Annotated in this window: 52 protein-coding genes and 1 pseudogene (2 of these 53 only partly in view); 26 read left to right on the top strand and 27 right to left on the bottom strand. The window is 63.7% G+C overall.

What is annotated here, in order from left to right:
* On the top strand, window positions 1-1476 hold the 3' portion of the coding sequence (locus CAG34_RS06440; protein ID WP_085588848.1) for a PLP-dependent aminotransferase family protein. It extends 69 nt beyond the left edge of the window; only the last 1476 of its 1545 coding nucleotides appear in the window; its start codon lies off the left edge, out of view; its stop codon occupies window positions 1474-1476.
* A 132-nt stretch (window positions 1477-1608) separates the two neighbouring features.
* On the opposite strand, the gene CAG34_RS06435 is transcribed toward CAG34_RS06440, so the two are convergent.
* The 4 genes from CAG34_RS06435 to aspA form a co-directional block, all read right to left on the bottom strand.
* The gene (locus CAG34_RS06435; RefSeq protein ID WP_085588846.1) at window positions 1609-2712 is read right to left on the bottom strand and encodes a polyamine ABC transporter substrate-binding protein; all 1104 of its coding nucleotides are present in this window, start codon (window positions 2710-2712) and stop codon (window positions 1609-1611) included.
* Window positions 2712-3755, bottom strand: coding sequence for a histone deacetylase family protein (locus CAG34_RS06430; RefSeq protein WP_025341136.1), 1044 nt, complete (start codon window positions 3753-3755; stop codon window positions 2712-2714). The genes CAG34_RS06435 and CAG34_RS06430 overlap by 1 nt, the downstream gene beginning before the upstream one ends.
* 231 nt (window positions 3756-3986) lie before the next feature.
* A complete protein-coding gene (locus CAG34_RS06420; protein WP_085588842.1) occupies window positions 3987-4979 on the bottom strand; it encodes an AraC family transcriptional regulator in 993 nt (330 codons plus the stop codon).
* A gap of 272 nt (window positions 4980-5251) precedes the next feature.
* A complete protein-coding gene (gene aspA, locus CAG34_RS06415; RefSeq protein ID WP_003260072.1) occupies window positions 5252-6676 on the bottom strand; it encodes an aspartate ammonia-lyase in 1425 nt (474 codons plus the stop codon).
* 182 nt (window positions 6677-6858) lie between these two features.
* Between aspA and CAG34_RS06410 the strand changes: the two genes are divergently transcribed.
* The 5 genes from CAG34_RS06410 to CAG34_RS06390 all read left to right on the top strand — a co-directional run bounded on the left by CAG34_RS06410 (window position 6859) and on the right by CAG34_RS06390 (window position 10471).
* Entirely contained in the window at window positions 6859-7791 is a 933-nt protein-coding gene (locus tag CAG34_RS06410; protein ID WP_075046777.1) for a LysR substrate-binding domain-containing protein, read from the top strand.
* Window positions 7792-7962: 171 nt separating this feature from the next.
* Complete coding sequence (gene purE, locus CAG34_RS06405; protein ID WP_003253304.1) at window positions 7963-8454, top strand: 5-(carboxyamino)imidazole ribonucleotide mutase; 492 nt, start codon at window positions 7963-7965, stop codon at window positions 8452-8454.
* Between the two features lie 10 nt (window positions 8455-8464).
* Window positions 8465-9547 (top strand): 5-(carboxyamino)imidazole ribonucleotide synthase, encoded by a 1083-nt coding sequence (locus CAG34_RS06400; protein WP_085588840.1) that lies wholly within the window; start codon window positions 8465-8467, stop codon window positions 9545-9547.
* Window positions 9548-9643: 96 nt separating this feature from the next.
* Window positions 9644-9889 carry a GlsB/YeaQ/YmgE family stress response membrane protein gene (locus tag CAG34_RS06395; RefSeq protein ID WP_012274863.1) on the top strand — a complete coding sequence of 82 codons (246 nt, stop codon included), beginning with the start codon at window positions 9644-9646 and terminating at the stop codon, window positions 9887-9889.
* Window positions 9890-9937: 48 nt separating this feature from the next.
* Entirely contained in the window at window positions 9938-10471 is a 534-nt protein-coding gene (locus tag CAG34_RS06390; protein ID WP_177325774.1) for a DUF3299 domain-containing protein, read from the top strand.
* 124 nt (window positions 10472-10595) lie between these two features.
* Here the strand turns inward: CAG34_RS06390 and CAG34_RS06385 are convergent, their stop codons facing one another.
* Entirely contained in the window at window positions 10596-11492 is an 897-nt protein-coding gene (locus CAG34_RS06385; RefSeq protein ID WP_085588837.1) for a D-hexose-6-phosphate mutarotase, read from the bottom strand.
* Between the two features lie 71 nt (window positions 11493-11563).
* A complete protein-coding gene (locus tag CAG34_RS06380) occupies window positions 11564-11962 on the bottom strand; it encodes an acyl-CoA thioesterase (protein WP_003253317.1) in 399 nt (132 codons plus the stop codon).
* A gap of 360 nt (window positions 11963-12322) precedes the next feature.
* Here CAG34_RS06380 and CAG34_RS06375 point away from each other — a divergent pair, with 360 nt between their 5' ends.
* From CAG34_RS06375 to CAG34_RS06335, 8 genes are all read left to right on the top strand, one after another.
* A complete protein-coding gene (locus CAG34_RS06375) occupies window positions 12323-13612 on the top strand; it encodes an MFS transporter (RefSeq protein WP_003258167.1) in 1290 nt (429 codons plus the stop codon).
* A gap of 288 nt (window positions 13613-13900) precedes the next feature.
* On the top strand, window positions 13901-14899 hold the full coding sequence (locus tag CAG34_RS06370; protein WP_056793940.1) for a phosphate ABC transporter substrate-binding protein PstS: 999 nt from the start codon (window positions 13901-13903) through the stop codon (window positions 14897-14899).
* Window positions 14900-15038: 139 nt separating this feature from the next.
* A complete protein-coding gene (locus CAG34_RS06365; RefSeq protein WP_085588835.1) occupies window positions 15039-17327 on the top strand; it encodes an ABC transporter permease subunit in 2289 nt (762 codons plus the stop codon).
* A gap of 71 nt (window positions 17328-17398) precedes the next feature.
* Complete coding sequence (pstA, locus tag CAG34_RS06360) at window positions 17399-19015, top strand: phosphate ABC transporter permease PstA (RefSeq protein ID WP_178080868.1); 1617 nt, start codon at window positions 17399-17401, stop codon at window positions 19013-19015.
* A gap of 72 nt (window positions 19016-19087) precedes the next feature.
* A complete protein-coding gene (gene pstB, locus CAG34_RS06355; protein WP_003258171.1) occupies window positions 19088-19921 on the top strand; it encodes a phosphate ABC transporter ATP-binding protein PstB in 834 nt (277 codons plus the stop codon).
* A gap of 168 nt (window positions 19922-20089) precedes the next feature.
* On the top strand, window positions 20090-20860 hold the full coding sequence (gene phoU / locus CAG34_RS06345; RefSeq protein ID WP_013974818.1) for a phosphate signaling complex protein PhoU: 771 nt from the start codon (window positions 20090-20092) through the stop codon (window positions 20858-20860).
* 164 nt (window positions 20861-21024) lie between these two features.
* The gene (locus CAG34_RS06340; RefSeq protein ID WP_025341128.1) at window positions 21025-21921 is read left to right on the top strand and encodes a response regulator; all 897 of its coding nucleotides are present in this window, start codon (window positions 21025-21027) and stop codon (window positions 21919-21921) included.
* Between the two features lie 198 nt (window positions 21922-22119).
* Window positions 22120-23016 carry a M23 family metallopeptidase gene (locus tag CAG34_RS06335; protein WP_085588831.1) on the top strand — a complete coding sequence of 299 codons (897 nt, stop codon included), beginning with the start codon at window positions 22120-22122 and terminating at the stop codon, window positions 23014-23016.
* A gap of 117 nt (window positions 23017-23133) precedes the next feature.
* Here CAG34_RS06335 and CAG34_RS06330 read toward each other — a convergent pair whose 3' ends face one another.
* The 3 genes from CAG34_RS06330 to phoB all read right to left on the bottom strand — a co-directional run bounded on the left by CAG34_RS06330 (window position 23134) and on the right by phoB (window position 26693).
* Complete coding sequence (locus CAG34_RS06330) at window positions 23134-24474, bottom strand: hemolysin family protein (RefSeq protein WP_013974815.1); 1341 nt, start codon at window positions 24472-24474, stop codon at window positions 23134-23136.
* Between the two features lie 173 nt (window positions 24475-24647).
* Window positions 24648-25955, bottom strand: a complete 1308-nt coding sequence (gene phoR, locus CAG34_RS06325; RefSeq protein WP_025341127.1) for a phosphate regulon sensor histidine kinase PhoR — start codon at window positions 25953-25955, stop codon at window positions 24648-24650.
* Between the two features lie 48 nt (window positions 25956-26003).
* On the bottom strand, window positions 26004-26693 hold the full coding sequence (phoB, locus tag CAG34_RS06320; protein WP_003253341.1) for a phosphate regulon transcriptional regulator PhoB: 690 nt from the start codon (window positions 26691-26693) through the stop codon (window positions 26004-26006).
* A 172-nt stretch (window positions 26694-26865) separates the two neighbouring features.
* Between phoB and CAG34_RS06315 the strand changes: the two genes are divergently transcribed.
* The gene (locus CAG34_RS06315) at window positions 26866-27237 is read left to right on the top strand and encodes a hypothetical protein (protein WP_075046770.1); all 372 of its coding nucleotides are present in this window, start codon (window positions 26866-26868) and stop codon (window positions 27235-27237) included.
* A 120-nt stretch (window positions 27238-27357) separates the two neighbouring features.
* On the opposite strand, the gene ubiA is transcribed toward CAG34_RS06315, so the two are convergent.
* Together ubiA and CAG34_RS06305 are read right to left on the bottom strand one after the other, a co-directional pair.
* A complete protein-coding gene (ubiA, locus tag CAG34_RS06310; RefSeq protein WP_015272345.1) occupies window positions 27358-28248 on the bottom strand; it encodes a 4-hydroxybenzoate octaprenyltransferase in 891 nt (296 codons plus the stop codon).
* The gene (locus CAG34_RS06305; RefSeq protein ID WP_085588829.1) at window positions 28248-28805 is read right to left on the bottom strand and encodes a chorismate lyase; all 558 of its coding nucleotides are present in this window, start codon (window positions 28803-28805) and stop codon (window positions 28248-28250) included. Before CAG34_RS06305 ends, ubiA begins: the two co-directional genes overlap by 1 nt.
* Before the next feature lie 230 nt (window positions 28806-29035).
* Between CAG34_RS06305 and CAG34_RS06300 the strand changes: the two genes are divergently transcribed.
* The 4 genes from CAG34_RS06300 (at window position 29036) to CAG34_RS06285 (ending at window position 31377) form a co-directional block, all read left to right on the top strand.
* Window positions 29036-29203: a rubredoxin gene (locus CAG34_RS06300; protein ID WP_003253349.1), complete on the top strand. Its 168-nt coding sequence runs from the start codon at window positions 29036-29038 to the stop codon at window positions 29201-29203.
* A 16-nt stretch (window positions 29204-29219) separates the two neighbouring features.
* Window positions 29220-30368 (top strand): NAD(P)/FAD-dependent oxidoreductase, encoded by a 1149-nt coding sequence (locus CAG34_RS06295; protein WP_085588827.1) that lies wholly within the window; start codon window positions 29220-29222, stop codon window positions 30366-30368.
* 186 nt (window positions 30369-30554) lie between these two features.
* On the top strand, window positions 30555-30854 hold the full coding sequence (locus CAG34_RS06290; RefSeq protein WP_085588825.1) for an HU family DNA-binding protein: 300 nt from the start codon (window positions 30555-30557) through the stop codon (window positions 30852-30854).
* Between the two features lie 148 nt (window positions 30855-31002).
* On the top strand, window positions 31003-31377 hold the full coding sequence (locus tag CAG34_RS06285; RefSeq protein WP_025341122.1) for an SCP2 sterol-binding domain-containing protein: 375 nt from the start codon (window positions 31003-31005) through the stop codon (window positions 31375-31377).
* A 133-nt stretch (window positions 31378-31510) separates the two neighbouring features.
* Here CAG34_RS06285 and CAG34_RS06280 read toward each other — a convergent pair whose 3' ends face one another.
* From CAG34_RS06280 to exbB, 6 genes are all read right to left on the bottom strand, one after another.
* Window positions 31511-32914, bottom strand: coding sequence for an aminoacyl-tRNA deacylase and HDOD domain-containing protein (locus CAG34_RS06280; protein ID WP_085588823.1), 1404 nt, complete (start codon window positions 32912-32914; stop codon window positions 31511-31513).
* A gap of 78 nt (window positions 32915-32992) precedes the next feature.
* Window positions 32993-35071 carry an ATP-dependent DNA helicase RecG gene (gene recG / locus CAG34_RS06275; protein WP_025341120.1) on the bottom strand — a complete coding sequence of 693 codons (2079 nt, stop codon included), beginning with the start codon at window positions 35069-35071 and terminating at the stop codon, window positions 32993-32995.
* A gap of 3 nt (window positions 35072-35074) precedes the next feature.
* Window positions 35075-36001, bottom strand: a complete 927-nt coding sequence (locus CAG34_RS06270; RefSeq protein ID WP_013974805.1) for a hydrogen peroxide-inducible genes activator — start codon at window positions 35999-36001, stop codon at window positions 35075-35077.
* A gap of 94 nt (window positions 36002-36095) precedes the next feature.
* Window positions 36096-36827 (bottom strand): energy transducer TonB, encoded by a 732-nt coding sequence (locus CAG34_RS06265; protein WP_085588821.1) that lies wholly within the window; start codon window positions 36825-36827, stop codon window positions 36096-36098.
* Window positions 36824-37252: a TonB system transport protein ExbD gene (gene exbD / locus CAG34_RS06260; RefSeq protein WP_013974803.1), complete on the bottom strand. Its 429-nt coding sequence runs from the start codon at window positions 37250-37252 to the stop codon at window positions 36824-36826. Before exbD ends, CAG34_RS06265 begins: the two co-directional genes overlap by 4 nt.
* Window positions 37253-37255: 3 nt before the next feature.
* The gene (gene exbB / locus CAG34_RS06255) at window positions 37256-38239 is read right to left on the bottom strand and encodes a tonB-system energizer ExbB (protein WP_085588818.1); all 984 of its coding nucleotides are present in this window, start codon (window positions 38237-38239) and stop codon (window positions 37256-37258) included.
* Between the two features lie 190 nt (window positions 38240-38429).
* Between exbB and CAG34_RS06250 the strand changes: the two genes are divergently transcribed.
* On the top strand, window positions 38430-39287 hold the full coding sequence (locus tag CAG34_RS06250) for an SDR family oxidoreductase (protein ID WP_085588816.1): 858 nt from the start codon (window positions 38430-38432) through the stop codon (window positions 39285-39287).
* A 130-nt stretch (window positions 39288-39417) separates the two neighbouring features.
* Here CAG34_RS06250 and CAG34_RS06245 read toward each other — a convergent pair whose 3' ends face one another.
* The 5 genes from CAG34_RS06245 to CAG34_RS06225 all read right to left on the bottom strand — a co-directional run bounded on the left by CAG34_RS06245 (window position 39418) and on the right by CAG34_RS06225 (window position 44167).
* A complete protein-coding gene (locus CAG34_RS06245; protein ID WP_085588814.1) occupies window positions 39418-40149 on the bottom strand; it encodes a hypothetical protein in 732 nt (243 codons plus the stop codon).
* Window positions 40150-40208: 59 nt separating this feature from the next.
* Entirely contained in the window at window positions 40209-40589 is a 381-nt protein-coding gene (locus CAG34_RS06240) for a RidA family protein (protein WP_009684531.1), read from the bottom strand.
* Between the two features lie 23 nt (window positions 40590-40612).
* Window positions 40613-42721 (bottom strand): bifunctional GTP diphosphokinase/guanosine-3',5'-bis pyrophosphate 3'-pyrophosphohydrolase, encoded by a 2109-nt coding sequence (spoT, locus tag CAG34_RS06235; protein WP_013974799.1) that lies wholly within the window; start codon window positions 42719-42721, stop codon window positions 40613-40615.
* Window positions 42722-42780: 59 nt separating this feature from the next.
* A complete protein-coding gene (gene rpoZ, locus CAG34_RS06230) occupies window positions 42781-43044 on the bottom strand; it encodes a DNA-directed RNA polymerase subunit omega (protein ID WP_003253383.1) in 264 nt (87 codons plus the stop codon).
* 250 nt (window positions 43045-43294) lie between these two features.
* Window positions 43295-44167, bottom strand: coding sequence for a LysR family transcriptional regulator (locus CAG34_RS06225; protein ID WP_085588812.1), 873 nt, complete (start codon window positions 44165-44167; stop codon window positions 43295-43297).
* 207 nt (window positions 44168-44374) lie between these two features.
* On the opposite strand from CAG34_RS06225, the gene CAG34_RS06220 reads away from it, so the two are divergent.
* From CAG34_RS06220 to CAG34_RS06210, 3 genes are all read left to right on the top strand, one after another.
* Complete coding sequence (locus CAG34_RS06220) at window positions 44375-45757, top strand: glutamine synthetase family protein (RefSeq protein ID WP_015272334.1); 1383 nt, start codon at window positions 44375-44377, stop codon at window positions 45755-45757.
* A 4-nt stretch (window positions 45758-45761) separates the two neighbouring features.
* Window positions 45762-46535 (top strand): gamma-glutamyl-gamma-aminobutyrate hydrolase family protein, encoded by a 774-nt coding sequence (locus CAG34_RS06215; protein WP_085588810.1) that lies wholly within the window; start codon window positions 45762-45764, stop codon window positions 46533-46535.
* A gap of 113 nt (window positions 46536-46648) precedes the next feature.
* Window positions 46649-48190 carry an APC family permease gene (locus CAG34_RS06210; RefSeq protein ID WP_013974795.1) on the top strand — a complete coding sequence of 514 codons (1542 nt, stop codon included), beginning with the start codon at window positions 46649-46651 and terminating at the stop codon, window positions 48188-48190.
* Window positions 48191-48324: 134 nt separating this feature from the next.
* Here CAG34_RS06210 and gmk read toward each other — a convergent pair whose 3' ends face one another.
* Complete coding sequence (gmk, locus tag CAG34_RS06205) at window positions 48325-48945, bottom strand: guanylate kinase (protein ID WP_085588808.1); 621 nt, start codon at window positions 48943-48945, stop codon at window positions 48325-48327.
* 13 nt (window positions 48946-48958) lie between these two features.
* On the bottom strand, window positions 48959-49822 hold the full coding sequence (locus tag CAG34_RS06200; protein ID WP_025341114.1) for a YicC/YloC family endoribonuclease: 864 nt from the start codon (window positions 49820-49822) through the stop codon (window positions 48959-48961).
* A 228-nt stretch (window positions 49823-50050) separates the two neighbouring features.
* Between CAG34_RS06200 and rph the strand changes: the two genes are divergently transcribed.
* The gene (gene rph / locus CAG34_RS06195) at window positions 50051-50773 is read left to right on the top strand and encodes a ribonuclease PH (RefSeq protein WP_013974792.1); all 723 of its coding nucleotides are present in this window, start codon (window positions 50051-50053) and stop codon (window positions 50771-50773) included.
* A gap of 23 nt (window positions 50774-50796) precedes the next feature.
* Window positions 50797-51165: a DUF4870 domain-containing protein gene (locus CAG34_RS06190; protein WP_003258195.1), complete on the top strand. Its 369-nt coding sequence runs from the start codon at window positions 50797-50799 to the stop codon at window positions 51163-51165.
* A gap of 132 nt (window positions 51166-51297) precedes the next feature.
* Here CAG34_RS06190 and CAG34_RS06185 read toward each other — a convergent pair whose 3' ends face one another.
* Window positions 51298-52077 carry an exodeoxyribonuclease III gene (locus CAG34_RS06185; protein ID WP_003253401.1) on the bottom strand — a complete coding sequence of 260 codons (780 nt, stop codon included), beginning with the start codon at window positions 52075-52077 and terminating at the stop codon, window positions 51298-51300.
* Window positions 52078-52157: 80 nt separating this feature from the next.
* Between CAG34_RS06185 and pyrE the strand changes: the two genes are divergently transcribed.
* Window positions 52158-52799: an orotate phosphoribosyltransferase gene (pyrE, locus tag CAG34_RS06180; RefSeq protein ID WP_003253405.1), complete on the top strand. Its 642-nt coding sequence runs from the start codon at window positions 52158-52160 to the stop codon at window positions 52797-52799.
* Between the two features lie 180 nt (window positions 52800-52979).
* Here the strand turns inward: pyrE and argB are convergent, their stop codons facing one another.
* Window positions 52980-53885, bottom strand: coding sequence for an acetylglutamate kinase (gene argB / locus CAG34_RS06175; RefSeq protein WP_003258198.1), 906 nt, complete (start codon window positions 53883-53885; stop codon window positions 52980-52982).
* A gap of 30 nt (window positions 53886-53915) precedes the next feature.
* Window positions 53916-55156 (bottom strand): annotated as a pseudogene (locus CAG34_RS06170) (phosphomannomutase/phosphoglucomutase); its annotated part runs 127 nt beyond the window's last position; the annotation flags it as partial.

The following is a 55156-nucleotide window of genomic DNA, read 5'->3' as shown; positions in this document are numbered from 1 at the left end:
AGCCAGCAGCTGTACCAGGCGCTACGTGCGCGGGTGCTGGACGGGCGTCTGAGCAGTGGCACGCGGCTACCGGCCACTCGTGATCTGGCCGCCATGCTGGCGCTGTCACGCAACAGCGTGGTGCGGGCCTATGACCAGCTATATGCCGAGGGCTACATCGAAAGCCGGGTAGGCGACGGCACCTATGTCAGTCAGTTACCGAAACTCTCCGCTGCAAAACTATCCACACAAGTATCCACAGGGTTATCCCGGGGGTTATCAACAGACTTATCCACATTTTCCTCAGAAAACACTGAGGATTTATCCAGCAAGCGCTGTTCCAGCGAGCCTTTGCAGCGCCTGAAAAGTAACCATCTGCCGCCCCCAAGAAGTGGTGCACCGCGTGCTTTTCGCGTCGGTATTCCGGCGTTCGACCTGTTCCCGTTCGACGTCTGGGCCAAGCTGCAGGCGGGTTTCTGGCGCAACCCGGCTCCGGCGCAGTTGGGTTATGGTGACCCGGCAGGCGAGCCACTGCTGCGTGAGCTGATCGCGGCCTACCTGCGTCGCTCCCGTGGGCTGAGTTGTACTGCTGAACAAATTGTGATCACCAGTGGTGCGCAGCAGGCCATCAGCCTTTGTGCACAGTTGCTGTTGCAGCCAGGCGACGGTGTGGCTGTGGAAAACCCGGGTTACCGCGCAGCGGGGCATGCCTTTGCGCTGGCCGGTGGCAGGTTGTGTGGCGTGCCGGTGGACGAGGATGGCATGGACTGTCGCCGGCTCGGGCAACTGACAGATTGCCGGCTGGCCTATGTCACGCCAGCTCACCAGTACCCGACCGGGGTGACCATGAGCCTGGCGCGACGCCTGGAACTGCTTGCCTGGGCCGAGCGCAGCGAAGGCTGGATCATCGAAGACGACTACGACGGCGAGTACCGCTACAGCGGTGCGCCCTTGGCCCCGCTAGCGGCGCTCGACCGGCACGGGCGGGTACTGTACGTCGGTACCTTCGGCAAGATCGCCTTTCCGGCGTTGCGCCTGGGCTACCTGGTACTGCCGCCGCAACTGGCGCAGGCGTTCAGCCAGGGCAGGGCGCTGGCGGTGCGGCATTCGGAGGTCAGTAGCCAGTGCGTGATGGCCGAGTTCATGGCCAGGGGGCACTTTCAGCGGCATATCCGGCGCATGCGCAAGGCGGCGTTGAGCCGGCGCAATGTGCTGAAGGCGGGCTGGCCTGTGGATATTCCGGGTTTGGGCGGCATGCCGGAGGTGGCGGCCGGGCTGCATGTGAAGGTCGATGTGGATAACTTTGCGCGGGAGCAGGAGCTGGTGGCCAAGGCTGAAGCGGTGGGGGTGGAGGTGACGCCGCTGAGCAATTTCTGGCTGGCGGACAGCGAGCAGCCTGTGGATAAGCGCGCGGGACTGGTGCTGGGGTTTGCAGCGGTGCCGGAGGGGGAGATTGCCGAGGCTTTGATGCGCTTGCGCAAGGCCTGGAGGAAGTGAGTAGGGCCGCTGGGCGGCCCAATCGCCGGCAAGCCAGCTCCCACAGGTACAGCATCTGCCTCGAAATCAGTGGAGATCCTGTGGGAGCTGGCTTGCCGGCGATTGGGCTGCAAAGCAGCCCCCGGCTCTAAATCAGGTACCGGACTTGATCCGCGTCCAGGCCCTGGTCCGAGCCCGTTCGGCATCCCGCGCCAGGGGCTTGAGGGTATACAGCTTGGCCATCGCCTCCGCCGTCGGATACAGGTTGGGGTTGTTGCGAATCGCCGGGCTCACCTTGTCGGTCGCATCCTTGTTCGGGTTCGGGTACCCGACAAAGTCACTGATCGGCGCAATCACCTCGGGCCGCAGCAGGTAGTTGATGAACGCGTGGGCATCTTCCGGGTTGGCCGCGTTCTTCGGAATCGCCAGCATGTCGAACCAGATCGGTGCACCTTCCTTGGGCAGGCGCATGTCCACCACTACGCCATTCTTCGCCTCGATAGCGCGGTTGGCGGCCTGCGAGAAGCTGCCGCTGTAGCCCACTGCCACGCAGATATCGCCGTTGGCGATGTCGGCCATGTATTTCGAGGAATGGAAGTAGGTGATGTGCGGGCGGATCTTCAGCATCAGCGCTTCAGCTTTCTTGTAATCAGCCGGTTTGTCGCTGTTCGGTGGCAAGCCCAGGTACTGCAACGCCAGCGGCATGATCTCCGACGGCGAGTCGAGCAGGGCCACGCCGCACTGCTTGAGCTTGGCGATGTTCTCTTCCTTGAAGATAAGGTCCCAGCTGTCCACCGGGGCGTTGTCGCCGAGCGCAGCCTTGACCTTGGCCGGGTTGAAGCCGATCAGCACGGTGCCGTACATGTAAGGCACGGCAAATTTGTTGCCGGGGTCGTTGGCCTCGATCAGCTTCATCAGCGCCGGGTCCAGGTGCTGCCAGTTCGGCAGCTTGCTGCGGTCCAGTGGCTGGAACACCCCCGCTTCGATCTGCTTGGCGAGGAACACGTTGGACGGCACTACCACGTCATACCCGGAGTTGCCGGTCAGCAGCTTGGCTTCCAGCGCCTCGTTGGTGTCGAAGATGTCGTAGACCAGCTTTACCCCGCTGTCTTTCTGAAATTCGGTGAGGGTTTGCGGAGTGATGTAGTCGAACCAGTTGTACACCCGCAGGGTGCGCTGTTCGGCCTGGGCGTGCAGGGCACCGGTGAACAGGGTAGCGGCGATGAACGGGGCGAGCAGACGCTTGAGTCGGACCATTACCGGGCTCCTGGCTGGGCGTGCTGGAAGCCTTCCAGCACATTGACCGCGTTGATACCGATTTCTTCCACAGCGTAGCCGCCTTCCATCACGAACAGGGTCGGCTTGCCGAGCTGGGCGATGCGCTTGCCCATTTCCAGGTAGTCCGGGCTGTCCAGCTTGAACTGCGAGATCGGGTCGTCCTTGAAGGTATCCACGCCCAGCGAGATCACCAGCACATCGGCGTCATAGGCGGCGATGCGCTGGCAGGCGTCCTCCAGCGCAGCGCTCCAGGCGGCCCAGTCGCTGCCGGCTGGCAGAGGGTAGTTGATGTTGCAGCCTTCACCGGCACCCTCGCCGGTTTCATCGGCATAGCCGAGGAAGAACGGGAACTCGTCGCGCGGGTCGCCATGGATCGAGGCGAAGAACACATCGTTGCGGTTGTAGAAGATGTCCTGGGTGCCGTTGCCGTGGTGGTAGTCGACGTCGAGGATGGCGACCTTGCGCCGGCCCTGGTCGAGGAAGGCCTGGGCGGCGATGGCGGCGTTGTTCAGGTAGCAATAGCCGCCCATGACTTCGCCGGCGGCATGGTGCCCTGGCGGGCGGCACAGGGCGAAGGCGGAATGGGCGCCTTGCTGGATCGCCGCCTGCGCGGTGAGGGCAACCTGGGCGGCGCTGTAGGCGGCCTGCCAGGTGCCGGCGGTGATCGGTGCGCCGGCATCGAAGCTGTAGTAGCCCAGCTCACCGTGCAGGCCGGTGGGCTTTACCTGGCGCAGGGTGCGTGCGGGCCAGGTGAACGGCAGCAGGTCGCCTTCCTGGCCCAGTGCGGCCCAGCGCGCCCAGGCGCCTTCGAAGAAGTCCAGGTAGCCGGCACTGTGGATACGCAGCAACGGTGCGCGCCCGAAGTCGGTGGGGCCCTGGATGTCGCCGAGGTTGCGCTTTTTTACCTGGTCGAGCACATGGTCGGCGCGTGACGGCATTTCGAAACAGGGCATCAGCTTGCCGTCGATCAGCTCGCAGCGGCCGTGGTGCAGGCGGTGGTCATCGGAATAGATCGTCAGCATTGTTGTTCTCCGGTGGGTACTGGCGTGGGCCCATTCTCATGGGCGGGCCAGTGGGGGAGAACGACGCAAGTGGCCAAAAGGGGATCGATATGGCCAAGCTCTTTGGCTGGATTTGTTGGTGGCCTGTACTGGCCCTTTCGCGGGTGAACCCGCTCCCACAGGTACAGTGTTGCACCTGAGTGTGTGCAGAACCTGTGGGAGCGGGTTCACCCGCGAAAGGGCCGGTACAGGTCAACCGCGAAAATGGCTGGGCGCGACGCCACTCCAACGCTGGAAGGCATGCCGAAAACTGGCGGTCTCGCTGAACCCCAGGCACTCGGCAATCCGATAGATCGGCATCTGCTCATCAGCCAGCAATTGTTTGGCCCGCTCGAACCTCAGTTCATCCAGCAGCTGTTGATAACTGCTGCCCAACGCCTGCAAATGCCGGCGCAGGGTGCGCGATGAGCAGTTCATCTGCCGCGCCAGCCCTTCCAGCCCGGGCGCTGCATCCAGTTGCTGCGCCAGCAGTTGGCGAATCCGCCCCAGCCAGGCCTGGCGGCCGGTGAATTCCAGATTCAGGCGCCGGCAGCGTTCGCTCATGGCCTTGTGGGTAATCGGGTCGGCCAGCGGCAGTGGCGTGTCCAGCCAGCGCTGTTCGAAGGCAAAGGCATTGTCCTCGGCGTCAAAACCGACCGGGCACTGGAATGCCCCGGCATAGAGTGCGTGGTAACCGGGCCGTGGGTGTTCGAAACGGGCTGCCAGCAGGGGCAGCGGGCGGCCGAGCAGGTCGTCGCAGATGACCTTCAGCGACACCAGGCAGAACTCGGCGTTGAAGGCAGTCAGCGTCGGGCTGTCGTGGTAGTCGCTGGCGCTGAACCAGACGCGCTGGCCGTCGTCGAGCAAACGCAGCTTGAAGACTGTTCCCAGCAGTGCCGGATACTGCAGTGCCAGGCGCAAGGCGTCACCCAAAGTGGCACTGGAGAGCAGAGCGTAACCGAGCATGCCGTAGCACGACACATGCATGCGCCGGCCCAGTTCCAGGCCGATATCCTCGCGCCGGGCAACGGCGTTGGCGCACACCTGCAGTTCCTGCTGGGTAGTGATGCGCGCATCGGCATGGCCCAGGTCTGCCGGGCCGATGCCGCTGCCGGCCAGCAGCGCCGACGCGTCGCAACCATCTGCCTGGAAGACGTTGAGGATCAGCGAAACCGCGTTGAGGGTGGTCAGGTGGCTGTGCAGCATGCTGGGTAATCCCGTTGGGCTGGGACGCATTATGGAGCAAGTTGTGTGCCGATGTTCGGGGGCCGCTCTGCGGCCCTGTCGCGACACAAGGCCGCTCCCACATTGGCCGGTGTACGCAGGGCTCTTGCAGGAGCGGCCTTGCGTCGCGATGGACTGCAAAGCAGCCCCAAATCCTTCAGGCAAAAAAAAGGCCCGAAGCATAGGCTCGGGCCTTGGAAAGGTTGAGAGGTGTCTAGTCCCTCGACCTGGTGAGACTGTTTACAGCGGCCTGATTACGCCTTCAGCGGAACCAGACGGGGAGCGATCATGTTTTCCGGACGCAGGATGTCGTCGAGCATCGCGTCGTCCAGCAGCTTCTCTTCGCGCACCAGTTCCAGTACGCCGCGGCCGGTTTCCAGGGCAACGCGGGCGATACGGGTGGCGTTTTCGTAGCCGATGTACGGGTTCAGGGCGGTGACCAGGCCGATCGAGTGCTCGACCAGTTCACGGCAGCGCTGTTCGTTGGCGGTGATGCCGACGATGCAGTGCTCGCGCAGCATGTCCATGGCGCGTTGCAGCAGGCGGATCGAGTCGAAGATCTTGTAGGCGATCAGCGGCTCCATAACGTTCAGCTGCAGCTGGCCACCTTCGGCGGCGACGGTCAGGGCCAGGTCGTTGCCCATGATGGCGAAGGCCACCTGGTTGACGGCTTCCGGGATAACCGGGTTGACCTTGCCTGGCATGATCGAGCTGCCTGGCTGGCGCGCTGGCAGGTTGATCTCGTTGATGCCGGTGCGCGGGCCGCTGGACAGCAGGCGCAGGTCGTTGCAGATCTTCGACAGCTTGACGGCGGTACGCTTGAGCATGCCGGAGAACAGCACGAAGGCGCCCATGTCGGAGGTGGCTTCGATCAGGTCGGCAGCCGGTACCAGCGGCTGGCCGCTGATGGCAGCCAGGCGCTGTACGGCCAGGGCCTGGTAGCCAGGGTCGGCGTTGATGCCGGTGCCGATGGCGGTACCGCCCAGGTTGATTTCGGTCAGCAGTTCCGGGGCCAGCGAGCGCAGGCGCTGCAGGTCTTCGGTCATGGTGGTGGCGAAGGCACGGAATTCCTGGCCCAGGGTCATCGGTACGGCGTCCTGCAGCTGGGTACGGCCCATCTTCAGTACGTGGTCGAATTCCTTACCTTTGGCAGCGAAGGCCTGGATCAGGCTGTCGAGGCTGGCCAGCAGGGCGTCGTGGCCCAGCAGCAGGCCCAGACGGATGGCGGTCGGGTAGGCGTCGTTGGTCGACTGCGCCATGTTCACATCGTTGTTCGGGTGCAGGTACTGGTACTCACCCTTCTGGTGGCCCATGGCCTCCAGCGCGACGTTGGCGATGACTTCGTTGGCGTTCATGTTGGTAGAAGTACCAGCACCGCCCTGGATCATGTCCACCACGAACTGGTCGTGGTAATCGCCTTTGATCAGGCGGGCGCAGGCTGCGGTGATGGCAGCGTGCTTGGCATCGCTCAGGTGGCCCAGCTCACGGTTGGCGTCGGCAGCAGCCTGCTTGACCATGGCCAGGGCCACGACCAGCTTCGGGTAGTGCGACAGCGGAACACCGGAGAGGTGGAAGTTGTTGGCAGCGCGCAGGGTCTGGATGCCGTAGTAGGCATCTGCAGGAACTTCAAGGGTACCCAACAAATCTTTTTCGACGCGGAACGATGCAGCGGAGGACATGATGTATATCATCTCGATTTTGACCCGGCACATGCCGGAATGGCGCCAATCCTAGGCCTGAAGGTGATTTTGCGGCCAATGCTGTTGCACGCTAACCTATGCACAAACGGCATAGTGTTTCATGTGACGCCAATTGACATTCGAGCGTGTTCCATTTTGGTGCACGCCAGGAGATGTGCTTCGTGAACCTTGAAAGCAAATGGCTGGAAGACTTCAGCGCGCTGGCCGCCACCCGCAGTTTTTCCCAGGCGGCAGAGCGGCGTTTCGTCACCCAACCGGCCTTCAGCCGGCGCATTCGCAGCCTGGAAGCAGCCTTGGGCCTGCAATTGGTGAATCGTTCCCGTACGCCGATCGAACTGACAGAGGCCGGCCAGCTGTTTCTCGTCACGGCGCGTACTGTTGTCGACCAGTTGAGCGAAATTCTCCGCCACTTGCATCATCTGGAAGGCGGGCAGGGTGAAGTGGTGCAGGTGGCCGCGGCACACTCCCTGGCATCGGGCTTTTTCCCGCGTTGGGTGGCCCAGTTGCGCAACGACGGGTTGAACATCGCCACCCGCCTGGTTGCGACCAACGTCGGAGATGCCGTGCATGCATTACGCGAAGGTGGCTGCGACCTGATGCTTGCCTTCTATGACCCGGATGCCGCCCTGCAGATGGATGCCGAGATCTTCCCGTCGCTGCACATGGGCACCACTGAAATGTTGCCGGTATGCGCCGTGGATGCCGAGGGCAAGCCGTTGTTCGACCTGGAAGGCGAGGGCAGCGTGCCGCTGCTGGCCTATACCGCCGGCGCCTTCCTCGGTCGCTCGGTCAATTTGCTGCTGCGTCAGCGCAACCTGCGCTATACCACCGTCTATGAAACCGCCATGGCCGACAGTCTGAAGAGCATGGCGCTGGAAGGCATGGGCATCGCCTGGGTGCCGCGCCTGTCGATGCGTGGCGAACTGGAACGGGGCGAACTGGCGATCTGTGGCGGCAGCCAGTGGCACGTGCCGCTGGAAATCCGCCTGTACCGCTGCGCCCTGGTGCGCAAGGCCAATGTGAGGCTGTTGTGGCGCAAGCTCGAGGGGGCGGCGATGGTTGACCCAAAAGTCAGTCAAAGCCCCGAAAAATAAGGGGCGACAGTTGGTCGCCGGGGTGCCTTAAACGCACCACCTTACGGTATACTGCGCGGCCTTTCGACCGGATGCGTCCGGTCCTGATCAGCAAACAAGCCACGCCGGTCGTCCCGCGTGGCTTGTTGTTTTTTGACGCGCCCAAGGGCGCACAAGCGAAGAGGCTCGACGATGAGTGCACTGGTTGGCGTGATCATGGGCTCCAAGTCCGATTGGTCCACCCTTAGCCACACCGCCGATATGCTGGAAAAACTCGGCATTCCCTACGAGGTGAAGGTGGTTTCCGCCCACCGTACCCCGGATCTGCTGTTCCAGTATGCCGAGGAGGCTGAGGGCCGTGGCATCGAGGTGATCATCGCCGGTGCCGGTGGCGCAGCCCACCTGCCAGGCATGTGTGCCGCCAAGACCCACCTGCCGGTGCTGGGCGTGCCCGTGCAATCGTCGATGCTGTCGGGTGTCGATTCGCTGCTGTCGATCGTGCAGATGCCAGCCGGCGTGCCGGTTGCCACCCTGGCCATCGGTCGTGCCGGTGCGGTCAACGCCGCGCTGCTGTCGGCCAGCATCCTCGGCGCCAAGTACCCGCAGTACCACGCGGCGCTCAAGCAGTTCCGCACGGAACAGACCGACACCGTGCTGGACAACCCAGACCCGCGCCAGGCTTGAGGCTCAACCCATGAAGATCGGTGTAATCGGTGGCGGCCAGCTGGGCCGCATGCTGGCCCTGGCGGGTACCCCGCTGGGCATGAACTTCGCCTTCCTCGACCCGGCGCCGGACGCCTGCGCTGCGCCGCTGGGCGAGCACCTGCGTGCCGACTACGGCGACCAGGACCACCTGCGCCAGCTGGCCGACGAAGTCGACCTGGTCACCTTCGAGTTCGAAAGCGTCCCGGCCGAGACCGTGGCCTTCCTCTCGCAGTTCGTGCCGGTGTACCCCAGCGCCGAAGCGCTGCGCATCGCCCGTGACCGCCTGTTCGAGAAGAGCATGTTCCGCGACCTGGGTATCCCTACCCCGGCCTTCGCCGACATCCTCTCGCAGGCCGACCTGGACGCCGCGGTGGCCAGCATCGGCCTGCCGGCCGTGCTGAAAACCCGCACCCTGGGTTACGACGGCAAGGGCCAGAAGGTGCTGCGCACGCCTGAGGACGTGGTCGGTACCTTTGCCGAGCTGGGCAGCGTACCTTGCCTGCTGGAAGGCTTCGTGCCGTTCACCGGCGAAGTGTCGCTGGTGGCCGTGCGTGCCCGTGATGGCGAAACCCGCTTCTACCCGCTGGTGCACAACACCCACGAAAGCGGCATCCTGCGCCTGTCGGTCGCCAGCCAGGCGCACCCGCTGCAGGCCCTGGCCGAAGACTACGTGGGCCGTGTGCTCAAGCAACTGGACTATGTGGGCGTGATTGCCTTCGAGTTCTTCGAAGTCGACGGCGGCCTGAAGGCCAACGAAATCGCCCCGCGCGTGCACAACTCCGGGCACTGGACCATCGAAGGCGCCGAGTGCAGCCAGTTCGAGAACCACCTGCGCGCCGTCGCCGGCTTGCCGCTGGGCTCGACTGCCAAGGTCGGCGAGAGCGCGATGCTCAACTTCATCGGTGAAGTGCCGGCGGTGGACAAGGTGGTTGCCATCGGTGACTGCCACCTGCACCACTACGGCAAGGCCTTCAAGGTTGGTCGCAAGGTTGGCCACGCCACCCTGCGCTGCCACGACATGGCCACCCTCGAGCGCAAGATTGCCGAAGTAGAAGCCCTGATCGGCAACTGATCGAACTTCTACCAGCGGCTTGCCCTCTGAAATGGCAACAAGCCAAAGCGCTGTCTAGGCTTTGGCTTGTTCCATCTTCACTGCAGAGGGATTGCCATGGGTATCATTGGGACCATCTTCATCGGCCTTATCGTCGGCCTGCTGGCCCGCTTCATCAAGCCGGGCGACGACAGCATGGGCTGGATCATGACCATCCTGCTGGGGATTGCCGGCTCCCTGCTGGCCACCTACGGCGGCCAGGCGCTGGGTATCTACCAGGCCGGGCAGGCTGCCGGTTTCCTTGGCGCGCTGATCGGTGCTGTGATCCTTCTGGTGATCTACGGATTCATCAAGAAACGCTGAATACTGGTTAGAATGCCCGGCAATTCATTCGAGTTGCCGAGCATTTTCATGCGTGCCTTTTTCCTCGCCCCACTGCTGTTGGCCAGCACCCTGGCCCATGCCGAACTGCCTGAAACCGACTGGCTGGAGCTGATGCCCAAGTCGGACCAGCAGGCGCTCGAGCAAATGCCCGATATCGACCACAACTCGCCGGAAGCCATGGGCACCTTTACCGACAAGGGCGGCCTGAAGCAGAGCAAGGGCCTGCCGGCGGTGATGTACTCGACCAAGACCGTGGCGGCCATGAACGGCAAGGATATTCGCCTGGGCGGCTACCCGGTGCCGCTGGAGAGCGATGCCAAGGGCAACAGCACGCTGTTCTTCCTGGTGCCGTACCCGGGCGCGTGCATCCATGTGCCGCCACCGCCACCGAACCAGCTGGTACTGGTGCGCTACCCGAAAGGCCTGAAGATCGATGATATCTACACACCGCTGTGGGTCAGCGGCAAGCTGAAGGTGGAGAAGGTCAGCAATGACCTGGCCGATGCGGCCTATGCGCTGGATGCCGGGAAGGTGAGGGTGGTGGAGGACGCAGACCTCTGATTGCCTGCACCGGCCTCTTCGCGGGCTTGCCCGCTCCCACAGGTACTCCACAATTTTCAAGGCTTGTGGAGTACCTGTGGGAGCGGGCAAGCCCGCGAAGGGGCCCGCATAGGCACTGCAAGACTCAGATCATTTCACAGCCAATCCTGACCCCCAGCGAGCTGCTGCTCCCAGGCTTCAATTCCACCAGGTCATCCCACACATTCGCCGTCTCGATGCACAGCATCCGCTGCCACCCATCGTCGGCCATGTCCGGCAGTTCCCTGGCCCGTTCAGTCCAAGGGTTCCAGATCACCGCCGAGCGCGACCCGCTGCTGGTCAAGGTAATGCGCCGCTCCCAGTGCGGGTCGACGATGCTCAGGGTTTGCGGGGTCGCCAGGTAGATCCGGTCAGTCTCCCCGGCAAACGCCAGCGGCCCCTTCTGCTGGCGCTGCTCCCAGTCAGCCAGGGTCTCGATATAGCTCAGCCCCTCCACCCCTTCGACCCGCGCCTGGCGCACGTCACTGACCGCGAAGTAGCTGTGCAGGGCCTGGCTGATGGTGACGGGGGTATTGCCCATGTTGCGGCTGGTCAGGTTCAGCTGCAGGTCCTCGCCCAGCTCCACTACCAGCTTCAGCTCGACGTCATGAGGCCAGCCAGGCAGGTCACCCTGCGCTTCCGGCAGTTCGAATTCGATGCGCAGGCCTTCGCCCACTTCCTCGATACCCAGCAATTGCCAGTCGCGCGCGCGCGCCAGGCCGTGGGCGGGTGCCTGTTTGCCGTGGTACATGGCCTGCACGGCCTGGGGGTTGCGCTGCAGGTTGCCGAACCATGGCCAGCACACCGGCACACCGGCGCGTACCGACTTGCCCTGACGGAAGATGGCCTGGTCGCTCAGCCACAGCAGCGGTGGCTGGCCAACGCGCTGGTAGCTGAGGATCTGCGCGCCCTGCTGGGCGATCAGTAGTTCGGCGTGGTCGCTGCTGATACGCCAGCAGTTGAGTTCGCCATGTTGCTCGGTTACGACCTGGAAGGTAGCCATTGCATTCATCTCATTGATTGCCAGTGGGCCTTGGACCCGGGCACATGCAATGAGTTTACCGCCGGCGTGGCTCAGCGACGAGGTACGGAGCGGGTGCGGCCACTGCCGTCGATGGCGACGAAGACGAAGACTGCTTCGGTGACCTTGCGCCATTCGCTGGACAGCGGGTCGTCGCTCCACACTTCGACCATCATCTGGATCGAGCTGCGGCCGATTTCCAGGGTCTGGGTATAGAACGACAGCTGCGCGCCGACGGCGACCGGGACCAGAAAGGCCATGCGGTCGATGGCCACGGTGGCCACGCGGCCGCCGGCGACACGGCTGGCCATGGCGGTACCGGCCAGGTCCATCTGGGCGACCAGCCAGCCGCCGAAGATGTCGCCAAACCCGTTGGTCTCGCGCGGCAGTGCGGTGATCTGCAAGGCCAGGTCGCCTTGCGGGATTGGATCTTCTTGTTCGAGCTCAATCATGCGATGGGGCCTCTGACCCGTGACGCTTTTCGTTGGTGTGGCGCAAAGGCCGGGTAAACGATTCAGCTTGAAACATACTACGCCGATTTCGTTTCACTGAGCGGCCGTAGGGAAACTCTGCGAAACCGCCTGACATAAAGACCGGCGTTTTCGCACAACATCCCACGCTAGCAGCAACCTTTTCCTACGAACTGCCAGTATATAGAGCATAACGGCCAGCGACGACCGTGCATTCATGAATATGTGTAGGGATTTTGTATCGCTTTCGGCGCAGCTCGGCAATTTGCTATCTTCGCTTGTCTCCCAATCCAGAAGCCGCGTGCCAAGCGGCCTGCATGCCTACAAAGAGAACAATCAGCGATGACTTCCGTGCCGAGCAGTATCGAGCAGCCCTCGCGGCCGCTGACCCGCAGTGACTACAAGACTCTCTCACTGTCCGCCCTGGGCGGCGCGCTGGAGTTCTACGACTTCATCATCTTCGTGTTCTTCGCCACGGTGGTCGGCAAGCTGTTCTTCCCCGCCGACATGCCCGAATGGCTGCGCCTGATGCAAACCTTCGGCATTTTTGCCGCCGGTTACCTGGCGCGGCCGCTGGGCGGCATCATCATGGCCCACTTCGGTGACCTGCTCGGGCGCAAGAAGATGTTCACCCTGAGCATCTTCATGATGGCCCTGCCAACGCTGATCATGGGCCTGCTGCCCACCTATGCACAGATCGGCATGTGGGCGCCGATCCTGTTGCTGCTGATGCGCGTGATCCAGGGCGCGGCTATCGGTGGCGAGGTACCGGGCGCCTGGGTATTCGTGTCCGAGCACGTGCCAGAGCGCAACACCGGCTACGCCTGCGGCACCCTCACCGCAGGCCTGACCGCGGGCATCCTGCTTGGCTCGCTGGTGGCGACCCTGATCAACAGCGTCTACAGCGCACAGGAAGTGGCCGATTACGCCTGGCGTATCCCGTTCCTGCTCGGCGGTGTATTCGGCCTGTTCTCGGTGTACCTGCGCCGTTGGCTGCACGAAACCCCGGTGTTCGCCGAGATGCAGCAGCGCAAGGCGCTGGCCGAGGAGCTGCCGTTGCGCGCGGTGCTGCGTGACCATCGCGGTGCGATCATCCTGTCGATGCTGCTGACCTGGATGCTGTCGGCCGCCATCGTGGTGCTCATCCTGATGACTCCGGCGCTGCTGCAGAGCATCTACCACATCAGTCCCACCGACTCGCTCAAGGCCAACAGCCTGGCCATCGTGCTGCTCAGCTTCGGCTGCATCGGCGCTGGCAGCCTGGCCGATCGCTTTGGCGCGGGCCGGGTGTTCGTGATCGGCAGCCTGTTGCTGCTGGCGACCTCCTGGACCTTCTACCACAGCCTGCCTACGCGCCCCGAGCTGCTGTTCCCGCTGTATGCGGTGACCGGCCTGTGCGTGGGTGTGATCGGTGCGGTGCCTTATGTGATGGTCAAGGCATTCCCGGCAGTGGTGCGCTTCAGCGGGCTGTCGTTCTCGTACAACGTGGCCTACGCAATCTTTGGCGGGCTGACGCCGATGGTGGTGACTGCGCTGCTGAAAGTGAGCCCGATGGCGCCGGCCTACTATGTGGCGGGGCTGTGTGCCGTTGGTCTGGTTGTGGGCCTGTACCTGCTCGCCAACAAGCGCTGATCGGCATGGCTGGCACAGTCATTGTGGGAGCGGCCTTGTGTCGCGAAAGGGCCGCAGCGCGGCCCCAAGGGCTCAGCGCAGAAGCATGAATTACCGGGGCTGCCTTGCAGCCCTTTCGCGACACAAGGCCGCTCCCACAAAGATCGGCGTCTGTGGCGAGAAAGCGTGCGCTCTTCAGTGATGGCCTTTCATCCAATTGTCATATTCAAGTCATATCGTATTCATGCGGCCTGCAGATACTTGGGCCCGTTCCATCCAACACCCCAATATTCCTGCTAGGAGCAAGGCATGAAACTGAAGCGTTTGATGGCGGCCCTCACCTTTGCCGCCGCTGGCGTTGCAACCGCCAACGCGGTAGCCGCTGTCGATCCTGCGATCCCGACCTACACCAAGACCACCGGTGTTTCGGGCAACCTCTCCAGCGTCGGTTCGGACACCCTCGCCAACCTGATGACTCTGTGGGCCGAGGCCTACAAGAAGGAATATCCGAACGTAAACATCCAGATCCAGGCTGCCGGCTCCTCCACCGCGCCACCCGCGCTGACCGAAGGCACCGCCAACCTCGGCCCGATGAGCCGCAAGATGAAGGACGTCGAGCTGCAGGCCTTCGAGCAGAAGTACGGCTACAAACCGACCGCCATCCCGGTCGCCGTAGACGCCCTGGCTGTGTTCGTGCACAAGGACAACCCGATCAAAGGCCTGACCATGGCCCAGGTCGACGCCATCTTCTCTTCCACCCGCCTGTGCGGTGGCAAAGCCGACGTCAAGACCTGGGGTGACCTGGGCGTGACCGGCGACCTGGCCAACAAGCCAGTACAGCTGTTCGGCCGTAACTCGGTATCGGGCACCTACGGCTACTTCAAGGAAGAAGCCCTGTGCAAAGGCGACTTCAAGCCTAACGTCAACGAACAGCCTGGCTCGGCTTCGGTCGTGCAGTCGATCAGCTCCTCGCTGAACGGCATCGGCTACTCGGGCATCGGCTACAAGACCGCCAGCGTCAAGACTGTGGCCCTGGCCAAGAAGGAAGGCGGCGAGTTCGTTGAAGACAACGAAACCAACGCCCTGAACGGCACCTACCCGCTGTCGCGCTTCCTGTACGTCTACGTCAACAAGGCCCCGAACAAGCCTCTGGCCCCGCTGGAAGCCGAGTTCGTCAAGCTGGTGCTGTCGCAAGCTGGCCAGCAGGTCGTGGTGAAGGATGGCTACATCCCGCTGCCGGCCAAAGTCGTCGACAAGACCTTGGCTGACCTGGGCCTGTCCCACGCAGGTAACGTCGCAAAAAAGTAAGTAACTGAAGGGGAGGCCGGCGCTGATGCCCGGCCTCTTCCACGAAGTTCCAGTCCGAAGCCAGGTTTCCTGTGCGGCGGGCTTTCGTGCGTCACCACTTTGTAATGTTTTTGTCACACGGGACCGCTAGGGTGTGCGCATGAATGATCTGGCCAACTCCAACATGACCCAAAACTCCCAGCCCGTGCGGATTGATTTCAATACGCCGGAGTTGCAACGCAAGCGCCGCATGCGCGCGCTCAAGGACCGCCTGACCCGCTGGTATGTACTGGTGGGAGGGCTTGCCGTATTGGCGGCGATCACCCTGATCTTCTTCTATCTGGCCTATGTGGTGCTGCCGCTGTTCCAGGGCGCCGAGCTGACCAGCAAGAAAGCCCTGGAGCCGACCTGGCTGCAACAGGATGCCGGCAAGCCGCTGATGATCGCGCTTGAAGAGCAGAACCTGGTGGGCATGCGCGTTTCGGACAAGGGCCAGGCACTGTTCTTCGATACCAAGACCGGTAACGAGCTCAAGCGTTTCGACCTGCCAGTGCCGGCAGGCACCCAAGTCACTTCGATCAGTGCCGACCAGCCGGGTAGCCCGCTGGTGGTGCTGGGCTTGTCCAATGGCCAGGCGCTGGTGTTCCACCACACCTACAAGATCACCTACCCGGACAACAAGAAAACCATCGCCCCCGGCATCGACTACCCGTACGGCGAGCAGCCGTTCGTGCTCGACGAGCAGGGCCGTGCGCTGGAGCATGTCAGCGTCAACGTCAATGGCGACACCCTGCTGATGGCCGGTTCCACCGGCGCGCACCTGCAGGTGGTCGAGCTGACCCGCACCGAAAACATGATGACCGAAGAGGTCACCACCGAGCAGAACCGCATCGAACTGCCGCAGATGACCGAAACGGTGAAGAACATCTTCATCGACCCGCGTCAGCAGTGGCTGTACGTGATCAACGGTCGCGCCACCGCGGACGTGTTCAACCTGCGCGACAAGAGCCTCAACGGCCGCTACAAGCTGTCTGAAAGCGCCGACACCGAAATTACCGCCACCGCCCAGCTGGTCGGCGGCATCTCGCTGATCATCGGCGACTCCAAGGGCGGCCTGGCCCAGTGGTTCATGGCCCGTGACCCGGATGGCGAATCCCGCTTCAAGCTGATCCGCACCTTCCAGATGGGCAAGGCCGCGGTCGTGCAGATCGACGCTGAAGAGCGCCGCAAGGGCTTCGTCGCCCTCGACGCCGCAGGCGAGCTGGGCGTGTTCCACAGCACCGCGCACCGTACCCTGCTGGTCGAGCCGGCCGCCGAAGGCCCCGGCATCCTGGCCCTTTCGCCACGTGCCAACCGCATCATCATCGAAGAAGGCGGCAAGCTGCTGCCACTGAGCCTGCGCAACCCGCACCCGGAAATTTCCTTCAGCGCGCTGTGGGGCAAGGTGTGGTACGAGAACTACGACGAGCCGAAATACGTCTGGCAATCTACCGCATCGAACACCGACTTCGAGCCCAAGCTGAGCCTGTCGCCGCTGACCTTCGGTACCCTGAAGGCCGCGTTCTACGCCATGATCCTGGCGGCCCCGCTGGCGATTGCCGCGGCCATCTACACCGCCTACTTCATGGCCCCTGGCATGCGCCGCAAGGTCAAGCCGGTGATCGAACTGATGGAAGCGATGCCGACCGTGATCCTCGGCTTCTTCGCCGGCCTGTTCCTCGCCCCCTACCTGGAAGGCCACCTGCCGGGCGTGTTCAGCCTGTTCCTGCTGATGCCGCTCGGTATCCTGCTGGCCGGCTTCGCCTGGACTCGCCTGCCCGAGTCGATCCGCCTGCGTATCCCGGATGGCTGGGAAGCGGCGATCCTGATCCCGGTCATCCTGTTCACCGGCTGGTTCGCCCTGACCATGAGCCCGCACCTCGAGAACTGGTTCTTTGGCGGCGACATGCGCCTGTGGATCACCAACGACCTGGGGATAACCTACGACCAGCGCAACGCCCTGGTCGTGGGTATCGCCATGGGCTTCGCGGTCATCCCGAACATCTACTCTATCGCCGAAGACGCCGTGTTCAGCGTGCCGCGCAGCCTGACCCTGGGCTCCCTGGCCCTGGGAGCGACGCCATGGCAGACCCTGACTCGCGTGGTCATCCTCACCGCCAGCCCGGGTATCTTCTCGGCGCTGATGATCGGCATGGGCCGTGCGGTGGGCGAGACCATGATCGTGCTGATGGCCACCGGCAACACCCCGGTGATGGAGCTGAACCTGTTCGAGGGCATGCGCACCCTGGCCGCCAACGTGGCCGTGGAAATGCCGGAGTCGGAAGTCGGCGGCAGCCACTATCGCGTGCTGTTCCTGGCCGCACTGGTGCTGCTGATGTTCACTTTCATCATGAACACCTTGGCCGAGCTGATTCGCCAGCGTCTGCGCAAGAAATACTCGTCGCTTTGATAGAAAGGTAGCGATCCGTGAAAAAGGATTCCCTCAAAGGCTGGTTCAAGAGCGGCGCCCCAGGCGTCTGGATGAGCGGCGGCGCGGTGGCCATGGCAGTGATCATGACCGTTGGCCTGCTGGCGGTGATTGCCGTGCGCGGCCTGGGCCACTTCTGGCCGGCCGATCTTGTCCAGGCCACCTACAAGGTGCCGGGCCAGGCCGACCACGTCGTCATTGGCGAAGTGGTGCAAAAGGAAGAAGTACCCCGTGCCCGCCTGAAGGGCGCCGGCCTGCCAGTGCCTGACCAAGGCCCGGAGTTCATGACCCGTGAGCTGATCAAGGTGGGCAACCGCGACCTCAACGGCAGCGACTTCACCTGGGTGGTCGGCGACTGGCTGGTCGACGAAAAGCACCCGGCCGACCTGATTGCCCTGGAGCGTCGCGAGTGGGGCAACTTCTACGGCTACCTGGTCAGCGTCAAGGAAGAAGGCCGCGTGGTCGCCGAAGGTGCTGCCGCCTGGGCCGAGCTGCAGGCCCGCCTCAAGCGCGCCAACCAGCTCAACAGCGAACTGCAAAGCCTCGAGAGGAAAGACATCGGTGCCATCAACCATGGCCTCGAGCGCCTGCGTCTGCAGGCGCGCAAGCTGGAGCTGGACGGCAAGCTGGACGCCGCCGCCCAGGCCGACATGGACGCCGAGCGCGCCGAGCTGAACAGCCGCTACAAGGCCATCGAAGACCGCCTGACCGGCTTGCACCAGGCCTTCGCCCGCGACAGCCTGGTGGCCCGCGATGGCAACGGCCGTGAAGTGGAAATCAACCTCAGCAAGGTGGTGCACGCCATCCAGCCGAACGCCATGTCGGGGTTCACCAAGCTGGGCGCCTACTTTACCAAGGTCTGGGAGTTCCTCAGCGACGATCCGCGTGAAGCCAACACCGAGGGCGGTATCTTCCCGGCCATCTTCGGTACCGTGATGATGACCCTGATCATGGCCGTGATCGTCACCCCGTTCGGTGTGCTGGCTGCCGTGTACCTGCGCGAATACGCCAGACAGGGCCCGGTGACCCGCCTGATCCGCATCGCGGTGAACAACCTGGCCGGTGTACCGGCGATCGTCTACGGCGTGTTCGGCCTGGGCTTCTTCGTCTATGTGCTGGGTGGCTCGATCGACCGCCTGTTCTTCCCCGAGGCACTGCCGGCGCCAACCCTGGGTACCCCGGGCCTGCTGTGGGCATCGCTGACCCTGGCGTTGCTGGCCGTGCCGGTGGTGATCGTGGCCACCGAGGAAGGCCTGGCGCGTATCCCGCGTACCGTGCGCGAAGGCTCGCTGGCCCTGGGCGCGACCAAGGCCGAGACCCTGTGGAAGATCGTCCTGCCGATGGCCAGCCCGGCGATGATGACCGGCATGATCCTCGCCGTGGCCCGCGCCGCCGGTGAAGTGGCACCGCTGATGCTGGTAGGTGTGGTGAAGCTGGCCCCGTCGCTGCCGGTGGACGGGAACTACCCGTACCTGCACCTGGACCAGAAGATCATGCACCTGGGCTTCCACATCTATGACGTCGGCTTCCAGAGCCCCAACGTCGAAGCCGCGCGGCCGCTGGTATACGCCACGGCGTTGCTGCTGGTGCTGGTGATCGCGGCCCTCAACCTCTCGGCGGTGTGGATCCGTAACCACCTGCGCGAGAAGTACAAGGCCCTCGACAGCTGATCCTGATTGCAAGCGTGCCGCCCGTGAGCCGGGCGGCCCTTTGAAACGAATTGTTAGCGTATGGAGTTGACCATGCAGCAAGAATCCCATACCCACGGCATCGACATGTCTGCCCTGGGCCGCGACAAGCAGAGCCTGCGCCTGGCCGAAGAGACCGTAGCCATCGAAGTGCCGGGCCTGAGCCTGTTCTACGGCGACAAACAAGCGCTGTTCGATGTGCAGATGAACATCCCCAAGCAGCGCGTGACCGCCTTCATCGGCCCGTCCGGCTGCGGCAAGTCGACCCTGCTGCGCACCTTCAACCGCATGAACGACCTGGTTGACGGCTGCCGCGTGGAAGGCGCCATCAACCTGTACGGCAACAACATCTACCGCAAGGGCGAAGACGTGGCCGAGCTGCGCCGCCGTGTGGGCATGGTGTTCCAGAAGCCCAACCCGTTCCCCAAGACCATCTACGAAAACGTGGTCTACGGCCTGCGCATCCAGGGCATCAACAAGAAGCGCGTGCTCGACGAAGCGGTCGAGTGGGCGCTGAAGGGCGCGGCCCTGTGGGACGAGGTCAAGGATCGCCTGCACGACTCGGCACTGGGCCTGTCCGGTGGCCAGCAGCAGCGTCTGGTCATCGCCCGAACCATCGCCGTGGAGCCGGAAGTGCTGCTGCTCGACGAACCGTGCTCGGCACTGGACCCGATCTCGACGCTGAAAGTCGAGGAACTGATCTACGAATTGAAATCCAAGTACACCATCGTCATCGTGACCCACAACATGCAGCAGGCGGCCCGTGTTTCGGACTACACCGCGTTCATGTACATGGGCAAACTGGTCGAATTCGGGGATACCGACACCCTGTTCACCAACCCGGCGAAGAAGCAGACCGAAGACTACATCACCGGTCGCTACGGCTGATCGCCGCTCCGGATAGGTACCTGGCCCCTGTGGGAGCGGGTTTACCCGCGAAGCAGGCGCCGCGGTGTCTGGCACCGGCTTCGCCGGTGTTCGCGGGTAAACCCGCTCCCACAAACCAGGGAACGAGACGAACAAATTGAAGCTTGCAGCTTCTTCGCGGAGCGAACGATGATCAACAAAGAAAGCCTTACGCATCACATTTCCCAGCAGTTCAACGCCGAGCTCGAAGAGGTGCGTAGCCACCTGCTGGCCATGGGCGGCCTGGTCGAAAAGCAGGTCAACGACGCAGTCACTGCGCTGATCGAAGCCGACTCGGGCCTGGCCCAGCAAGTGCGCGAAGTCGACGAGCAGATCAACCAGATGGAGCGCAACATCGACGAGGAGTGCCTGCGCATCCTCGCCCGTCGTCAGCCGGCGGCCTCCGACCTGCGCCTGATCATCAGCATCTCCAAATCGGTGATCGACCTGGAGCGCATCGGTGACGAGTCGACCAAGATCGCCCGTCGCGCCATCCAGCTGTGCGAGGAAGGCGAGTCGCCGCGCGGCTATGTCGAGGTGCGTCACATCGGCGATCAGGTACGCAACATGGTCCGCGACGCGCTGGACGCCTTTGCCCGCTTCGACGCCGACCTGGCACTGTCGGTGGCTCAGTACGACAAGACCATCGACCGTGAATACAAGACTGCCCTGCGTGAGCTGGTGACCTACATGATGGAAGACCCGCGCTCGATCTCGCGGGTACTGAGCGTTATCTGGGTCCTGCGTTCGCTGGAGCGTATCGGCGACCATGCGCGCAACATCTCCGAGCTGGTGATCTACCTGGTGCGCGGCACCGACGTGCGTCACATGGGCCTCAAGCGCATGACGGCAGAAGTGCAGGGCACTGCTGTTTCCGACGGCGAAAACGCTAATGTTCCGGCCGAACCTGACGATAAGTAAGGTTGCTCCCGAGCATCGACGCCCGGCCTTGGCCGGGCGTTTTCGTTTGCGGTCGAGGAGCCGGCAGGCACCCGCGAACGATGTGAAGAAGTCCCGGCGTGACCAGGTTGTAGCAAGTGGCCATTATTCGGCGGTAGGCTAGTCGGGATTCAGAAGGAGTATCGATGAGTAAAGTGAATGTGCTGGTCGTGGATGACGCCCCGTTTATCCGTGACCTGGTCCGCAAATGCCTGCGCAATGCCTTCCCGGGCATGACCATCGACGACGCCGTCAACGGTCGCAAGGCCATGGCCATGCTGGGCAAGGAAGCGTTCGACCTGGTTCTGTGCGACTGGGAGATGCCGGAAATGTCCGGTCTGGAACTGCTCACCTGGTGCCGCCAGCAGCCTGAGTTGAAGAACCTGCAGTTCATCATGGTGACCAGCCGTGGCGACAAGGAAAACGTCATCCAGGCGATTCAGGCGGGCGTTTCCGATTTTGTCGGCAAGCCGTTCACCAACGAGCAATTGCTGACCAAGGTGAAAAAGGCCCTGACCAAGATCGGCAAGCTCGACAGCCTGATGGCCAGCGGCCCGGCACGGGTCAACTCGGCGTTCGCCAATGACTCGCTGAATGCGCTGACAGCCGGCAAGCCTGAAGCGGTGAAGGTCACGGCGCCAGCGCCGGCACCTGCACTCGCCAGGCCAGTGGCCAATGCCCCCCGGCCCGCCGCTCCTGCGCCGACCGGCCGTGGCCAGGGCCAGTTGCGCCTGGCCGGCGGCATGCAGCCATGCGTGATCAAGGCGCTGAGCCTGAAAGAGGCCCTGCTGGTGGTGCGCCGTGGTGAAGCGCTGCCTCAAGTGCTGGAAGGCGCAGTGCTGGACCTGGAGCAGGGCGAGAACGCCGAAGTCGCGCGCCTTAACGGCTACCTGCATGCCGTCGCGGCACTGGAACCCAAGCCTGACAGTGACTGGTTGCAACTGACCTTCAAGTTCGTCGACCAGGATGCCCAGAAGCTCGACTACCTGTCGCGGCTGATTGCCCGCGGGACGGCGCAGAAGCATTTCACCCCGGGCGCCTGAGTAATGACTACTGGCCCCATCGCCGGCAAGCCAGCTCCCACAGGTACAGCGTCAACCTCTGGCCCTGTGCATTTCCTGTGGGAACTGGCTTGCCGGCGATGGGGCCAGTCCTGTTGACGCCATCCGACCAACTGTCATACCCACCGCAAAACCCCCTGCTAGGCTTCGACAAATCATAACTGTCAAAAAGCCACTATCATGCCCGCCCGCCTGCTGCTGTTCTGTGCATTGCTCATGGCCTCGGCGTCGAGCCTGGGCATGACTATCTACGAGATCACCGATGATGGCCGTGTGACCTCCTATTCCGATCGGCCCGGCCCCGGTGCCAAAACCTTTGTGCGGCGCGTACCCATGGTCGAAGTGCCCGAAGGCCAGGTGCTGCTGAACGCGATAACCTTCAACGGCGGCGTGAGCTTTTCGGCCCGCAACCAGCTGCATGTGCCGGTGGAGGTAGAGCTGCGCCTGGACAACCTGGTGAACGCACAAGGTGGCAATGCCCCGCGTACCGTGCGCCGGGTACTGCCGCCGCGCACCACGCAAATGCTCAGCGTGCTCAGGGGGCGGCCCGGGATGTTGCTGAACTACCGCTCGACCCTGCTGCAGGCCATGGGCGACCCGGGCAAGCGGCCCCAGGGCTTCCGCTATGCATTCCCCTGGATTGGCGGGCCGTTCCGCGTGACCCAGGGCCCCAATGGCCGGGTCAGTCATTTTGGGCCCAAGGGGCGTTATGCCATGGATATCGCCATGCCCGAAGGCACCACCATCATCGCGGCGCGGGAAGGGGTGGTGGTGAAGACGGAGAACAGCCAGAGCGGGCGCGGCCCCAACCCGTCGGGCAATTTCGTCAGGATCCTGCACCCGGACGGCACTATGAGCGTGTACCTGCACCTGATGCGCGGTTCGGTGGTGGTGGCAGAGGGGCAACGGGTGCGGCAGGGGCAGATGCTGGCCAAGTCGGGCAATACCGGCAACAGCACCGGGCCCCACCTGCATTTCGTGGTGCAGCGCAATGTGGGGTTGGCGCTGGAGTCGATACCTTATCGGTTCGACAGGCCGATCGGAGGGTTGCCTGACTTCACTGCGGGTAACCCTTGAGATTTTTGGGGCCGCTTTGCGGCCCTATCGCGACACAAGGCCGCTCCTACAGGGATACGCGAACCCCTGTAGGAGCGGCCTTGCGTCGCGATGGGCTGCAAAGCAGCCCCCTGGCCCTCAATCCAGCTTGAGCACCTTGGCCAGCACGATCTTCGGCCCTTTCATCTTCTTGATGATGATGCGCAGCCCTTCGACCTCCAGCACTTCCTCTTCTTCAGGCACGCGCTTGAGCGTCTCGTAGACCAGCCCGGCGAGGGTTTCCGCCTCGATATGGTCAAGGTCGACGCCCAGCAGGCGCTCGACCTTGAACAGCGGCGTGTCGCCACGCACCAGCAGCTTGCCCGGCTGGTAGGCGAGGATGCCGCGCTCGGTCTTGCGGTGCTCGTCCTGGATGTCGCCCACCAGCACTTCCAGCACGTCTTCCATGGTCAGGTAGCCAATCACCTTGCCATCGGCTTCCTCCACCAGCACGAAGTGCGCGCCGCCCTTGCGGAACTGCTCCAGCAACTGCGCCAGCGGCATGTGCCGCGACACGCGCTCCAGTGGCCGTGCCAGGTCGTCGAGGTCGATGGTTTCGGGCAGGTGCTCGAGTTCGGCCAGCTCCAGCAGCAGGTCCTTGATGTGCAGCAGGCCGGTGAATTCTTCACGCTCGGCGTCGTACACCGGGTAGCGGCTGAACTTGTGGCGGCGCACCAGGGCCAGGATCTGCTTCAACGGCGCATGGGCGTCGATGCTGACCATGTCCTCGCGCGAGTTGGCCCAGTCGACCACCTCCAGCTCGCCCATTTCCACAGCCGAGGCCAGCACGCGCATGCCTTGGTCGCTCGGGTCCTGGCCACGGCTGGAGTGCAGGATCAGCTTGAGCTCTTCACGGCTGTAGTGGTGCTCGTGGTGTGGGCCGGGCTCGCCCTGGCCGGCAATGCGCAGGATGGTGTTGGCGCTGGCATTGAGCAGGTAGATGGCCGGGTACATCACCCAGTAGAACAGGTACAGCGGCACGGCGGTCCACAGCGACAGCAGCTCGGGCTTGCGGATGGCCCAGGACTTGGGCGCCAGCTCGCCGACCACGATGTGCAGGTACGAGATGACGAAGAAGGCGACGAAGAACGAGATGGCCTTGATCAGCTCGGGCGTGTCCACGCCCAGGTAGGCCAGCAGCGGCTCGAGCAGGTGGGCGAATGCCGGTTCACCGACCCAGCCCAGTCCCAGCGAGGCGAGGGTGATGCCCAGCTGGCAGGCCGACAGGTAGGCGTCGAGCTGGTTGTGTACCTTGCGCAGGATGCTGCCACGCCAGCCGTGCAGCTCGGCGATGGACTCGACGCGGGTGGCGCGCAGCTTGACCATGGCGAACTCGGCGGCAACGAAGAAGCCGTTGAGCAGCACCAGGAGCAAGGCAAAGATGATCATGCCGAAGTCGGCGAATAACGAGGTGAGGCTGATACCAGGGGAAGGGTCCATGATGGAGTTTTTACGGGGTCCGTCTTCGAGATAGAGAGAAAAAAAGTGCCAGCTCTTGCTGGCACAGGGGGTCCAATGTAGCGGCTGGGGCCGTAAAAGCAAAGGGTGGCGGACTTATTGCGGTCCCTGTGGGAGCGGGCGTGCCCGCGAAGGGCTGCGCAGCAGCCCCGATCTCAAGCCTTGCCGTTGGCCAATTGTGCCGGCGCGAAGTGACAGGTAAAGGTACTGCCATGCCCCGGCACGCTGCTGATCTCCAGCTTGCCGCGGTGGCGCATAAGCACATGCTTGACGATCGCCAGCCCCAGCCCGGTGCCGCCGGTATTCGACGCACGGCTGGAATCGACCCGGTAGAAGCGCTCGGTCAGGCGTGGCAGGTGCTTGGCATCGATGCCCACCCCCGAGTCCTGCACCGACAGGTGCGCGCCCTGGGCATCGGCCCACCAGCGAATACGGATGCTGCCTTCGTCCTGGGTGTACTTGACCGCATTGAACACCAGGTTGGAAAAGGCACTGCGCAGCTCCGACTCGCTGCCTTTCAGCTGCACGCCGGGCGCGGCTTCCAGGGTGATGCGCTGGTTGCGGGGCCCGGACAGGGCCTGGGCGTCGTTCTTGATCGCTGCGAGCAAGGCATCGACCGCCACTGGCTGGTTGTCCGACGGGTAGTCGGTGGCCTCCAGCTTGGCCAACAGCAGCAGGTCGTTGAGCAGTGTCTGCATGCGCGAGCCTTGCTGGCTCATCTGCTGCAGGGCTCGGCCCCAGCGCGGGTTCACGTCTTCGACGTTGTCCAGCAGGGTTTCCAGGTAGCCGGTGATCACCGTCAGCGGCGTGCGCAGCTCGTGGGATACGTTGGCGACGAAGTCCTTGCGCATCTGCTCCAGCTGGTGGATGCGGGTAACATCGCGCACCAGCATCAGGTGCTCGTTGTTGCCGTAGCGGGTGATGTGCAGCTGCACGCGCATGCGGTCGTTGATCGGCGAGGGGATTTCCAGCGGCTCGAGGTAGTTCTCCGCCTCGAAGTATTCCTTGAAGCGCGGGTGGCGCACCAGGTTGGTCACCTGCTGGCCGCCGTCCTGTGGGGTCTTGAAACCCAGCAGGGTCTCGGCGGCGCGGTTCCACCATTCCAGGTTGCCGTCACTGTCCAGCATGATCACCGCGTCACGCAGCGCGGCGGTAGACTCCTGCACCCGGTCGATCACCGCCTGCAGGCGGCCGCGCACGCGCTGGTCGCGGCGTTGCAGGTGATAGATGCTGTCGAACACTTCGCCCCACAGGCCGTAGCCATCGGGCGGTGCTTCGTCGGGTTGGTGGTTGCGCAGCCAGTCATGCAGGCGCAGCAGTTGCTTGAGGGTCCAGCCCAGGTAGAGCGCCAGGCCGATGGCCAGGCTCCAGCCATAGTAGCCGCTGACCAGCCCGCCGATCAGGCAGACGGTTATCAGCAGCAGCAGGTGGCGAATCAGGGTCGCGTGCCAGTTCTGGTTCAATTGACGGTCCTTGTACAACGACGTGCAGCTTGGCGCTTTTCAGCTCGATCAGCTCTTGGTCGAGAAGCGGTAGCCGGTGCCCCGGACGGTTTGTACCAGATTTTCGTAGGCTTCACCCAGCGCCTTGCGCAGGCGGCGGATGTGTACGTCGACGGTGCGCTCTTCGACATAGACGTTACCGCCCCACACCTGGTCCAGCAGCTGGCCACGGGTGTAGGCGCGCTCCTGGTGGGTCATGAAGAACTGCAGCAGGCGGTATTCGGTAGGGCCCATCTCGGCCGGCTTGCCGTCGATGGTCACGCGGTGGCTGATCGGGTCGAGCAGCAGACCGCCGACTTCGATCGGTGCCTCGCTGTCGCTCGGGCCGGTGCGGCGCAGCACGGCTTTCAGGCGGGCGACCAGTTCACGCGGCGAGAACGGCTTGGTGATGTAGTCGTCGGCGCCCACTTCCAGGCCCTGAATCTTGTTGTCCTCTTCACCCTTGGCGGTGAGCATGATGATCGGGATGTCGCCGGTCAGCTCGTCGCGCTTGAGGCGGCGGGCCAGCTCGATGCCGGAGGTGCCCGGCAGCATCCAGTCGAGCAGGATCAGGTCCGGTTTGCGGTCGACGATGATCGCGTGGGCCTGTTGGGAGTTTTCCGCTTCCAGGCAGTCATAGCCGGCCATTTCCAGGGCAACGGCGATCATCTCGCGAATTGGTGCTTCGTCGTCGACGATCAGAATGTTCCTGCCAACCATGCTCAAAACCTCTCCTGGATACGGTGTCTTGGCCCGCATTAGATAACGGAATTATTGCAGCTGTGTGACAGGGTGTTGGCCGTTCTGGCGACATTCCATGACTGAACTAGGCTTGAAAGGGCCGTAGTTGTGGCAACCAGAACTCAATCCCCCCGAAACAATGGTGAATCCAATGACACGACAAACGCTGAGCTGGATGGCCCTTTTCACTGCGCTGGCGCTCCCGGGGGTGGCCTTGGCCGACCATGCGATGGAGAAGGGCGGGATGTTGGTCGATCATGCCGGCATGACCCTGTACACCTTCGACAAGGATGCGGGCGGCAAGTCGATGTGCAATGGCGAGTGCGCCACCAACTGGCCGCCGCTGATGGTCAAGGCCAATGACGAACCGGCCAAGGACAAGTGGACAGTGGTGATGCGCGATGATGGCAGCAAGCAGTGGGCCTATGACGGCAAGCCGCTGTACACCTTCGTCAAGGACAAGAAGGCCGGCGATATGACCGGTGACGGCATGAAGGACGTCTGGCACGTTGCCAAGCCTTGAGATTGCCGGGGCCGCTTTGCGGCCCATCGCCGGCAAGCCAGCTCCCACAGGTTATGCGCAAGCTGTAAAGGCAGCGCTGCACCTGTGGGAGCTGGCTTGCCGGCGATAGGGCCCTCAGCTTCAACGCAGTGCGTAATCCAATACTACCCCGATAAACACCAGCATCCCCGCCCAGTGATTGTGCAGAAACGCCTTGAAGCACGACTCCCGGTCCAGCTTGCGCGTCGACCAGTACTCCCAGGCAAAGCACGCCGCCGCGCCCAGCAGCCCCAGGTGGAACCAGCCACCCAGCTCGAAGCGGCTGCCGGCCAGCAACAGGCAGCCCAGCGACAGCAGCTGCAAGGTCAGGATGATGGTGCGGTCTGCGTCGCCGAACAGGATAGCGGTCGACTTCACGCCTATCTTCAGGTCGTCATCACGGTCGACCATGGCGTAGTAGGTGTCGTAGCCCACCGTCCACAGCAGGTTGGCGATATACAGCAGCCAGGCGCTGGCCGGCAACTCGCCACCCGCTGCGGTGAAGGCCATGGGAATGCCCCAGGAATACGCCGCCCCCAGCACCACCTGCGGGTAATAGGTGTAGCGCTTCATGAACGGGTAGCAGAACGCCAGTGCCACCGCACCGAACGACAGCCAAACCGTGCGGCTGTTGGTACACAGCACCAGCAGGAAGCTCACTCCGACCAGGATGGCGAACAGCGCCAGTGCTTCGCGCGGGCGGACCCGGCCGCTGGCCAGGGGGCGGTCGGCGGTACGTTTGACGTGGCCGTCCACCTTGCGGTCGGCAAAGTCGTTGATGCAGCAACCTGCAGCGCGCATCAGCACCACACCGAGGCCGAAGATCAGCACGTTGGCCAGGGTTGGTGAACCGTTGCCGGCAATCCACACCGCCGACAAGGTCGGCCATAGCAGCAGGTAGATACCAATTGGCCGGTCCATGCGGCTGAGCTGGACGAAGTCCCAGGCCCGCGGGTGCAGGCGGTTGAGTGACTTGAGCAGTTGCAGGTACATCAGCGGTTTTCCTCCTTGGCCGCTTGCCACAATGCTGGCAGAAACACCTCTGCCACCAGCAGGTCCAGGCCGCCACGTTCGAAGCGCGAACGGCGGCCCCACAGCGCCGCGTGGGCGGCTTCGCCCGGCAGCCAGGCCTGTGGATAACTGCACACCTCGATGGGGTGGCGGATGAACGCCTGGTCACAGAACAGCAACTCGCCCAGCGAACGGCTGCCCAGGGTTTCCAGGTCCAGCCCGCCGCGCTCCAGGGCGCTGCGGCTGGCGACGCTGCGGGCGAACACCCAGGGTTGGCCATGGCCGCGCAGGTACACCTCACGCACCCAGCCTTCGGCGCCAGCGGCGATGCCCAGTGCCTGGCATTCGTCATCGCGCAGCGGCCGCCAGCCCTCGAACAGCGGGGTGACGGAGAAATGATCGTTGGACAGGCGGGTCAGGCGGCGGGTCAGCGAGCCCTCGTCGAACAGCCAGTCAAGGGTGGGCTGGTCGATGTCGGTCGCCAGCCGTGAATACGGCAGCCACGCGACAGCGGCTGCTTGCGGGGATTCGTACGACACGTCGGTCTGCTTGTTACAACCAGAGAGGCGGCGAGCTTAGCATGATTGCCCCGACTGCTTGCATACTGCCGACAGGGCCGCTACAAAGCCCCACGAATTGCGCGCTGGCCTCTTCGCGGGCGCGCCCGCTCCTACAGGTTATGCACAATTCCTGTGGGAGCGGGCATGCCCGCGAAGAGGCCATCAGCAGCAACACAAAGCTCCAGCCTGAACCGAGGAAACCCACCCCCATGAAAAAGTGGCAATGTATTGTCTGTGGCCTGATCTACGACGAAGCCGAAGGCTGGCCAGACGACGGCATCGCCCCCGGCACCCGCTGGGAAGACGTGCCTGAAGACTGGCTGTGCCCCGACTGCGGCGTGGGCAAGAGCGACTTTGAAATGATCTCCATCGGCTAATCGAGGAAAGCACGACATGACGTCCCCTGTGGTAATCATCGGTACCGGCCTTGCGGGCTACAACCTGGCCCGTGAATTTCGCAAGCTCGATGCGCAGACGCCGCTGCTGCTGATCACCGCCGATGACGGTCGTTCCTACTCCAAGCCCATGCTGTCCACCGGCTTTGCCAAGCAGAAGGACGCCGACGGCCTGTGCATGGCCGAGCCGGGCGCCATGGCCGAGCAACTGAATGCCGAGATTCGCACCCATACCCGCATCAGCGGCATCGACCCGGGCCACAAGCGTTTGTGGATAGGTGAAGAGGCGGTGGAATACCGCGACCTGGTGCTGGCCTGGGGCGCGCAGACGGTGCAGGTGCCGATCGAAGGTGATGGTGGCGATCGGGTGTTCCCGATCAACGACCTGGAAGACTACGCGCGCTTCCGTGCCGCCGCCGTCGGCAAACAGCGCGTGCTGATCCTCGGTGCCGGCCTGATCGGCTGCGAATTCGCCAACGACATGAGCCTGGGCGGCTTCCAGGTCGATGTGGTAGCGCCGTGCGAGCAAGTCATGCCGACCCTGCTGCACCCGGCCGCTGCCACTGCCGTGCAGGCCGGGCTGGAAGGCCTGGGCGTGCGCTTTCACCTCGGCCCGGTACTGACCCGCCTGCAGCAGGTGGCCCAAGGCCTGGAGGCGCACCTGTCCGACGGCAGCGTGATCGCCTGCGACCTGGTGGTTTCGGCCATCGGCCTGCGCCCGCGCACCGACCTGGCCGCAGCCGCTGGCCTGCAGACCAACCGCGGCGTTTGCGTGGACCGCCAGTTGCGCACGTCCCACGCCAACATATTCGCCCTTGGCGACTGTGCCGAAGTCGATGGCATCAACCTGCTCTATGTGATGCCGCTGATGAGCTGTGCCCGGGCCCTGGCGCAAACCCTGGCCGGCAAGCCGACAACGGTCGCCTACGGGCCGATGCCGATCACCGTGAAAACCCCGGCCTGCCCGCTGGTGGTCTCGCCGCCGCCCCAGGGCCACGAAGGCACCTGGCAGGTAGAGGGGCAGGGCAGTGACCTCAAGGTGCTCTGCCTTGATGCAGAGGGCAAGTTGCTGGGCTACGCCCTCACCGGGGCGGCCGTGATGGAAAAGCTGGCCCTGAATCGCCAGCTGCCGGCCGTGATGGCGTAAATAGCTGGCGTTCTGTCGGATTTATCCTGTTGTTGCTAGCACAATGGCCGCCCAGATACTGGCGCGGCCCCTGTGCACGTGCCATCCTCACTTCCGTCTGCCGCAGATTAGAGCCTGCGGTGCCTTGAGCGCTGCTCCCAGGGCAGCACGGCATAACAACAAGAATTCCGTCAAAGAGGCTTCACTATGCGCAAACCAGAACTCGCCGCCGTCATCGCCGAAAAGGCCGATCTGACCAAGGAAAAGGCCAATCAGGTTTTGAACGCGATTCTCGACAGCATCACGGGTGCCCTGGACAGGGACACCGTGACCCTGGTCGGTTTCGGCACCTTCGAAAAACGTCATCGCGGTGCGCGTACCGGCAAGAACCCGCAAACCGGTGAACCGGTCAAGATCAAGGCCAGCAATACCGTGGCTTTCAAGCCAGGCAAGAACCTGCGCGACAGCGTCAACGCCCCCGTCAAGCCGGCCAAGAAAGGCAAGTGATCGCTCCCTGACAACCCCAGTGTCAGCCAAGCGGGCGCCCCAGGGCGCCCGTTGTGCTTTCTGCAGGCAAAATGTTTCGAACTTGGATAAATAGTTCCGTAAAAGGATAGACTGCGCGCCTTAGTCACTTTTAATTCGAGGCGCGTTGATGAAGTTCCGCTTTCTTCTCTGGGCCATGGGGCTGTTGATGGCCAGGGCCAGCCGCAACAACCCGGCGTTCCAGCAGCAGCTAAAGGGCAAGGACCTGGTGTTCCAGATGCAGACCCTGGACGGCAAGGTCGCCCGGCACTTCATCGTCAACAACGAACGCGTCAGCAGCAAGGGCGGCGCGCACCCGCAGCCGGCGTTCGCCATTGCCTTCAAGGACGCCGCCTATGGCTTCGCCACCATGCAGGCAGGTAACAAGCAGTTGGCGTTCATGCAGGGGATTCAAGACAAGCACATCCAGATCAAGGGCAACCCGGCGCTGGTGATGTGGTTCCAGGGGTTGATGAAGTACCTGAAGCCGAAGAAGAAGGGCTGAAATTGTAGGGCTGCTTTGCAGCCCAATCGCCGGCAAGCCAGCTCCCACAGGTTCGACACAGGCCTGAGGGCAGTGCTATCCCTGTGGGAGCTGGCTTGCCGGCGATTGGGCCGCAAAGCGGCCCCATTTGATATCAGTGAGGTGTGTGGAACTGCGAAGCCAGTTCACGCAGCAGGCTCTCTGCCTCGAGCACCTTGTTCACTACATCCTCGGCCTTGTCCCGGGTAATCCCCAGCCGCTCCAGCAACTCGTCTGGAATCTCCTGCTGCGGCCCCGAGCCAATCCCCCGCGAGCGCAGCAGGCGGGTGGCCAGGCACACCAGGTTGGGGAACGCCGAAAACTCGCCTTCATAGGCCGGGTCGTGCTGGAAGCGCAGCGCGGTGGACAGTTCTTCCGGCATGTCCCACAGCTTCATCAACCAGGCACCGATCTGCTCGCGGCTGATGCCCAGCAGGTGTTGTTCCACGTAGGTGTGGCACAGATGCGGGTTGACCTCCAGGTGGCGGCAGATCAGCGAGAAGTGCGGCGGGAAAACGTGCGCCAACAGCAGGTAGCCAAAGTTGTGCAGCAGCCCGGCCAGGTAGGTCAGGCCGGCCTCGGGGCGCTCGGCCCGTGGCATGGCGCGGGTCAGGCCTTCGATGATCGCGGCGGTGTAGATCGACTGCTGCCAGTACGGCGTGGCTTGCTGCGGGTGGTCTTTCGGCAGGCTCAGGGTCTTGCCCAGCGCCAGGCCCAGGGCCAGGTTGATCACCAGGTCGAAGCCCAGCACACGCACGATGGCATCTTCTACCGAGCGGATCTTGCCAGGTGAGGCGTAGTAGGGCGATGCCGCCCAGCTCACCACCTGTGCTGCCAGCGCCGGGTCGGTTTCGACCACGCCGGTGATATCGTCGATGCTGGCGTTGGGGTCTACCCGCAGCTTGATGATCTTTTGCGCGGTGTCGGCCAGCGGCGGGATTTCGATGGTTTCTTCCAGGCGCTTCTGGATGCGCCGGGCAGTGAAGGCCTGGACAGCGTTGGTGATTTCCCGGGTGTCATCATCGGGGCGGTCGAGGTTGGGGCTGATGGCCTCGACTTCCTGGCCGAAGCTGCTGGCGCTGGCCTTGACCAGCATGCGCTTGAAGTGCGCGCGTTCGATTTCCAGCAGCAGGCCGGCTTCGCCAGACTGGATCAACACTTTATCGGCGTCGAGCAGGCTCTTTTCGTACTGGCACGGCGAGCTGGTCAGCGCCGGGATGCCCGGCAGGGCCTTGAGCTGGTGCTTGTCCAGCATCTGCTTCAGGCGCGGCACCGACACCGCGGTGAGCTTGCGCCCGGTCAGTTCGGCCAGGCGGTTGAGGTCCAGCAGCTGGCTCTGCGGGAACAGCACCATCAGGGCGCCGACCTCGTCGTCGAGCAGCACGGCCTGTACCCGCGACGCTGCCGGCAGGTGCGGATGTTCGATCACCTCGCGGTAGGCCACGCCGAGTTTGTCGAGCAGCAGCCGGATGACCGAGGGAGCGTGTGGGGTTGCGGTGTCCAGGGCAACTTCAGTCATGGTCCGTATCCACTGATTCTTTTAAACGCGAAGTATAACCAGCCTGGGGGCAAAACTGGATCCATTATGGGACCAGCGTCACACTTGGCCATATTGCTGGCCATGACGCAGCCAGCGATCGAGCAGTGGGCTGACGTGCTCCGGCCAGCGTGCGATCAGGGCCTGGGCGGCGTCGCGCACGGCCGGCAGCAGGTCGGCGTCGCGCATCAGGTCGGCGACCTTGAACTGCAACAGGCCGGTCTGGCGCGTGCCGAGCATCTCGCCAGGGCCACGCAGTTCCAGATCTTTCTCGGCGATGATGAAGCCGTCGTTGGTTTCCCGCATGATCCCTAGGCGCTCGCGGCCGATCTGCGACAGTGGCGGGTGGTACAGCAGCACGCAATGGCTGACGGCGCTGCCCCGGCCAACCCGGCCGCGCAGCTGGTGCAACTGGGCCAGGCCCAGGCGCTCGGGGTTCTCGATGATCATCAGGCTGGCGTTGGGCACGTCCACGCCCACCTCGATGACCGTGGTGGCGACCAGCAACTGCAGGTTGCCGGCCTTGAACTCGGCCATGATCTCGGCCTTTTCCGCCGGCTTCATGCGCCCGTGGATCAGCCCCACCCGCAGCTCGCCCAGGGCACTGCCCAGCTCCTCGTAGGTGCTTTCGGCGGCTTGGCAGGTCAGCTCTTCGGATTCTTCGATCAGGGTGCACACCCAATAGGCCTGGCGCCCTTCGGCGCAGGCGGCGCGCACCCGCTCGACCACTTCGAAGCGGCGGCTGTCGGCCACCAGCACGGTGTTCACCGGGGTGCGCCCGGGCGGCAGCTCGTCGAGCACCGAGGTGTCCAGGTCGGCGTAGGCGCTCATGGCCAGGGTGCGTGGAATGGGCGTGGCGGTCATGATCAGCTGGTGCGGGCACAATTCCCCGGCCACGCCCTTCTTGCGCAGGGCCAGGCGTTGCTGCACGCCAAAACGGTGTTGTTCATCGATGATCGCCAGGGCCAGGTGCTTGAACTTCACCTCTTCCTGGAACAGCGCATGGGTGCCGACCACCATTGGCGCACCGTTGGCGATCTGCTCCAGGGCGCCTGCCCGAGCCTTGCCCTTGAGCTTGCCGGCCAGCCAGGCCACTTCGATGCCCAGCGGTTCGAGCCAGCGCTTGAAGGTGATGTAGTGCTGTTCGGCGAGGATCTCGGTGGGCGCCATCAAGGCCACCTGGTAGCCGGCCTCCAGGGCCTGCAGCGCGGCCAGGGCGGCGACCACGGTCTTGCCGGCACCCACATCGCCCTGTACCAGGCGCATCATCGGCTCGTGCTGGCTGAGGTCGTAGGCAATTTCGTTGGCCACCCGCTGCTGCGCGCCGGTCGGCTGGAAGCCCAGGTTGGCCAGGTACTGCGCCTGCAGGCGCTGGGCCTTGGGCAGCACCGGCGCGCGCAGGCTGCGCAGGCTTTCGCGCAGGCGTTGCTGCGACAGCTGGTGGGTCAGCAGTTCTTCGAAGGCCAGGCGGTGCTGGGCCCAGTGCTGGCCTTCGGCAAGCTCGTCGAGGTCGGCGTCGGCCGGCGGGTTGTGCAGGTAGCGGATGGCATCGTCCAGCGGCGCCAGCTGGTAGTCCCGGGCCAGTTCGTCGGGCAGCCAGTCCGGCAGGCTGCGCGGGCCGAGCAGGCCCAGGCTCTGCTGGCACAGCAGGCGCAGGCGTTGCTGGGTAAGGCCTTCGGTGGACGGGTAGATCGGCGTCAGGGTCTGCTCGACCGGTGGCGGCGGCTCGTCGCCGTTCAGTGCGCGGTACTCCGGGTGGTAGATTTCCAGGCCCGAGGCGCCGGGGCGGGCTTCACCGTAGCAGCGCAGGTGGGTACCACGCTTGAGGCCTTCCTTCTGCGCGTTGCTGAAGTGGTAGAAGCGCAGGCTCAGCACGCCGCTGCCGTCACCTAGGCGCACCACCAGGCTGCGGCGCTTGCCCATGGTCACGTCGGCGCCGCTGACCACGCCCTCGATCACCGCGTCCTGGCCAGGGCGCAGTTGGCCGATCGGCACCACGCGGGTGCGGTCCTGGTAGCGCAGGGGCAGGTGGAACAGCACATCCTGCAGGTTCTCCAGGCCGACCTTGGCGAGTTTCTCCGCCATGGCCTCGCCAACCCCCTTGAGTACCGTGACCGGGACCTTCGACAGCTCACTCATGACTCAGGCCGGTTGTTCCGCAGGGGCTTTGGCGACCGAGCACAGGCGGATCGAGTCGGCGAGGATCTCGATGGCCTTCGGCCGTGGGAAGCTGGCGCGCCAGGCGATGGCCACGGTGCGGAATGGTGCCGGTGCGGTCAGTGGGCGAACCTCGATGACGCCGGGGGCGTAGTGGTGGCTGTGCACCGCCGACAGCGGCAGGATCGACACGCCAAGGCCCGAGGCCACCATGTGGCGGATGGTTTCCAGCGAGCTGGACTCGACCGTGGTGTGCTTGGAGCCTTCACCGCCCTTGTTCAGCGTTGGGCAGGCTTCCAGCACCTGGTCGCGGAAGCAGTGGCCTTCACCGAGCAGCAACAGGCTCTTGTCGTTGAGCATGGCGGTGTCGATGGTCTTTTTCGCCGTCCACGGGTGGTCGGCCGGCATCAGGGCGCAGAACGGTTCATCGTACAGCGGCAGGGTCAGCACGTCGGCTTCGTTGAACGGCAGGGCGATGATCACCGCATCCAGTTCGCCGTTGCGCAGCTTTTCGCGCAGTACATGGGTGAAGTTCTCTTCGATGTACAGCGGCATCTGCGGCGCCACGCGGTGCAGCTGAGGGATCAGGTGCGGGAACAGGTACGGGCCGACGGTGTAGATGGCACCGACCTTGAGCGGGGCGGTCAGCTGGTTCTTGCCGGCCTGGGCCAGCTCGCGAATGCCCTGGGCCTGCTCCAGTACCTTTTGCGCCTGGGCGACGATGCTTTCGCCGACAGGGGTCAGGCGGACCGCGCTCTTGCTGCGCTCGAAGATCAGCACGCCAAGCTCATCCTCGAGCTTCTTCACACCGACCGACAGGGTCGGCTGGCTCACGTGGCAGCGTTCGGCGGCATGGCCGAAGTGCTGTTCCTGGGCGAGTGTGACGATGTAGCGTAATTCTGTGAGGGTCATAACGTGCGTCCATGAAGTTGCGAGCCCAGCATAGCGGCTGCAATCGATAGACGCACGTTATCAGACTTGCCGATTTGTGACAGAAACAAAAGTCTCAGCGGCGGTCCAGCGAGTAGACGAACGGTGCCACGACTTCGATCGTGCCATTGTTCAGCAACTCGGGTGGCGGCTTGGGTACCGTGCCGGCCCGACGGATCATTTCCAGGGTCGCCCGGTCCAGGGCGGCACTACCCGAGCCACCGGCCATGGAGTACGACACCACCTTGCCTTCGGCGTCGACCACGAAGCGCAGGCGGTTGATGCCCTGCAGGCCGCGACGGCGCGCGTCTTCCGGGTAACGCTTGTACTTGGCCAGGTGACGCAGCAGGTCGCTCTGCCAGGTCGGCAGGGCGTTGCTGTTGGACGCAATGCTTGGCGCCGGTGCCGCGGACTTCTGCGGCGGCGTGTTGCTGGGCGGTGCGTCTACCGTTTGTTCGGTCGGCGGTGCTTCCTTCGGCGGCTCAGGCTTTTTCTCGGGCTTGGGCGGCTGTGGCTTGGCCTTCGGCTTGGGCGGCTTGGGAATGGCGATTTTGGGCTTGGGTGCCTCGGCCAGCTTCGGCAGCGGCGGTTCCTCGACCGGCGCCGGTGGCTGCGGCGCCGCTTTCGGGGGCGGTGGTGGCGCAGGCTCCGGCAATGGCGCCAGCTCGACCATCATGGCTGCCGGTGGCAGTTCGATGGCCTGGGGCACCGACCAGTTGAGCGTCAGCAGCACGGCGACCACGTGCACGCCCAGCACGATCGCCAGGCTGCCACCGTAGCGCGCCATGTTAGAGCGCGTTCTTGTCATTTCTTGGCTGCCGTCTCGAGACCTACCAGACCGACTTTCAGGTAGCCGGCCGCGCGCATGTTGTTCATCACTTCCATCAGGTCACCGTAATCCACGCCTTTGTCAGCCTGGAAGAAGATGGTGGTTTCCTTGTCACCCTTGGTCTTGGCATCGAGCATCGGGCCAAGCTGGTCAGGGGCAGGGACCTGATCGTCGCCGACGTACAGCTTCTGGTCGGCCTTGACGCTGACGAACACCGGTTTCTCGGGCCTCGGCGCCGGCTTGGCGGTCGAGGCCGGCAGGTCGACCTTGATGTCGACCGTGGCCAAGGGGGCTGCGACCATGAAGATGATCAGCAGCACCAGCATCACGTCGATGAACGGCGTAACGTTGATTTCGTGGTTTTCGGCGAGGTCGTCGCCACCTTCGTTGAGATGCAGGCCCATGGCTTACCCCACTTTCACCATGTGCGGGGCGGCGCGCTCGCTGCCCTGGTGGTCCAGGTCACGGCTGACCAGCAGCAGCACCTGGGCGGAGGCGTCGGACACCTGGGCCTTGTAGCCGGCGATGGAGCGGGCGAAGACGTTGTAGATGACCACGGCCGGGATTGCGGCGACCAGGCCCAGGGCGGTGGCCAGCAGGGCCTCGGCGATACCCGGGGCAACCACGGCCAGGTTGGTGGTCTGGGTCTTGGCGATGCCGATGAAGCTGTTCATGATGCCCCATACGGTACCGAACAGGCCCACGAACGGCGCAGTGGAGCCGATGGTGGCGAGTACGCCGGTGCCGCTGCTCATGTTGCGGCCGCTGGCGTGTACCAGGCGCTCCAGGCGGAAGCTGACGCGCTCCTTGATGCCTTCTTTTTCGCGGGCATTGGCCGACAGGCGCATCTCTTCGAGGGCGTCGTGGACCAGGGTGTGGGCCAGGGTGCCTTCCTTGTTGGAAACGTCGCTGGCTTCCTTGAGGCTGGCGGACTTCTTCAGCAGGGCGATTTCACCACGCAGGCGACGCTTGGCGCCCATCAGCTCGAAGCCTTTGGCGATCCAGATGGTCCAGGTGATGATGGAGGCGATGGCCAGGCCGATCATCACCGCCTTGACCACCACGTCGGCGTTCTTGTACATGCCCCATGGGGACAGGTCGTGGGCCATGCCCAGCGAGGTGTCTTCAACCAGGGCTTCGACGCTCGGGTCTGCAGCGACCGGGGCATCAACCGGGGTGGCGGCAACTGCGTCGGCAGCCGGTGCTGCGGCTGGGGCAGCGGCCGGCGCAGCTGGTGCGGTAGCGGCAGCAGGCGCGGCAGCATTGGCGGTTGGCTCATCGGCCATGGCCACCGGGGCCAGCACCAGGCCGAGCGTCAGCGCGGCGATGGCGCGCCAGGCGCGCCAGGCGCGCGACGGGGTTGGCGAAGCGGAAGGTTGAGTACGTGTCATGCTGGCCGGACCTGATGAAGAATAAAGTGAACGTTCTCCAAGGCCTCGAGGTAGGCCGAGAACAATTTGGCGGCCATTATTGCAAGTAATTCTTGTTAACAAAAGTAATCTTGTTGCTTTTTTCGCCTATGGTCTAGCCATCCATCGTGTAGCGTGGTCGGGCTGATCAATTGGTCTAGGGAGTTTAGAGATGTCAGACCTTTCCGTGATGGTGGTGGGATGTGGTGATGTAGGCGGGCGTCTTGCCCGGCAGATGCTTGCGCGCGGCTGGCAGGTGAGCGGCCTGCGTCGCTCGGTCGGGCAGTTGCCTGCGGGGGTCGTGCCGGTGGCGGCGGACTTGTCCGAGCCATCGATCCCCGACGCCTGGCCGCAGCGCGCGCCGGACTACCTGGTGTATTGCGTGGCGGCTAGCCAGCACGACGAGGCGGGTTACCAGGCAGCCTATGTCGACGGTTTACGCCATGTGCTGGGTTGGCTGGCCGAGCGCGGCCAACGCCCACGGCGCCTGCTGTTCGTGTCCAGCAGCAGCGTGTATGCACAGAAGGACGGCGAGTGGATCGAAGAAGGCGCGGCCACCGAGCCTGAAGGTTATTCCGGGCGGTTGATGCTGGAGGCTGAGCGGCTGGCGCTGGCCAGCGGCATCCCGGCCAGCGTGGTGCGCCTGACCGGCATCTATGGCCCCGGCCGCGAGTGGCTGCTCAGTCAGGTGCGCCAGGGCTACCGCGTGGCCGAGGAGCCACCGCTGTATGGCAACCGCATCCATGCCGAGGATGCCGCCAGCCTGTTGGCGTTCCTGTTGCAGGCCGATGCCGACGGCAAGGTGCTCGACGACTGCTACATCGGCGTCGACGACGACCCGGCACCGCTGGCCGACGTGGTGGCCTGGCTGCGGGCGTACATGGGGGTAACCGAGTGGTCGGATGAGCAGCGAGTGCGGCGTACCGGCAGCAAGCGCTGTAGCAATGCCCGGGCGCGGGCATTGGGCTGGGCGCCGGTGTATCCGAGCTACAGGGAAGGCTATGCCGCAATCCTGAAAGGCTTGCGCTGAGTCTACCGGCCTCTTCGCGGGTAAACCCGCTCCCACAGGTGCACCGCTGGTTTCAAGCCTGGCGGTGTGCCTGTGGGAGCGGGTTTACCCGCGAAGAGGCCGATGAGGTCGAACACGATTTCAGCAGGTTTCAGTCCAGCTCCAGCACCCACTGGCGCTTGCCGGCCGCCAACACTGGCATTTCATCCGGCTGCGCGCGGTTCACCGCCTGGAAGATCTCCAGCTTGTCGCCATCGCGCTTGAGGATGAACGGCGCGCCACGCTGGTTGCGCTCCAGCCACAGGCTGTCATTGCTGCCACCCATGGTCGCGCAATCACCCGCCAGGCACAGGGCGAAACGGTCTGGCCCAGGCAGGCCGGTGACGTTGCCGGTGTCGCCGAAGCGCACGCTGGCACCTTTGCCCTGGCCTTCGATGATCTTCCAGTTGCCGCCCAGATAAGCCTGGTACAGGGCTTTCTCGAAGCTGCTGCCCAGTGGCGCATTGGTCGCCGCCGGTGCTTTGGCGCGCACGAAGGTCTGCTTGCCGCCGCGTTGATCGACCGCCTGCAGTTCGTCGCCATCGAGCGACAGCTGTTCGGTCTGGCCGCCCTGGAAGCTGGCCTGCCATTGCTTGTCGGTGGCGCTCAGCTGGCCGTCGGCTGCTTCGAAACCATTGCTGTAGCTGGCCTGTTGGCTGGCGACGTCGAGCTTCCACTCGAACACCGGCCCGTGCTCATTGAGCGCCTGACGCAGGCTGCCGCCCTTGACGGCCGCATTGATGGCGTCCTGGTTGATCCAGGTACCGTTGAAATCTTCGGGTTTGTGGCTGGCGCAGCCGCCCAGAAGCAGGGCTGCCAGCGCGAGGGGCAGTGCTTGACGCATGACGGGGTAACCTTGCAGAGAAGGGAAGGTGACGGGCAGGGCGCCCGTCACCGGGGGCATCATTCGATGACCAGGATGGCGTCCATTTCGACCTGGGCGCCTTTCGGCAGCGCGGCAACGCCGATGGCGGCGCGGGCCGGGTAAGGCTGCTCGAAGTAGCGGCCCATCACCTCGTTGACCTTGGCGAAGTGGCTCAGGTCGGTGAGGAAGATGTTCAGCTTGACGATGTCCTTGAACGAACCGCCAGCGGCTTCAGCCACGGCCTTGAGGTTCTCGAACACCTGTACGGTCTGGGCTTCGAAGCCTTCGACCAGCTCCATGGTCTTCGGGTCCAGCGGGATCTGGCCCGACATGTAAACGGTGTTGCCGGCCTTGATCGCCTGCGAGTAGGTGCCGATGGCGGCAGGGGCCTTGTCGCTGTTGATGACGGTCTTGCTCATGATGACTCCTTGCGGTTGGCGGACTACGTACGCATGCGGGTGATGCGGACCACACCGGTCAGGGTACGCAGCTTCTTGATCACACGCGCCAGGTGCACGCGGTCGTGCACGCTGACCACCAGTTGGACCACGCTGATACGGCCGTCGCGTTCGTCCATGCTGATCTTCTCGATGTTGCCGTCGGCGGCGTTGACACTGCTGGCCAGCAGGGCAATCAGGCCGCGCTGGTGCTCCAGTTCGACACGCAACTCGACATTGAATTCACCGGTGATGTCCTTGGCCCAGGAAAGCTGTACGCACTTCTCCGGGTTGTGGCGGATTTCACTGATGTTGCGGCAGTTTTCCAGGTGCACGACCATGCCCTTGCCGGCTGACAGGTGGCCGACGATCGGGTCGCCCGGGATCGGCGTGCAGCACTTGGCGTAGCTCAGCACCAGGCCTTCGGTACCGCGGATCGCCAGCGGGCCTTCCGGAGCCGGCAACTGCTCGCCTTCGGCGGATAGCAGGCGGCGCGCGACCACGTAGGCCATGCGGTTGCCCAGGCCGATGTCTTCGAGCAGGTCTTCGATCAGCTCCAGGCGGTACTCGGCGAGAATCGCCTGTATACGCTCCTGGGGGATCATCTCAAGGCTGCTGTCGAAGCCGGTGAGCACCTTGTTCAGCAGGCGTTCGCCCAGGCTGATGGACTCGGAGCGACGCTGCTGCTTGAGCGCGTGGCGGATGTGCGTGCGCGCCTTGCCGGTAACCACGAAGTTGAGCCAGGCCGGGTTCGGCCGTGCGCCCGGGGCGCTGACGATTTCCACCGTCGAGCCGCTTTGCAGCGGTTCGGACAGCGGCGCCAGGCGGCGGTTGATGCGGCAGGCGATGCAGCTGTTGCCGACGTCGGTGTGCACCGCGTAGGCGAAGTCGACCGCTGTGGAGCCTTTGGGCAGCTCCATGATGCGGCCTTTGGGCGTGAACACGTAGACCTCGTCCGGGAACAGGTCGATCTTCACGCTTTCGATGAATTCCAGCGAGTTGCCGGCACGTTGCTGCAGCTCGAGGATGCCCTTGACCCACTGACGGGCGCGGGCGTGGCTGCCCTTGGGCTGCTCGTCGTCGTTGGACTTGTACAGCCAGTGCGCGGCGATGCCGTTGTTGGCCATCTCTTCCATCTCGCGGGTGCGGATCTGGATTTCGATGGGCACGCCGTGCATGCCGAACAGCGTGGTGTGCAACGACTGGTAGCCGTTGGCCTTGGGGATCGCGATGTAATCCTTGAAGCGACCGGGCAGCGGCTTGTACAGGTTGTGCACCGCACCGAGTACGCGGTAGCAGGTGTCGACCTTGTCGACGACGATGCGGAAGGCGTACACGTCCATGATCTCGTTGAAGGCGCGGCGCTTGCCGCGCATCTTCTTGTAGATGCCATAGAGGTGTTTCTGCCGGCCGCTGACCTCGCCCTCGATGCCGTCGGCGGCCAGGCAGTTGGCCAGCGAATGCTCGATCTTGGCGACGATCTCCTTGCGGTTGCCGCGAGCACTTTTCACCGCACGGTGGATCAGCGACGAACGCATCGGGTGCATGGCCTTGAAGCCGAGGTCCTCGAACTCCACGCGCACGGTGTGCATGCCCAGGCGGTTGGCGATGGGGGCGTAGATCTCGAGGGTTTCCTTGGCGATGCGCCGGCGTTTTTCGCCGGACAGCACTTCCAGGGTGCGCATGTTGTGCAGGCGGTCGGCCAGCTTGACCAGGATCACGCGGATGTCGCGGGCCATGGCCATGGCCATTTTCTGGAAGTTTTCGGCCTGCGCCTCGGCCTTGGTCTCGAAGTTCATCTGGGTCAGCTTGCTGACCCCATCGACCAGTTCGGCCACGGTCTCGCCAAACTGCTGGCTGAGGGCTTCCTTGGCGATGCCGGTATCTTCGATCACGTCGTGCAGCATGGCCGCCATCAGGCTCTGATGGTCCATGTGCATGTCGGCGAGGATGCTGGCCACGGCCAGCGGGTGGGTCACGTAGGGCTCGCCGCTGCGGCGGCGCTGCCCATCGTGGGCCTGTTCGGCGTAGAAATAGGCGCGCCGGACCAGGTTGACCTGTTCGGGGCCAAGATAGGTCGACAGCCGTTCGGCCAAGGCTTCTATACCCGGCATGGGTTCACCTCCTGCCGAGGAAGGGGGCCTTGCGCCGTGCGACGTCGTCCTGGCATCAATCAGACAGCCTCGTTGTTCTCGTCCTCGAACGCGGCGAACACCGGATCCTCGGTGACGATCTCTTCAGCGGCGATGAACTCGTTGGTGACGATGCCTTCGGCGATTTCACGCAGGGCAACAACGGTCGGCTTGTCGTTTTCCCACGCAACGCGTGGCTCTTTGCCGCCGGTCGCCAGCTGGCGAGCGCGCTTGGTCGAGAGCATGACCAGCTCAAAGCGGTTATCCACGTGTTCCAGGCAGTCTTCAACAGTTACGCGGGCCATGGTCTTCCTCAGTAGCAATTGCGGTGGGCGTGCAGCCCAATAATGGGCAGGCGGACTCGATAGTTTAAAAAATCACCAGCCAATAGGGAAGCGCTGTTTTGTCGGGTAGATCGGTGTGGAGTTCTTCGCGGGCACGCCCGCTCCCACAAGTCCTGCACAGTTCTCACCGCCGCCGCTTTACCTGTGGGAGCGGGCGTGCCCGCGAAAAGGCCGGAGCAGACGCTATCAATACTTGAACCTGACGATAACCTCAGAGCATCGCGTCACGCAACCGCGGGGTCAGCTCCTCGAACAGGGTCTGCACCGAGCGCAACGCCCGGCAGTCCGGGCGGGTCAGCAGCCACAGCTGGGTGTCGCAACCCGGCAGCGGTCCGCTCAGCGCATCCACCCCGGGCAGCGCGTGCACCATGTAGTCCGGCAACGCTGCCACGCCGAGCCCGGCCGTGACCAGCTGGGCGATGGTCGACATGCCGCTGCACTGGTAGCGCGGGCTCAAACCCGGGTGCTGCTGGTTGCGCCAGACCACCGTAGGGTGGTCCTGCATCGAGTCGTCGGGGGCGATCCACGGCACGCTGGCAGGTGATTCGGCCAGGCGCTCGCGCCACTGCGGCTGGCCGCAGATCACGTAGGAGGTGGACCCCAGGTTGCGGCCCACCAGGTGCTCCGGCGGCGTGTTGGTCAGGCGCAGGGCAATGTCGGCATCGCGCCGGCTGAGGTTGGCGAAGGTATTGGAAGTGCCCATCTCCAGCGACAAGGCCGGGTAGTTGGGCATGAACTCGGCCAGCGCCGGCAGCAGCAGGCTGTGCATCACCGCCTCGGTACAGGTCAGGCGCACGGTGCCGCTGACCACCTGCTCGCCACTGGTCATGGCGATGCGCGCCGCCTCCAGCGCCTGCTCGGCGCGTTCGGCCTGCTCGGCCAGGGCCTGGGCGGTGTCGGTCGGCAGGTAGCCTTTGCGGCTCTTGACGAACAAGGCTGTGCCCAGCGCCGACTCCAGCCGGCGGATCGAGCGGAACACCGTCGAAACATCGACCTTGAGCAACTCGGCAGCCTTGGCCAGCGAGCGGCCACGTTCCAGGGCCAGGACCAGGGAGAGGTCGGCATGGGTAATCTGATATTGCATTGGTGCACGCTCTGCTTGCCGAATTGCCAATGTCTGTTGCGTTTTGGCCATTTTATAGTGAAACGGCCCCCGGGAATCAATGCGCCCGGTCGGGTAACCAATCCCCACGATGGGAAAGTGAAAAGAACAACAGCTGCAACCATCGTCGCCCGTGAGGCGCCAGCCGTATCCCCCACATCGCCGCAGCAAATCAAAGGATGTACAGCCATGACGTCGGTAACCCCGTGCGCCAGTTCTTCCAGCGAGATGAATGACTTCCTCCAGGCCCATCCGGACACGCAGTACGTCGACCTGCTGATCTCCGACATGAACGGCGTGGTACGTGGCAAGCGCATCGAGCGGGCCAGCCTGCACAAGGTGTACGAGAAGGGCATCAACCTGCCGGCATCGCTGTTCGCCCTGGACATCAACGGGTCCACCGTCGAGAGCACCGGCCTTGGCCTGGACATCGGCGATGCCGACCGCATCTGCTTCCCGATCCCCGGCACGCTGTCGGACGAGCCGTGGCAGAAGCGCCCCACCGCCCAGCTGCTGATGACCATGCACGAACTGGATGGCCAGCCGTTCTTCGCCGACCCGCGCGAAGTACTGCGCCAAGTGGTGAGCAAGTTCGATGACCTGGGCCTGGATATCTGCGCCGCGTTCGAGCTGGAGTTCTACCTGATCGACCAGGACAACCTCAACGGTCGCCCGCAGCCGCCGCGCTCGCCGATTTCCGGCAAACGCCCGCAGTCGACCCAGGTGTACCTGATCGACGACCTCGATGAATATGCCGACTGCCTGCAGGACATGCTCGAAGCGGCCAAGGAGCAAGGCCTGCCCGCCGACGCCATCGTCAAGGAAAGCGCCCCGGCACAGTTCGAGGTCAACCTGCATCATGTTGCCGACCCGCTGAAGGCCTGCGACTACGCGATCTTGCTCAAGCGCCTGATCAAGAACGTTGCCTACGACCATGAAATGGACACCACCTTCATGGCCAAGCCCTACCCGGGCCAGGCAGGCAATGGCCTGCACGTGCACATTTCGTTGCTGGACAAGAAAACCGGCAAGAACATCTTCGCCAGCGACGACCCGCTGCAAAGCGACGCGCTGCGCCATGCCATCGGTGGTGTGCTGGAGACCATGCCGGCGTCGATGGCCTTCCTCTGCCCGAACATCAACTCCTACCGCCGCTTCGGCGCGCAGTTCTACGTGCCCAATGCGCCAAGCTGGGGCCTGGACAACCGTACCGTGGCGGTGCGCGTGCCCACCGACAGCAGCGACAACGTGCGCCTCGAGCACCGCGTGGCCGGTGCCGACGCCAACCCCTACCTGATGCTCGCGGCGATCCTCGCCGGTGTTCACCACGGCCTGACCAACCAGGTCGAGCCGCAGGCACCGATCGAAGGCAACTCCTACGAACAGCTGGAGCAGAGCCTGCCGAACAACCTGCGCGATGCCCTGCGCGCGCTGGACGACAGCGAAGTCCTCAACCAATACATCAGCCCGGACTACATCGATATCTTCGTGGCCTGCAAGGAAAGCGAACTGGCCGAGTTCGAAGTGTCGATTTCCGACCTCGAGTACAACTGGTACCTGCACACGGTGTAAGCCCATGAGCGCAAATGCGGTCCCCTTGATCGGTGTCAGCGCCTGCCGCCAGCAGGTGGGGAACAACTCGTCGCATACGGTAGGCGACAAGTATGTCGAGGCGGCCGGCTTTGCCGGCTTGCCATTGATCTTGCCGGCCCGTGACGGGGGCAGCGACACGCAGGCGCTGCTGGTCCGTCTGCACGGCATTGTTTTTACCGGGTCACCTTCAAATATCGAACCGCATCATTACAATGGCGCCCCCAGCGCGACGGGTACCCGACACGATCTGGCACGCGATCGCCTGACCCTGCCGTTGTTGCAGGCGGCCATTGCCGCCGGTGTGCCGGTGTTCTGTATCTGCCGTGGCTACCAGGAATTGAACGTGGCCCTGGGCGGCAGCCTGCACCAGCGCGTGCAGGAGCTGCCCGGCTACCTTGACCACCGTGAACCTGAGGACGCACCCCTGGAGGTGCAATACGGCCCTCGTCACCTTGTCGGCATCGAGCCTGGCGGGTTGTTCGAGCGCCTGGGCCTGGCGGCGCAGTTCGAGGTCAACTCGCTGCACAGCCAGGGCATCGACCGCCTGGCCCCGGGCCTGCGCGTCGAGGCACGGGCCCCGGATGGCCTGATCGAAGCAGTGTCCATGCCTGCGGCGCCGGGTTTTGTGCTCGGCGTGCAGTGGCACCCGGAGTGGCGATTTACCGAAAACCCGGTCTCGCTGCGCCTGTTCCAGGCGTTTCGCGAGGCCTGCATTGCTTACGCTACACGGGAGGGCGCACGGCAGGAGGCATTCTGACGTCACCCGAAGGTCTCGGATGACTTGTTCCCGGCAGCAAGCTTTCAATGAGTGAAAGCGGGCCTTGTACGCAAGGCCTGTGAAAACAATTCCAAAATTTACGGCAAATACTCATGAGCAATTACACAGAAGCCGGCCGCCCACCCGACGTGGCGGCCGACGCGGGCAACACCCAGCGCAGCAAGGGCCTGGCCACCGGCCGGCTGGGCTTGCTGGCCAGCGTGGTGCTGGGCATTTCCACCATCGCCCCGGTCTACACCCTTACCGGTGCCCTTGGCCCGACCGTGCGTGAAGTGGGCGCGCACCTGCCGGCGGTGTTCATCGTCGGCTTCCTGCCGATGCTGCTGGTAGCCTTGGGCTACCGCGAACTGAACTCGGCGGAGCCGGACAGCGGTACTTCGTTTACCTGGTCGGCGCGTGCCTTCGGCCCGATGATCGGCTGGATCGGTGGCTGGGGCCTGGTGGTCGCCACCACCATCGTGTTGTCGAACCTGGCAGGGGTGGCGGTCGACTTCTTCTACCTGTTCCTTGGCCAGATCACCGGCAAGCATGAACTGGCGGCCTTGGCCGACAACCTGCTCATCAACATAACCACCTGTTGCGTTTTCATCGCCCTGGCGGTGTGGATCTGCTGCCGCGGCATGACCACCACCATGACCGTGCAATACGGCCTGGTGGCCCTGCAGTTGCTGGTGCTGATCGGCTTTGCCTTTGCCGCTTTCGGCGAAACCACTGCGCCGCCACCGCTGGAATTCGATTTCGCCTGGTTCAACCCGTTCGGCGTCGAATCGTTCTCGGCCTTTGCCGCCGGGCTGTCGCTGTCGATCTTTATCTTCTGGGGCTGGGACGTGTGCCTGACTGTCAGCGAGGAATCGGTCGGCAGTGACGAGGTGCCGGGCAAGGCGGCCACCTGGACCGTGCTGCTGATCCTCGGCCTGTACCTGTTCACCGCGATTGCCACCCTGCAGTTTGCCGGTATCAGCGAACAAGGCCTGGGCCTCAACAACCCGCGCATCCAGGAAAACGTCTTCGCCCACCTGGCCGGTCCGGTCATGGGGCCGCTGGCGATCCTGATGTCCATCGCCGTGCTGGCCAGTACTGCGGCGTCGCTGCAGTCGACCTTCGTGTCGCCGGCGCGCACCCTGTTGGCCATGGGTTACTACGGTGCGGTGCCGCAGAAGTTCGCCAGCGTCTGCCCTCGTTCGCAGACCCCGCGTTACGCCACTATCTGCGCCGGCGTGGCCGCGGGCCTGTTCTACGTGACCATGCGCACCCTGAGCGAGAACGTGTTGGCAGATACCATCACTGCACTGGGCATGATGATCTGCTTCTACTATTCGCTGACGGCCTTCGCCTGTGTCTGGTACTTCCGCCACAGCCTGTTCGACAGCCTGCGCCACTTCCTGATGCGCGGCCTGTGCCCGCTGGTGGGTGGGGTGATCTTGTCGGTTATCTTCGTGCGTACCGCCATCGACAGCGCCTCGCCGGACTTCGGCAGCGGCTCGCATGTGGGTGGGCTGGGGCTGGTGTTCGTGATCGCCGCGATCATCTCGGTGCTGGGGATAGTGCTGATGATGCTGTCGCGCCTGCGCGCGCCGGCGTACTTCCTGGGGGCTACCCTGCGTCAGCAGGCTACCTTGCCACTGCAGGAATAAATGATTGGGGCCGCTTTGCGGCCCTTCGCGGGCACGCCCGCTCCCACAGGTACAGCACAGGCCTCAAAGGAAGTGAGTAACCTGTGGGAGCGGGCGTGCCCGCGAAGGGCTGCAAAGCAGCCCCATGGGGTCTATCAGGAGAGCAGTTCTTTCAGCAGCCCGCTGTTGCGCTGTTGCTGCTTCTTCAGCACCAGGCGGTTCGAGCGGAACACTGCCTTCAAGTCTTCCAGCGCCACGTCGAAGTCATCGTTGATGATCACGTAGTCATACTCGTCGTAATGCACCATCTCGCTGACCGCTTCCTTCATGCGCCCGGCGATGATCTCTTCGCTGTCCTGCCCGCGGCCATCCAGGCGCTCGCGCAGGGCCTGCTGGCTCGGCGGCAGGATGAACACCGACAAAGCCTCGGGCATCAGCTTGCGTACCTGCTGGGCGCCTTGCCAGTCGATTTCCAGGATCAGGTCATTGCCCTGGTCGAGTACCTCTTGCAGCGCGCTGCGCGAAGTCCCGTAGAAATTGCCGAACACTTCGGCGTGCTCGAGGAAGTCACCCTTGGCGATCAGCCCCTTGAAGTCGTCATGGCTGACGAAGTGGTAGTTCACGCCGTGCTGCTCGCCCGGGCGCATGGCGCGGGTGGTGTGCGAGACCGAGACGCTTACGCGCTTGTCGGCCTTGATCAGGGCGGTGACCAGGCTGGTCTTGCCGGCGCCCGAAGGGGCCGAAACGATGTAGAGGGTGCCGCTGCTGTGGTTCATGGTCGGGGTGGCCTTACTCGATGTTCTGTACTTGTTCACGCATCTGTTCGATCAATACCTTCAGGTTGACCGCCGCTTGCGTGCTGCGTGGGTCGAAGGCCTTGGAGCCGAGGGTGTTGGCCTCGCGGTTGAGTTCCTGCATCAGGAAGTCCAGGCGCCGGCCGGCGGCGCCGCCACCCTTGAGCACTCGGCGCACTTCGGTGACGTGGGTGCTGAGGCGGTCGAGTTCCTCGGCCACGTCGCTCTTCTGGGCCAGCAGCACCATCTCCTGCTCCAGGCGCTGCGGGTCGAGTTCGGCCTGCATGTCGCCGAAGCGGTCGAGGATCTTCTGCCGCTGAGCTGCCAGCATCTGCGGCACCAGGGCGCGCAGGGTGGTGACTTCGCTGGCCATGTTGTCCAGGCGTTCGTTGATCAGCCGGGCCAGTTCCTGGCCTTCGCGCTGGCGCCCGGCCTTGAGCTCGGCCAGTGCTTCATCGAACAGCGCCATGGCTTCGGTATTCAGTGCCTGCGGGTCGCTGGCGTCGGCCACCAGCACGCCTGGCCACGACAGCACCTCCAGCGGGTTCAGTGGTGCCGGCTGCTTGATCAGGCCGGCCACTTCCTCGGCGGCGGCAACCAGCTGCGCGGCGCGCTCGCGGTCCACCTTCAGCGGTTTGCCGTTGCTGTCTTCGTTGAGGCGCAAGGTGCATTCCACCTTGCCCCGCGACAGGCCCTGGCGCAGGCCTTCGCGCACGGCGCCTTCGAGGTCGCGCAGGGCCTCGGGCAGGCGCAGGTGCGGCTCCAGGTAACGGTGGTTGACCGAACGCAGCTCCCAGACCAGGGTGCCTTGGCTGCCGGCGCGCTCGACACGAGCAAAAGCGGTCATGCTGTGCACCATGGGGAGTACCTCGCGTATATGAATGAACGGTGGGAGCCTCTCGGCTGCAAGGCGCAGGATTGTAGCGCAGTGGGGCCTTGGCGCCCAATCCACCCATGTTACCGACGGGTGGCCTGGCCGGCAGGAAAAGGCGACGGGCTGTGTCGGGCGCGACAATAGGCATGTCTTCCCCGGGCCGTGGGCTCTATAATGCTCGGCAGATTCAAAGTCCCAGTACAGGTATCCCAGATGAAACGTCCAAGTGGTCGCGCCGCCGATCAGCTCCGCTCGATCCGCATCACCCGCAACTACACCAAGCACGCCGAAGGGTCGGTACTGGTCGAGTTCGGTGACACCAAGGTCATCTGCACGGTCAGCGTGGAAAACGGTGTGCCGCGCTTCCTCAAAGGCCAGGGCCAAGGTTGGCTGACCGCCGAATACGGCATGCTGCCGCGTTCCACCGGCGAGCGTAACCAGCGCGAAGCCAGCCGTGGCAAGCAGGGTGGCCGCACCCTGGAAATCCAGCGCCTGATCGGCCGTTCGCTGCGCGCCGCGCTGGACATGAGCAAGCTCGGTGACATCACCTTGTACGTCGACTGCGACGTGATCCAGGCCGATGGTGGCACCCGTACCGCATCCATCACCGGTGCCATGGTCGCCCTGTGCGACGCCCTGGCGGTGATCAAGAAGCGCGGTGGCCTGAAGGCCGGCAACCCGCTCAAGCACATGATCGCCGCAGTGTCGGTGGGCATGTACCAGGGCGAAGCGGTGCTCGACCTGGACTACCTGGAAGACTCCGCCGCCGAAACCGACCTGAACGTGGTCATGACCAGCGCCGGTGGTTTCATCGAAGTGCAGGGTACTGCCGAAGGCGCGCCGTTCCAGCCTGAAGACTTCAACGCCATGCTCGCCCTGGCACAGAAGGGCATGAGCGAGATCTTCGAACTGCAGCAGGCGGCACTGGCCGACTGAACCCAGCCAGGGAGGTGCGGGGCATGAGCGAATCGAACCTGTCGATCACCCCGCCCAATGCCGAAATCCGGCAGTGGGCGATGTTCTGCCACCTCTCCGCGCTGCTGGGCCTGGTGGTGCCGCTCGGGCACTTGCTGGGCCCGCTGGTGCTGTGGCACCTCAAGCGCGAGCAAGACCCTTTCATCGACGCCCAGGGCAAAGAGGCGCTGAATTTTCAGATCAGCGTGACCATTGCCGGGTTCATCTGCTTCCTGCTGATGTTCGTGTTCATCGGGCTGGTGCTGTTCGCCATGCTGATGGTCGCGGTGATGATCCTGATCATCATTGCGGCTGTGCGGGCGAATGAGGGCAAGCCGTATCGCTACCCGATGATCTGGCGGCCGATCAAATAGCAGTTAGGGCCGCTCTGCGGCCCATCGCCGGCAAGCCAGCTCCCACAAGGATCACCACAGTTTTTGAAACCTGTGGTGTACCTGTGGGAGCTGGCTTGCCGGCGATGGGCTGCAAAGCAGCCCCAATCGCATTCAAATGGTCAACGTCCAGTCATAGTCGACGATCAGCGGCGCATGCTGGGAGAAGCGCGGCTGACGCGGCAGGCGGGCATTGCGCACGAAGCGGCGCAGGCCCGGGGTGAGGATCTGGTAGTCGAACCGGTAGCCCAGGTTGAGCATCTCGGCCTGCTCGTTGTCCGGCCACCAGCTGTACTGGTCGCCCTCACGGCTGACTTCGCGCAGGGCATCGACGTAACCCATCTCGCCAGTGATCGCGTCCATCCAGGCACGCTCCGGCGCCAGGAAGCCCGGCGACTGCTGGCTGTCACGCCAGTTCTTGATGTCGAGCTTCTGCTGCGCCACGTAGAACGAGCCGCAGTAGATGTATTCGCGACGCTTGCGACGCTGTTTGTCCAGGTACTTGGCGAAGTCGTCCATCAACTTGAACTTCTGGTTCAAGTCTTCGTCGCCGTTCATACCCGAAGGCAGCAGCAGGCTGGCAATACTGACTTTGTCGAAATCTGCTTGCAGGTAACGCCCGTAGCGGTCGGCTGTCTCGAAGCCCAGGCCGGTGATGACTGCCTTGGGCTGCATGCGCGAATACAGGGCCACACCACCTTGGGCAGGCACCTCCGCGTCGCAGGCATAAAGGAAATAGCCATCGAGCTGGAAAGCTGGGTCATCGAGTTCAAAGGCCGAGGCGCGGGTATCCTGAAGGCAGATGACGTCGGCATTCTGAGCTTGCAGCCAGCTGAGCAAACCACGCTCGGCCGCAGCCTGAATGCCATTTACGTTCACACTGATGATCCGCATAAATGGCCCCAAAAATCTCGTGCGTGTATGATACCCGAGCTCAACCCATTTAGCTAAATCCGTGGTGTCCGGGACTATCCATGCAGCCGTATCAGCGCGACTTCATCCGTTTTGCCATCGATCGCGGGGTACTGCGTTTCGGTGAATTCACCCTGAAATCGGGGCGTACCAGCCCGTATTTCTTCAATGCCGGCCTGTTCAACACCGGTTCCGCCCTGGCCGAACTGGGCCGTTGCTATGCCGCAGCCATCGTCGACAGCAAGATCCCGTTCGATGTGCTGTTCGGCCCGGCCTACAAAGGTATCCCGCTGGCAGCGACTACTGCCGTGGCCCTTGCCGATCAGCATCAGCTCGACGTGCCATGGTGCTTCAACCGCAAGGAAGCCAAGGACCACGGTGAAGGTGGCAGCCTGGTCGGTGCACCGCTGGCAGGTGACGTGCTGATCATCGACGATGTGATCACCGCCGGTACCGCCATTCGTGAGGTCATGCAGATCATCAATGCCCAGCAGGCCAAGGCCGCTGGCGTGCTGATCGCGCTGAACCGCGAAGAGCGCGGCAATGGCGAGCTGTCGGCGATCCAGGAAGTGGAGCGTGACTTCGGTATCCCTGTGGTCAGCATCGTTTCGCTTACCCAGGTGCTGGAGTTCCTGGCCGATGACCCACAGCTGAAGCAGCATCTGCCAGCTGTCGAGGCTTACCGGGCGCAGTACGGTATCTGATCCGGGCCCGGAAATGAAAAAGGCGACCTTCTTGTGAAGGTCGCCTTTTTTGTTTCTGTCTGCACCGGCCTCATCGCCGGCAAGCCAGCTCCCACAAATACCCCACAGGTTTCGAATCTTGTGGGATCTCTGTGGGAGCTGGCTTGCCGGCGATAGGGCCAGTGCAGGCTAACCAACCAATCAGCGCTGCTTGCGGTTGGTGATCAGGGTACCCACGCCGCTGTCGGTGAAGATCTCCAGCAGCACCGCATTCGGCACGCGGCCATCGATGATGTGCGAGCTGTTGACGCCGCCCTGCACCGCATCCAGCGCGCACTTGATCTTCGGCAGCATGCCGCCGTAGATGGTGCCGTCGGCGATCAGCTCGTTGACCTGCTCGGTGGTAAGGCCGGTCAGTACCTCGCCCTGCTTGTCCATCAGGCCGGCGATGTTGGTCAGCAGCATCAGCTTCTCGGCCTTCAGCGCTTCGGCTACCTTGCCTGCCACCAGGTCGGCGTTGATGTTGTACGACTCACCATTGGCACCCACGCCGATCGGCGCGATCACCGGGATGAAGTCGCCCTTCACCAGCATGTTCAGCAGGTCGGTGTTCACGCTTACCACTTCGCCAACGTGGCCGATGTCGATGATTTCCGGGGTGGTCATCTCGGGCGTCTGGCGGCTGACGGTCAGCTTGCGGGCGCGGATCAGCTCCGCGTCCTTGCCGGTCAGGCCGATGGCGCTGCCGCCGTGGCGGTTGATCAGGTTGACGATATCCTTGTTGACCTGGCCACCCAGCACCATCTCCACCACGTCCATGGTCGCCGAGTCGGTGACGCGCATGCCGTCGATGAAGTGGCTTTCGATCGACAGGCGCTTGAGCAGGTCGCCGATCTGCGGGCCACCACCGTGGACCACCACCGGGTTGATGCCCACAGCCTTCATCAGCACGATGTCACGGGCGAAGCCGGTCTTGAGCTCCTCGCTCTCCATCGCGTTGCCGCCGTACTTGATCACCAGGGTCTTGCCGACAAAGCGGCGGATGTAAGGCAGTGCTTCGGACAAAACCTCGGCTACATGGGAAGCGGCATCGCGATCGAGGGTCATGCAGGGCTCCTGTAAGGAACAGATAGTCGGTCAGAACGGCAGTTGCAGCTCAGGCTCAACCCGCAGCAACTGAGTACGGAAAACATCCTTGATACGTTGCAATTCGGCGTCGCTGTCGGCCTCGAAGCGCAGCACCAGCACCGGGGTGGTGTTGGAGGCGCGAACCAGGCCCCAGCCGTGGGCGTAATCCACCCGCACACCGTCGATGGTGGTCAGGTTGGCTTCGCCCCAGTCGGCGTCGCGTTGCAGTGCATCAATGATGCTGAATTTACCCTCGTCGGTCACATCAATATTGATTTCCGGCGTGGAAATATCGTTCGGGAACGCGGCGAACAGGTTTTCGGCGCTCTGCCCGGCCTTGCTGAGGATCTCCAGCAGGCGTGCAGCGCTGTAGATGCCGTCGTCGAAACCGTACCAGCGTTCCTTGATGAAGATGTGACCGCTCATCTCGCCGGCCAGCAGCGAGCCGGTCTGCTTCATCTTCTTCTTGATCAGCGAGTGACCGGTCTTCCACATCAGAGCGCGGCCGCCGTGCTGCTCGATCAGCGGGGTCAGGCGACGGGTGCATTTGACGTCGAAGATGATCTCGGCGCCCGGGTTGCGCGATAGCACGTCCTGGGCAAACAGCATCAGCAGGCGGTCTGGGTAGACGATGCTGCCGGTGTTGGTCACCACGCCGACGCGGTCGCCGTCACCGTCGAAGGCCAGGCCGATGTCGGCGCCGGTTTCCTTGACCTTGGCGATCAGGTCTTCGAGGTTTTCCGGCTTGCCCGGGTCCGGGTGGTGGTTGGGGAAGTTGCCGTCGACCTCGCAGAACAGCGGGATCACTTCGCAGCCAAGGGCTTCGATCAGTTGCGGCGCGACCACGCCGGCGGCACCGTTGCCGCAGTCCACTACCACCTTGAGCTTCCTGGCCAGCTTCACGTCTTCGACGATCTGCTGGAAGTAGCGGTCAAGGATCTCGACCTTTTCCACGCGGCCTTCGGCGCGGGTCAGGTCGTTGGTTTTCAGGCGCGTCAGCAGGGCCTGGATCTGTTCGTTGGCCAGGGTATCGCCGGCGATGACGATCTTGAAGCCGTTGTAGTCCGACGGGTTGTGGCTGCCGGTCAGCATCACACCGGACTTGCCGGCCAGCACGTTGGCTGCGTAGTACAGCGCCGGGGTGGGCACCAGGCCGACGTCGCTGACCTGGCAGCCGGCATCGACCAGGCCCTTGATCAGCTGTTCGACCAGCATCGGGCCGGACAGGCGGCCATCGCGGCCGACCGAAA

Source organism: Pseudomonas sp. B14(2017) (assembly GCF_002113255.1).
Taxonomy (GTDB): domain Bacteria; phylum Pseudomonadota; class Gammaproteobacteria; order Pseudomonadales; family Pseudomonadaceae; genus Aquipseudomonas; species Aquipseudomonas putida_Z.
This window is presented reverse-complemented; position numbering and strand designations above follow the sequence as displayed.

Bases quoted from the DNA above. Each gene is read 5' to 3' on its own strand.
- CAG34_RS06240 (WP_009684531.1), bottom strand. From the start codon at position 40,589: ATGAGCAAGACCGTCATCAACAGCGACAAGGCCCCTGCCGCCATCGGC.
- CAG34_RS06285 (WP_025341122.1), top strand. From the start codon at position 31,003: ATGAAGTTCCGCTTTCTTCTCTGGGCCATGGGGCTGTTGATGGCCAGG.
- CAG34_RS06400 (WP_085588840.1), top strand. From the start codon at position 8,465: ATGAAGATCGGTGTAATCGGTGGCGGCCAGCTGGGCCGCATGCTGGCC.
- CAG34_RS06215 (WP_085588810.1), top strand. From the start codon at position 45,762: ATGAGCGCAAATGCGGTCCCCTTGATCGGTGTCAGCGCCTGCCGCCAG.
- ubiA (WP_015272345.1), bottom strand. From the start codon at position 28,248: ATGTACCTGCAACTGCTCAAGTCACTCAACCGCCTGCACCCGCGGGCC.
- CAG34_RS06190 (WP_003258195.1), top strand. From the start codon at position 50,797: ATGAGCGAATCGAACCTGTCGATCACCCCGCCCAATGCCGAAATCCGG.
- CAG34_RS06380 (WP_003253317.1), bottom strand. From the start codon at position 11,962: ATGATTGAGCTCGAACAAGAAGATCCAATCCCGCAAGGCGACCTGGCC.
- pyrE (WP_003253405.1), top strand. From the start codon at position 52,158: ATGCAGCCGTATCAGCGCGACTTCATCCGTTTTGCCATCGATCGCGGG.
- rph (WP_013974792.1), top strand. From the start codon at position 50,051: ATGAAACGTCCAAGTGGTCGCGCCGCCGATCAGCTCCGCTCGATCCGC.
- gmk (WP_085588808.1), bottom strand. From the start codon at position 48,945: ATGAACCACAGCAGCGGCACCCTCTACATCGTTTCGGCCCCTTCGGGC.
- CAG34_RS06270 (WP_013974805.1), bottom strand. From the start codon at position 36,001: ATGACCCTCACAGAATTACGCTACATCGTCACACTCGCCCAGGAACAG.
- argB (WP_003258198.1), bottom strand. From the start codon at position 53,885: ATGACCCTCGATCGCGATGCCGCTTCCCATGTAGCCGAGGTTTTGTCC.
- CAG34_RS06370 (WP_056793940.1), top strand. From the start codon at position 13,901: ATGAAACTGAAGCGTTTGATGGCGGCCCTCACCTTTGCCGCCGCTGGC.
- CAG34_RS06200 (WP_025341114.1), bottom strand. From the start codon at position 49,822: ATGGTGCACAGCATGACCGCTTTTGCTCGTGTCGAGCGCGCCGGCAGC.
- CAG34_RS06295 (WP_085588827.1), top strand. From the start codon at position 29,220: ATGACGTCCCCTGTGGTAATCATCGGTACCGGCCTTGCGGGCTACAAC.
- CAG34_RS06435 (WP_085588846.1), bottom strand. From the start codon at position 2,712: ATGGTCCGACTCAAGCGTCTGCTCGCCCCGTTCATCGCCGCTACCCTG.
- CAG34_RS06335 (WP_085588831.1), top strand. From the start codon at position 22,120: ATGCCCGCCCGCCTGCTGCTGTTCTGTGCATTGCTCATGGCCTCGGCG.
- exbD (WP_013974803.1), bottom strand. From the start codon at position 37,252: ATGGGCCTGCATCTCAACGAAGGTGGCGACGACCTCGCCGAAAACCAC.
- phoB (WP_003253341.1), bottom strand. From the start codon at position 26,693: ATGGTTGGCAGGAACATTCTGATCGTCGACGACGAAGCACCAATTCGC.
- rpoZ (WP_003253383.1), bottom strand. From the start codon at position 43,044: ATGGCCCGCGTAACTGTTGAAGACTGCCTGGAACACGTGGATAACCGC.
- CAG34_RS06245 (WP_085588814.1), bottom strand. From the start codon at position 40,149: ATGCGTCAAGCACTGCCCCTCGCGCTGGCAGCCCTGCTTCTGGGCGGC.
- spoT (WP_013974799.1), bottom strand. From the start codon at position 42,721: ATGCCGGGTATAGAAGCCTTGGCCGAACGGCTGTCGACCTATCTTGGC.
- pstA (WP_178080868.1), top strand. From the start codon at position 17,399: ATGAGCGGCGGCGCGGTGGCCATGGCAGTGATCATGACCGTTGGCCTG.
- aspA (WP_003260072.1), bottom strand. From the start codon at position 6,676: ATGTCCTCCGCTGCATCGTTCCGCGTCGAAAAAGATTTGTTGGGTACC.
- purE (WP_003253304.1), top strand. From the start codon at position 7,963: ATGAGTGCACTGGTTGGCGTGATCATGGGCTCCAAGTCCGATTGGTCC.
- CAG34_RS06225 (WP_085588812.1), bottom strand. From the start codon at position 44,167: ATGCAATATCAGATTACCCATGCCGACCTCTCCCTGGTCCTGGCCCTG.
- CAG34_RS06280 (WP_085588823.1), bottom strand. From the start codon at position 32,914: ATGACTGAAGTTGCCCTGGACACCGCAACCCCACACGCTCCCTCGGTC.
- CAG34_RS06340 (WP_025341128.1), top strand. From the start codon at position 21,025: ATGAGTAAAGTGAATGTGCTGGTCGTGGATGACGCCCCGTTTATCCGT.
- CAG34_RS06300 (WP_003253349.1), top strand. From the start codon at position 29,036: ATGAAAAAGTGGCAATGTATTGTCTGTGGCCTGATCTACGACGAAGCC.
- CAG34_RS06330 (WP_013974815.1), bottom strand. From the start codon at position 24,474: ATGGACCCTTCCCCTGGTATCAGCCTCACCTCGTTATTCGCCGACTTC.
- CAG34_RS06395 (WP_012274863.1), top strand. From the start codon at position 9,644: ATGGGTATCATTGGGACCATCTTCATCGGCCTTATCGTCGGCCTGCTG.
- CAG34_RS06315 (WP_075046770.1), top strand. From the start codon at position 26,866: ATGACACGACAAACGCTGAGCTGGATGGCCCTTTTCACTGCGCTGGCG.
- CAG34_RS06265 (WP_085588821.1), bottom strand. From the start codon at position 36,827: ATGACAAGAACGCGCTCTAACATGGCGCGCTACGGTGGCAGCCTGGCG.
- CAG34_RS06365 (WP_085588835.1), top strand. From the start codon at position 15,039: ATGAATGATCTGGCCAACTCCAACATGACCCAAAACTCCCAGCCCGTG.
- CAG34_RS06430 (WP_025341136.1), bottom strand. From the start codon at position 3,755: ATGCTGACGATCTATTCCGATGACCACCGCCTGCACCACGGCCGCTGC.
- recG (WP_025341120.1), bottom strand. From the start codon at position 35,071: ATGAGTGAGCTGTCGAAGGTCCCGGTCACGGTACTCAAGGGGGTTGGC.
- CAG34_RS06385 (WP_085588837.1), bottom strand. From the start codon at position 11,492: ATGGCTACCTTCCAGGTCGTAACCGAGCAACATGGCGAACTCAACTGC.
- CAG34_RS06290 (WP_085588825.1), top strand. From the start codon at position 30,555: ATGCGCAAACCAGAACTCGCCGCCGTCATCGCCGAAAAGGCCGATCTG.
- pstB (WP_003258171.1), top strand. From the start codon at position 19,088: ATGCAGCAAGAATCCCATACCCACGGCATCGACATGTCTGCCCTGGGC.
- CAG34_RS06390 (WP_177325774.1), top strand. From the start codon at position 9,938: ATGCGTGCCTTTTTCCTCGCCCCACTGCTGTTGGCCAGCACCCTGGCC.
- CAG34_RS06250 (WP_085588816.1), top strand. From the start codon at position 38,430: ATGTCAGACCTTTCCGTGATGGTGGTGGGATGTGGTGATGTAGGCGGG.
- CAG34_RS06420 (WP_085588842.1), bottom strand. From the start codon at position 4,979: ATGCTGCACAGCCACCTGACCACCCTCAACGCGGTTTCGCTGATCCTC.
- CAG34_RS06220 (WP_015272334.1), top strand. From the start codon at position 44,375: ATGACGTCGGTAACCCCGTGCGCCAGTTCTTCCAGCGAGATGAATGAC.
- CAG34_RS06375 (WP_003258167.1), top strand. From the start codon at position 12,323: ATGACTTCCGTGCCGAGCAGTATCGAGCAGCCCTCGCGGCCGCTGACC.
- CAG34_RS06185 (WP_003253401.1), bottom strand. From the start codon at position 52,077: ATGCGGATCATCAGTGTGAACGTAAATGGCATTCAGGCTGCGGCCGAG.
- CAG34_RS06210 (WP_013974795.1), top strand. From the start codon at position 46,649: ATGAGCAATTACACAGAAGCCGGCCGCCCACCCGACGTGGCGGCCGAC.
- exbB (WP_085588818.1), bottom strand. From the start codon at position 38,239: ATGACACGTACTCAACCTTCCGCTTCGCCAACCCCGTCGCGCGCCTGG.
- phoU (WP_013974818.1), top strand. From the start codon at position 20,090: ATGATCAACAAAGAAAGCCTTACGCATCACATTTCCCAGCAGTTCAAC.